This window comes from Pseudomonas sp. GM33 (genome assembly GCF_000282295.1).
Taxonomy (GTDB): Bacteria; Pseudomonadota; Gammaproteobacteria; order Pseudomonadales; family Pseudomonadaceae; genus Aquipseudomonas; species Aquipseudomonas laurylsulfatiphila.
On the sequence record NZ_AKJO01000073.1, the window covers coordinates 112,409 to 170,079 of the forward strand.

The following is a 57,671-nucleotide window of genomic DNA, read 5'->3' on the forward strand; positions in this document are numbered from 1 at the left end:
GGATCTGCCGGCGACTTACCTGACCAGTTTCTATCTGGCAGCGGGACATGACCAACAGATTGTCGACCTGTCCAGAGCCTTCCCGGCGGTGACGATCCTGCAGGTCGAAGCCTTGCTGGAACAATTGCGCAGCATCCTCGCCCAGGTCACCCTGGCGGTGGAGTACGTATTGTTGTTTGTGTTGGCCGCGGGGATGGCGGTGCTGTTTTCCGGCCTGCAGGCGACGCTGGACGAACGCATTCGCCAAGGTGCGCTGCTGCGCGCGCTGGGGGCCGAACGGCAATTGCTGGTCAAGGCACGGCGCATCGAGTTCGGTTTGCTCGGGGCGGTCAGCGGTTTGCTGGCAGCATTGGGCTCGGAACTGGTGAGCCTGGTGCTCTACCGCTATGCCTTTGACCTGCCGTGGCATCCGCATCCATGGCTGTTGCTGCTGCCCCTGCTGGGAGCGGTGCTGATCGGCGGTGCCGGGGTGTTCGGCACTCGTCGGGCATTGAACGCCAGCCCGCTGACAGTCTTGCGCGAGGGTTGATAGACTCCAGCCGTCTCCACCACAAGAAGTTGCCATGAGCCGTTACCGCCCTCCCCGCACCGCCGGCACCGCGCTGATCACCCCCGAGGGTGAAGCGCGGATGCGCGCCGAATTCCATGAGCTGTGGCATGTGCGTCGCCCCCAGGTGACCCAGGCGGTCAGCGAAGCCGCGGCACAGGGTGACCGCTCGGAGAACGCCGAGTACACCTACGGCAAAAAGATGCTGCGAGAGATCGACAGCCGCGTGCGTTTTCTCACCAAACGCCTGGAAGCGCTCAAGGTTGTCAGCGAAAAACCCAGCGATCCGAACAAGGTGTATTTCGGCGCCTGGGTCACGATCGAGGACGAGGATGGCAAGGAGTCGCGCTACCGCATTGTCGGGCCGGATGAGCTGGACCTCAAACAAGGCCTGATCAGCATTGACTCACCATTGGCCCGAGCCCTGATCGGCAAGGCACTGGACGCCGAAGTCCGGGTCCAGACGCCGACCGGTGAGCAGTGTGTTTATATCGTGGCGATCGACTACCCGTAAAACTCAAGGGCGGGTGATCAGCCCTTGCCGGGCAACGCGGGTCAGTTGCCTGATCACCTCGGGAGCGTCTTCGAGGCTGGGAGATTGAATCACTGCCAGATCAAAACTGTCGTCGGCGAAACGCGCGAGCGACTCACCGTCTTCGACAAACTGGATCAGAAAGGCAGCGGGACCGCCGGTACGACGTGGCCAGCCATCGAGATAACGCAAGAGCGTCGGCTGATGTTTGCCGCCAAGCAGGATTTTTGGATTGCGCTGGGTGAGATGTGCCGTGATCGGCGCGGGACGTACAACCGGGTTTAGTGCATTCATTGTGTCGTGTCTCTGCCTCAAAAGTCTGCATGGCAGGTGAGAGGCAACACCGAACCAGCGCTTTAGCGGTATTTCGAAGCCTGTTCCGGCTTCTATCGGCAACTGGATGAGTCACCTGGCGCCCCGCAAGTAGCTGTTTAAATCGGCGCATGAGCAACATCCTAGAGAAGCTGACTGGACAGTGTCAAGAATGACGCTCAACAAAAAAGGCCCGCACGATGCGGGCCTTTTCGTTGAGCCAGAGCGGTCAACCGGCGATGACACGGTCCGCCGAGAGTTTGCCCGCACCTTCGATCAATACCGCGATACTGCCACCGAGCAGGGCCAGGGCGAATTCATAACCATTGTTGGCCATGAACAGTCCGTTGCTGATGTGCACCGAGAAAATCGCGACCAGCGACAGGAAGATCAGGCCCAATGCAGCCGGGCGAACCAGCAAGCCGATGATCAATGCCAGGCCGGCGAAGAACTCGGTGCCGCCCGCCAGAGCCGCCATCAGGTAACCCGGCGTCAGCCCGAGGCTTTCCATGTACTGCGCGGTTCCGGCCAGACCATAACCACCGAATGCCCCGAAGAGTTTTTGCGAGCCGTGAGCGGCGAAAATTATGCCGACCACGATGCGCAGAACGGTCAGGCCGTAACCGGCGCGGGTAAACAATACCTTGTTGATCAGAGTGCTCATGCTGTTTCTATCCTTGTCAGTGTGTGTGGGTTGGGCGCCATATTAATCAATAAATCACATGTTAAAAGCGTAAAAAACCCACCATTACAATCAGATTAGTTGATCATTTTCGAGTGACAACCTTTTGTCCCTGAGGCTCCAACGACTCCCGCTCCCGGTCGAACGCCAAGTAATACTTGTTCACGCTATTAACATAGCTGACAGGCCCCATACCCACCTGCTCCATGGCGACGCGTTCGACCTGGAAGAACCACTGGTTGGGATTCAGTCCTCGCCGCCGGGCTTCGGTGCGCATGCCCTGAACCCGCTCCGGCCCGATGTTGTAGGCCGCCAGCACGAAGGCCATGCGTTCGCGCTCGTTGAGTTTCGGGCTGGCAAAGAACTTGCGCCGGATCATCGCCAGGTACTTGGCCCCAGCCTGCACATTGCCGTCTACGTCCTGAATATTGCTGACCCCCACCCGCTGCGCCGCAGAAGGGGTGATCTGCATCAGGCCGGTCGGGCTGCCGCCACTGCGGGCGGTGGGCTGCAACGCTGACTCCTTGAAGGCCAGCGCCGCCAGGTTCAGCCAGTCCATGCCCTGGGCATCGGCGTGTTTCTGCAGCACCGGACGCAGTTTTTCCAGGCGCTGGCGGTCCGCCTTGGCCAGTGGATAATGCACTTGATAGAGACGACGATAGATACGCAGGAATGCAGCGTCCTGATCCGACGGTTTTTTGTAGACGGTGAGGAAGCGATCAATGCTGGCCCGCAGCATCGACGCATCGCGGCGCACGAACCAGAACTCTTCGCCCGGCTCACTGATGACGACCTGCTTGTCGAAACGCAGCTTGGGCAGGATCTTGCCCCAGCGTTCGGCAATCGGTTGCTCGACGATGGTCAGGTGAAAGATACCGCCCTGGACCATCTCCAGTACGTCCTCGACGGCAAGGCTCGGATCGACCCACTCGATGTTGACCGGCGGCAGCTTGTGCAGGGCGAGCTTTTGATTGATCTGGCTGATGGCATCCCCGGCGGCGCTGCCGGCGGGTAGCGCCAGGGTCTTGCCGGAGAGCTGTTCAAGCCGGGTGTAGCGGCGTTCGCCCTTGATGCCCACCAGGACCAGCGGGATGTTGCTGGCAATCGGCTCACTGCTGCTGACGGCGAAGCCCGGTTGCAGGTCGAGCAACTCACCTGGCGCCACCAGATCGCCCTCCCCGCGCTGCAAGGCGCCGAGCAGTTGATCCTTGGCCTTGGGAATGATCTTGAGGGTGATTTCCTGACCGTCACGGGCGTGGCCGTTGAGGTATTGCTCGAATGCTCTCAGGCGATGGTATTCAACCCCGATCGCCTGCCCCTGGACTTCGCCGGAACTGTTGCGGCTCTGGTTGACCAGCACTCGCAGCACACGACTGCTGCGAATCTGCGCAAGGTCGCGCACCTCGCTGGCCGGTACGGCTTGCAACGGCCCGGGCAGACGCGCGACCGCCGTCATCGGCAGTAGCAGCGAACAGCACAGCAGTAGCAAAACCGAGGGACGAATCATCCACTCTCCGGAAAGAATATGAGGCCGCTTCAATGTAGCGCGGCGACAAAAACAGGGCGCCCAGGGCGCTGACAACGTGCGAAAGACTGGCACAATGATGGCAAAACTACCAACCCAGCCAGGTCCGAGGCTCAAGAGACAGCGTTAACCCGTTGTAGTTCTTGCCTTTTCTTATAAATCCACGGCTCTGATATGCTTTCCGGCCTTTGAGCCGAGGTAGCACCATGCAACTCATCGATATCGGCGTCAACCTGACCAACGCCAGTTTTGCCGACAAACACCAGGCCGTTCTCGATCGCGCCTACGCGGCCGGCGTGTGCCAACTGGTGCTGACGGGCACCAGTGTCGAGGGCAGTGAACAAGCCCTTGAGCTGTGCCGGCAACTGGACGCAAGCAATCAGCGCCTGTTTGCCACCGCCGGTATTCACCCTCACTGCGCCAGCGACTGGAACGCCGACAGCGCCCGCCGTCTGCGCAGCTTGCTCAACGAGCCGAATGTGGTGGCCGTGGGTGAATGCGGGCTGGATTTCAACCGTGATTTCTCGCCGCGCCCGCAGCAGGAAAAGGTCCTCGAAGAACATCTGGCCTTGGCCGTCGAATTGCAGCTGCCGGTTTTTCTGCACGAACGTGACGCCAGCCAGCGTTTGCTGGAGATCCTGCGCGACTTCCGCGACCAATTGCCGGCCGCGGTGGTGCACTGCTTCACCGGGGAGCAGAAGGCACTGTTCAGCTACCTCGATCTCGACCTGCACATTGGCATTACCGGCTGGATCTGCGACGAACGCCGGGGCACGCATTTGCATCCGCTGGTCAAGGAGATCAAGCGCGGACGCCTGATGCTCGAAAGCGATGCGCCGTACCTGCTGCCGCGCAGCCTGCGCCCCAAGCCGAAAAACGGGCGAAACGAGCCAGCGTACCTGACCGAAGTATTGCGCGAAGTGGCACTGCATCGGGGGGAAAGCCAGGAGGATCTGGCGGCGCACACGACAGCCTGTGCACGCGCGTTTTATGGCCTGCCATTGATCTCCTGTTCACCATAAATCCCTGTGGGAGCGAGCTTGCTCGCGATGGCGGCAACACATTCGGTACGGATGTGACTGACAAACCGCAATCGCGAGCAAGCTCGCTCCCACAGGTTTGAAATTGATCTGCATCAAGAACCAGCCACCTGAGTAGCGGCACAATAATGGCACCTTGCCAAAACTGTTTCCGCTATCAGAGAAGACCTCCATGGGTGCCTGGCTTAGCAATATCTCGCTGAAATACAAGTTCTGGGCGGTCAACGCCGTCGCGTTCGTCACCACCCTGTTGCTGGTGCTGTACGCGGTGCAGCTTGAACAGCAGGCTCGCAGTCACGCGGCCCAGGCTTCGGCCCAGGCCCAGGCGCGATTGCTCGAAGCCTGGCCCGCCGGGCAACCGCTGCCCCACGCCGACAACCTGCTGACGTTCAGCCGCGGGCAAGCCCCCGCGCTCAATGAGCGCCCCGTGCAAGAACTGGCCGACGCCAATGGCTGGGTCGAGATCAACCCGATGCCATTGTTCGGTGACAACCCGTTGATGGGTGCCGAAGTGTTCGCGCGCGCCGACGGGCAGCGGGTCGCCGTGATCGCCCAGGGTCCAAGCCTGAGCCAGGTGTTCAGCGAGCGCTTCGCCCACTACGCGGTGGCGGTGTTCATCCTGATGCTGGCCATGCTCGGCGCATCGCAGTTGTTGATCCGTTTCCTGCTCAGCCAACTCAACACCTTGAAAGACGTCATGTTGCACGTGGAGAAAACCGGCGACCTGGCGGCCCGCGTGCCATTGGCTTGCAGCGACGAAGTCGGGCAGATGGCCAACGCCTTCAACGCCATGCAGGCCGGTTATCAACGGGTGGTCAACACCGTCGCCAGCACCGCCCGGCAACTGGACGTCGGCGCTGCACGGCTGGCGGCGAGCATGAATGAAGTGCGCCACGGCATGCTCGGTCAGCAAAGCGAAACCGACCAGGCCGCCACGGCGATCAATGAAATGACCGCCACGGTCTATCACATCGCCCAGCACGCGGGCGCCACCCGCGACCTTTCGCAATCGGCCGATACCCTGGCCGGTAGTGGGCAGGAAGTGGTGACGCGGGTGCAGCGCTCGATTGCCGGGCTGTCCACCGGCGTGCAGCAGACCGCCGAGATGATTCAACGCCTGGCCGAGGACAGCCAGAAGATCAACGGCGTGGTCAACGTGATTCACAGCATCGCCGAACAGACCAACCTGCTGGCGCTCAACGCCGCCATCGAAGCGGCCCGGGCCGGCGAGATGGGGCGCGGCTTTGCGGTAGTCGCCGATGAAGTACGTAACCTGGCCAAACGCGTGCAAACCTCCACGGATGAAATCACAATCATGGTCTCGGCGTTGCAGGCCGGGACGCGGGACGCCGTGGATTTCATGCAAGAGAGCTCGTTCAAGGCCGATGACTGCGTAAGACAAGCGCAAGAGGCCGGCGCGGCCCTGGCCGAAATTACCGGCGCAGTGGCACAGATGCGTGAAAGCAACACGCAGATCGCCGTGGCGGCCGAGCAGCAGAGCCAGGTAGCGGAAGAGATGAACCGGGCGGTGGTGAGCATCCGTGACGTGACTGAGAACACGGTGCAGCAGACGGTGTCTTCGGCGACGACCAGCAATGAACTGGCGGCGCTGGCCGGAGAGTTGAGCAAGGCGATAGGTCAGCTCAAACTCTGAGGGCCTCTTCGCGAGCAAGTCGGACCGCCGCACCGCCACTCCCACAGTTGAAATGCATTCCCCTGTGGGAGCGAGCTTGCTCGCGAAGGCGTCAGAACTGGCACCCTCTTTTCCAGTCATGGCTCCTATCAAGCCAATAGCCAGCCTTGATTCGCCGCCGGCATTGACCGGGCCTATTCTTCATCACATGTGTTCAACATGGATCGAGGATCAGCATCATGGGCAAACGTCACCCCAACCTTCCCGCCTGGCAATGGCGAGCGTACCCGAACAATCATCAGCACCCGACCAATCTGGTGTTGCACCTGATCGCGGTGCCGCTGTTCATCGTGGCATTTCTGCTGATCGTATCCGGGGTCTTCAGCCTGAGCCTGGCCAATATCGCCATTGGCGTGATCGGCGTGATTGCAGCGCTGGCCCTGCAACGCCACGGCCACAGCATGGAGACGCAAGCCGCCGAGCCGTTCAGTGACCGCAAGGATGCAATATCGCGCCTGTTGGTCGAGCAGTTTCTGACCTTTCCGCGGTTCTTCCTCAGTGGTGGCTGGTGGCGCGCCTGGCGTGAGCGCCACCGTCGTCACTGAATCAGGCGAACACCGTCACCGTCTGCCGGCTCATGGCGATCAACCGGCCATCGGCGCTCCACATTTTCGCGGCGGCATGGCCATAACCATCCGCGGCGTGCTCGGTCTCGACGAGGTATTTGCACCAGTCCAGGGTGGTCAACTCCAGCAGCGGTTGCACGAACTCGATGGTCCAGGTCAGCGTGCTGCCCATCGCCGGTTTCTTCAAAAACGGCATCAGGGCCGGCGGCCAGGCGTCCACCAGTGCGAGGATATGCGCCTCGCTGATGGCCTCTTCCTTGACATCGCCGCGCAAGCGCACCCAACCACCCATTTGCCGCGATGTGCTACCACTGAACGGCAGCCCGCCAACACTCCAGCGCATCGCCAGGTGCCGCATGAACTCAGGGATGACGCCTTCGACAAAAGGCAATTCCTGGCACTCGTCCCAGTGCTTCATTTCAGGTGCCGGTTCAGCGGCCACGGCCACTACCGAAGGGCGTGAAGCGCCGAAACTCCCCTGGATCAACGTCACCACCTGGCCCTTCTGCATCACCCGACCCAACACCTGGCTGACCGCCTTGCCTTCACGCAATACGTCGACTTCAAAGCTGACTGGAACCTCAGGCTCAACCGGCCCGACAAAGGTGATCGCCAATGAGCGCACCGGGCGATCCGCCGGCACCCGGGCACGCATGGCTTCGTACTGCAAAGCGGCCACCACGCCACCGAAACTGGCGCGCCCCTGGCCCCAGGAGGCCGGAATGGACAGCTCCAGCGGCTGGCTACGGACAGCGTCAAGCAGTTCGGAAAAACGCATGAAAACCTCAGGGATCGGAAAAAGATGAGGGGGATCTTAACCATCTGGCGAGAGGGATACATCGCCTATTCCGGACAAATTGACTGACAGATAAGTCGCGCAGGTTTCACGTCGAACATAAAACCCCTGTGGGAGCGGGCTTGCTCGCGAAGACGGTTTGTCAGTCACCAACAATGTCCGGGCTGATGGCCTGTTCGCGAGCAAGCCCGCTCCCACATTTGTTCGGTGGTGATCTCAGGATTTGAAGCAATCTCGACTGAGCTTTTCCAGCACCCGGTCCGCACGGCTTTCTGCCTCGGCCATGGTGATTGTCCAGACCGCGACACAGGGCTGCAAATCCGCTTCCTGCTCAGCCATGGCCAGCCATTGCACGCAATCGTGCCAGTCACCCAGCGCGCCCTGGGCGGATTTCAATCGGGGCATGGCCGCTTTCGGCAAACGGTCCAGCTCGGGGTAAGCGTCGATGCCATAGCGTACGCGCTTGATCAGCAGACGTAGCCGATGACGGTCGTGGGCCGGGTCGTGCAGTGCTTCGTCGAGTTTTTTCCACTGTTTGCCCAGGCGTTTTTCGATGCGCTTGCGCAGGCCCTTGAGCAATCCCTGGCGCTGGGCAGCGCGCAGAAAACGCGGAAACGCATCGAGGACGATCAGCATTTGCGCGAGCTCGGGACTGGCCGCCACGGCCGGATAGGCTTCGGCCATTTGCGCCATGCGCCACTGTGCAGCTTGGGGTTGACCGTGCTGAAGCAGGTATGCCGCCAGCACTTCGCGATCACGCAATGGGGTGGTCAGATCGCCCACCCGCGAGGCGGCCGCTTCCAGTTGTTCGACACCGGGTAAACCTTGCAAGGGTCGCAACAGGCTGCGTAACCGACGCATGGTGGTGCGCAGATCGTGTAAAGCTTCAGGGTCGGTACGCTCTTTCAAGCGGGCCTGGCAGGCCAGCAGACGAACTTCCAGGCCCAGGACATGAGCCACCAGCCGATCGATCATGGGGGTTTACTCCGTAAACAGCGCCAGGCTGCAAGCTAAGAGCTGCAAGCCCGAAGAGTCTTGCAACTCGTAGCTTAGAGCCTGCAGCTGCTTTTTGCCTTCAACGCCCCGCGCGCGACTCACGAATATAGAAGCGGGCCTTCTCGGCTTTCCTGGTGCAGCCTTCGAACCCTTCGAATTGCTGCTGGGTCTTGGCCGCGGTTAACAGTGACAGGGCCTTGGAGTAGCTGACGGTCCCGGCGAAACCTTCGGCTTTAGCCAAGTCCAGTTCATGCCATGCCGCATCCAGGTTACTTCCGCAACTGTCGCGATAGGCGGTTTTGCCGGCACAACCGGCGAGCGCCAGGGCAATCAATGGCACGCAGATCCAGGCTTTCATCACTTACTCCTCAAAAATAGGTCAACAGTCATGCAGGTAAGACGGTGTGGCAGCTGAAAAGTGCCGTTTGTCCGCAGTGCGAACTATAGCGCTGACGCGAACAACCCTGTGCCGCCATGGAGTGTCGAAAATACGACGCTCTTGTCCCCTCGAACGACCATGACGATTGAAGCATGCCCCTCGATGGGTGCATTGTTGAAGCATTCAAACGAGGGCGATTCATGAAAAAGCGTGTCGCACTGGTATTGGGCTCGGGTGGAGCCCGGGGTTACGCACATATTGGGGTCATTGAAGAGATCGAACGGCGCGGCTATGACATTGCCTGTATCGCCGGTTGCTCCATGGGCGCGGTGGTGGGCGGGATCTACGCCGCCGGCAAACTCAATGAATACCGCGACTGGATCGAGAGCCTGGATTACCTCGACGTGTTGCGTCTGGTGGACGTCAGTTTTCGTCTGGGGGCGATTCGTGGCGAGAAGGTGTTCGGGCAGATTCGCAAGATCGTCGGCGAGATCAACATCGAAGACTTGCGCATCCCCTATACCGCCGTCGCCGCCGACCTGACCAACCAGCAGGAAATCTGGTTCCAGGAAGGTTGCCTGCACCAGGCGATGCGCGCCTCGGCAGCGATTCCCAGCCTGTTCACCCCGGTGATGCAGGGCAACCGCATGCTGGTCGATGGCGGCATTCTCAACCCGCTGCCGATCGTGCCGGTGGTGTCGAGCCATTGCGACCTGATCATCGCGGTCAACCTCAACTCCACCAACCAACGCCACTACCAATTGCCGGTGATCCAGCGCCCCGCCGCGTTCAAGACCCGCTTCGACAACCTGATGAGCTCTGTCGGCTCGAAATTGCCGTTCCGGCGTAAACAGGCGGAACAATTGTTGATCCTGGAGCAGGAAGCGTTGAAAGCCGAAGGGGCGGATTTCAACCCGTGGATCGAGTCCGCCGAGCCCGAAGCACAGCAACCCGCTGCTGCTCCGGAAGCCAGTGGCGCGCCCCGCTCCGCCACCGGTTCGTTCATCATCGACAACGTCGGGCCGGCGTCCTTGCTCGATTTGATCAACCAGAGTTTCGAGGTGATGCAGACGTCGCTGGCGCAGTACAAGATTGCCGGGTATCCGCCGGACATTCTGATCAACGTGCCCAAGCGCGTGTGCCGGTTTTTTGAGTTCTACAAGGCGCCGGAGCTGATCGCGCTGGGTCGGGAGATTGCGCGGGATACGCTGGATCGGTATGAGAATGAGCAGAATTGAAAGTCTGAAAGTTCTCGATTGAATGTAATGCCCTCTTCGCGAGCAAGCCCGCTCCCACATGGGATTTTGTGTACACCAAAGATTCACTGTGGGAGCGGGCTTGCTCGCGAAAGCGCCAGATCAGTCACCACAAAATTTCAAAACTACTCACTCAACAACCGATACCCCACCCCCGCCTCGGTCACGATAAACCTGGGTAGGGTCGGGTCATCCGCCAGTTTCTGGCGCAAGTGCCCGACCACGATGCGCAGGTAGTGAGTGTCTTCGGTGTGCGTCGGCCCCCAGATGTCCTTGAGCAATTGCTGCTGGGTGATCACCCGCCCGGGATGCCGCGCCAGTTGCGCCAGCACGGCGTATTCCTTGCGAGTCAAGGCGACTTCGCTACCGTCGAGCAGCACCCGGCGATACGCCAGGTCGACCGTCAAAGGACCGAAGTTCAGCGCCGCTGGCTGGGCTTCGCCCACGGGCGCCTGGCGCAGCAACGCACGAATCCGCGCCAGGAATTCCTGGATGCCGAATGGCTTGGTCACGTAGTCATTGGCGCCGCCATCCAGGGCCTCGACTTTCTGCCCTTCACCGGCGCGCACGGAGAGCACCAGCACCGGCACCGTCGACCACTCGCGAAAATCGCGCAATACCTGCTGGCCGTCCATGTCCGGCAAGCCGAGGTCGAGCACCAGCAAGTCCGGTTTGTTCAATGCTGCCTGGGCCAGGCCTTCACTGCCCGTGCCGGCCTCCAGCACTTTGTAGCCTTGGGAAACGAGGCTGATGCGCAGGAATTTGCGGATCTGCGGTTCGTCGTCGATGACCAGGATGGTCGCGGTCTGGCTCATGAGTTCACATCAACACAAAGAAGTGGCAAGAGAGTAGCGCAAGCAGGATCAGGCTTCACTCTCGTATCCCGGCTGAGCCTGTAGCGGCAGGTGCAACGTGATGCAGGTGCCGCGCCCCTCGATGCCGTCGGCGACGCTGATGCGCCCGCCATGGGCACCAACCATGCCCTGACAGATCGCCAGCCCCAGCCCGGTCCCCTGCCCGCCACGATCCCCCCGCGCCGCGGTGTAGAACATGTCGAAAATCTTCGCCCGATCCTCCTCCGGAATCCCCGGGCCCTCATCGTTGACCGAAAAGAACAGCTCACCGTCGTCGGCCCCGGCGCGCAATTGCAAACGCCCGTGGGGCGGCGAAAAGCGCGCGGCGTTTTCCAGCACGTTGACCAATGCCTGTTCGATCAGCGCGGCGTGCACATACAGCAGCGGCAACTCGGCCGGCACGTCGGTGCTGACTTGCAGCGGCGCAAGGACTGCGCGCAGGCGATTGAGCGCACTGCCGACGATATCGGCCGGTGACACCCAGTCCCGCGCCAGCTTCAAGGCGCCGTGGCCGAGGCGGGTCATGTCGAGCAGATTCTGGATATAACGATCAAGACGCTCGGCTTCATCGCGGGTGCCTTCGAGCAGTTCACGCCGGTCCTCCAGCGGGATCGCTTCTCCCAGGGCCAGCAGGCTATCGATACTGCCGCGCATGGACGTCAAGGGTGTGCGCAAATCGTGGGACACCGAAGCCAGCAAGGCACTGCGCAACTGCTCGGTTTCACCGTGCAGCCGCGCCGCTTCCAGATCATCGGCCAGTTGCGCCCGGGCCAGCGCCTGGGCCAGCGGCTGGCTCAGCGCGGTCAACAAACGACGGCGCTGGCCGCTCAGGGTCTGGCCTTCCTTGGCGCATACGCCAAGCAACGCGAGCGGGCCGTCCTCGACCGATAACGGCCACCACCACCAGCGGCCGAACGGCAAGGTGCCGGTGCCCGCACCTGCCGGTTGATCGTGCTGCCAGGCCCAATCGGCGGCGGCGCGCTCAGCTTCGGTGAACTCCAGCGGGCCACCGGTTTCGACTTTCCAGCCGCTCTGCCCGTCGCGATTGAGCAGACACAGTTGCACGTCGCTCCAACCGTTGAGGTGCTGGGCGGCCGCACTGACCACGGCCTGGCGGTCGGTGGCGGCCGTCAGTTTGCGTGACAGGTCGAGCAATTCAGTGGTCTCTTCCTGGGTATCGCGCAGTGCCTGCAATTGCCTGCGCTGGCGCGCCGCGAGGTTGCCGGTGAGGGCTGCCATCAGCAGGAAAAACAGCAAGGTCAGCACGTCTTCTTCGCGCTGGATGCTGAAAGAAAAAGTCGGTGGAATAAACAGGAAGTCATAAGTCAGGAACGACAGCGCCGCACAGGCCAGCGCCGGCCCGAGACTGCTGCGCACCGCCACCAGCAGCACCGCGGCGAGGAACACCAGTGAAATATTGGGCAGTGGCAGGACACTCGCCACCGCCCAGGCCAGGGCGCTGGCCAGAACCGTCGCGACCACGGCCAACGCGTAGTCGAACCAGACCAGTGCCCCCATCGACCGCTGATGGGGTTGATGCTGTTCGTGATCGCTATCGAGTACGTTGATTTCCAGTCCGCGCGCATTGCGCAGCAGCCGCGCCGCCAACCCGCCACCGAACAGGCGTCGGCGCAATCTCGGTCGGGACTGGCCGACCAGCACCAGGCTGGCACGACGCTCGGCAGCATGCTGGATCAGGGTTTTCGCCACTTCACCGGCGCGCAGCAACACCACTTCACCGCCCAGGCGTTCGGCCAGTTGCTGGGCGCTCTGCAGGCGCAGGCGGGACTGCTCGTCACGCACTCGACCGTTGTCCACGTGCACCAGGCTCCAGGGCAGGTGCCGCCGTTGGGCCACGCGACTGGCATGCCGTACCAGACGCTCGGCCTGGGCATCGCCGTCCACCCCTACCAGCAAACGCCCGCGCACCGCTGGTGCCGCTTGTCCGAGTTGGCGATAGCCCAGGGCCAAATCGTTATCGACCTGAGCCGCCGCGGTTTGCATCGCCAGTTCGCGCAGGGCGGTCAGGTTGGTCTGGGAAAAAAATGCGTCGATGGCCGCTCGCGCCTGCTCCGGCACATAGACCTTGCCATCGCGCAGGCGCTCGAGCAGTTCCCGTGGCGGCAAGTCGATCAGCAACAGTTCGTAGGCTTCTTGCAGCACCCAGTCCGGCAGGGTTTCACGGACCTGCACGCCGGTGATGCCACGCACCTGATCGTTGAGACTTTCCAGGTGCTGGACGTTGACTGTCGTGTAGACATCGATGCCGGCGGCGAGCAGTTCCTGAATGTCCTGCCAGCGTTTTTCGTGACGGCTGCCGGGTGCGTTGGTGTGCGCCAGTTCGTCGACCAGCACCAGCTTCGGTTTGGCTTTGATCAGACCATCCAGGTCCATTTCTTCGAGCAACACACCCCGGTATTCCGAGCGCACCAACGGCTGCTGCGGCAAGCCGCTGAGCAGTACTTCGGTTTCGGCGCGGCCGTGGGTTTCGACGACGCCGGCAATGACCTTTACCCCTTGGCGCAACTGAGTGTGGGCCGCCTGGAGCATGGCGTAGGTCTTACCGACGCCGGGCGCGGCGCCGAGAAATACCTTGAGCCGGCCACGGCCATCGCGGGGCAGGTCTGCTAACAGCGCGTCGGCGCGGCCGGAGTTGCTCATGCTTGGAGTTCTCGTCTTTCAGATGTTGATGTAGTGATTGTCAAACCGTCTTCGCGAGCAAGCCCGCTCCCACAGGAGTATGCATTCCAATTGTGGGAGCGGGCTTGCTCGCGAATGGCAGCACCACGGACCTAAAGCTTTTCCAGCGCCAGATTCAACTCAAGCACATTCACCACCGGCGGGCCTACCAAGGGCTGCTCGATGTGCGCGTCCAGCAGCTGTTGCAGTGACGCGACCGGCAGGTTGCGCGCCGCGGCGACACGCGCCAGTTGATAGGCAATCGCCGCCGGTGGCAAGTGCGGATCGAGACCGCTGCCCGAGGTCGTGACCAGCGCCAACGGCACCGGCCCCTGGCCGGGCACCAGCAACTTGCCGGCATCGTCGATCACCCGCGTGGCCAGGGCCGGGTTGCTCGGCGACAGGTTGCTGGCGCTGCTCGATACAGTGGCAAAGGCACCGGCCGAAGGACGCGGGTGGAACCAGGCGTCGCCGACGAAATCCTGGGCGATCAGCGAGGAACCGCGGACCTTGCCTTCGGCATCGCGCACCAGGCTGCCGTTGGCCTGATCCGGGAACGCGACCTGGGCGACGCCTGTGACCACCAGTGGATAGGCGACGCCGGTGATCAGCGTCATCAGGACCAGCAGGCTCAGGGCCGGGCGTATCAATGTGGACATTTCAAAATCCTCGAATTCACGGGAAAAACCTGTAGGAGCGAGCTTGCTCGCGATGTAATTGAGAGCGCCGCGTACAGTCAGCAAGCACGCGTTATCGTTAACCACCATCGCGAGCGAGCTCGCTCCTACAGGGGCGTGTTCAGTCAAACCAGATGCAACGCCGTCAACAGCATGTCGATCGCCTTGATGCCCACGAACGGCACCAGAATCCCGCCCAGGCCATAGATCAGCAGATTGCGTCGCAGCAACGCCGCCGCACTCGCCGCCTGCACGCGCACGCCGCGCAATGCCAGGGGAATCAGCACCACGATGATCAACGCGTTGAAAACGATCGCCGACAGAATCGCGCTCTGCGGACTGCTCAGGTGCATCACGTTGAGCACACCCAGTTGCGGGTAGATCGCGGCGAACAGCGCCGGCAGGATCGCGAAGTACTTGGCCACGTCGTTGGCGATGGAAAAGGTCGTCAGCGCACCGCGGGTGACCAGCAATTCCTTGCCGATCTGCACCACGTCCAGCAACTTGGTCGGGTCGCTGTCGAGGTCGACCATGTTGGCCGCTTCACGTGCCGCTTGCGTGCCGTCGTTCATCGCCATGCCGACGTCCGCCTGGGCCAGTGCCGGGGCATCGTTGGCGCCGTCGCCGCACATGGCGACCAGGCGACCGTCGTTTTGCTCGTGACGAATGCGCGCCAGTTTTTTCTCCGGCGTGGCTTCCGCCAGCACGTCGTCCACACCGGCCTCAGCGGCGATGGCGGCGGCAGTCAACGGGTTGTCGCCGGTGACCATCACCGTGCGAATGCCCAGCTTGCGCAACTCGGCGAAACGCTCGCGGATACCGGGCTTGACCACGTCCTTGAGGTGGATCGCGCCAAGTAACTTGCCGTCGGCGCAGACCAGCAAGGGGGTGCCGCCGCTTTGCGCAATCTTGTCGATTTCGCGGGACAAGGCCGGTGCCAGGTCAGCACGTTTCAGGCCGACGAAGGCCAGCAACGAATCCACCGCACCCTTGCGGTACACGCGCCCTTGATAGTCGACACCGGACAAACGGGTTTCGGCACTGAAGGGCACGGCTGTCAGCAGGTCGGCGGACGGTTCCGGTTGCGGATGAGTGCCACGCAGGTACTCGACGATCGACTTGCCTTCAGCGGTGTCGTCGGCCAGCGACGCCAGCAACGCGCCTTCGGCCAATTCCCTGGCTGTCACGCCTGGCGCGGCATACACCGCCGAGCAACGACGATTACCGAAGGTGATGGTGCCGGTCTTGTCCAGCAGCAGGACGTGCACGTCCCCCGCCGCTTCCACCGCACGCCCGGACTTGGCGATCACGTTCAGGCGCACCAGACGATCCATGCCGGCGATACCGATGGCCGACAACAGGCCGCCGATGGTGGTCGGAATCAAGGTGACCAACAGCGCCACCAGGAACACCAGCGGCAAGCTGCCGTTGGCGAAGTGGGCGAACGGTTGCAGGGTGACGACCACCAGCAGGAAGATCAGGGTCAGGCCGATCAGCAGAATGTCGAGCGCCACTTCGTTCGGGGTTTTCTGGCGTTTGGCGCCTTCGACCAGTGCGATCATGCGGTCCAGGGTCGATTCGCCAGGGTTGGCGGTGATCTTCACCAGCAGCCAGTCGGACACCAGCCTTGTATTGCCGGTGACGGCCGAGCGGTCGCCGCCGGACTCACGAATCACCGGGGCCGACTCACCGGTAATCGCGGCTTCGTTGACCGCTGCGATGCCTTCAAGCACTTCGCCGTCACCGGGGATCATCTCCCCGGCTTCGACACGCACCACATCGCCCTTGCGCAGACTGGTGGCCGGTACTACCTGAAAGGTGCCATTGCTGGTTTTGCGCCGGGCGCTAAGGCCTTCGCTACCGGCCTTGAGGCTGTCGGCGCGGGCCTTGCCACGACCTTCGGCCAAAGCTTCGGCGAAGTTGGCGAACAGCACGGTGAACCACAGCCACACGGCAATTTGCGCGGCGACGAAGGTCGGTACGGCCGTATCGGGAATGAAGCACAGCACGGTGGTCAGGATTGCGGTCAGTTCGACCACCAGCATCACCGGCGCACGTTGCAATTGCCGTGGGTCGAGCTTGACGAAGGCTTGCACCAGCGCCGGGCGCCACAGGGCCGAGATCGCGGTTTTCGGTTGTTCCGGCGCCTTGACGGCGACGGTTTTGGATACGGGCATATTCATCTTCAACTTCCTCAGAAGGCCATGCTCAGATGTTCAGCAATCGGGCCCAGCGCCAAGGTCGGCAGGAACGTCAGGCCGCCCACCAGCAAAATGGTCACGGTCAGCAGGGTCACGAACAGGGGGCCGTGGGTCGGGAAGCTGTTCTGGCCAATCGGTGCGGTTTTCTTCATCGCCAGGCTGCCGGCCAGGGCCAGAACCGGGAGGATGTAACCGAAGCGACCAATCAACATGCCCAGGCCCAGCATCAGGTTGTGAAACGGCGTGTTGGCACCGAAGCCACCGAACGCCGAACCGTTGTTGGCACTGGCCGAGGTGTAGGCGTAGAGCAACTGACTGAAACCGTGGGCGCCGGGGTTGCTCACCGAGGCCACCGGGCCTGGCAGGCTGGCGGCAATCGCGCCGAGCACCAATACGCCAATCGGCATGACCATCAGGGTCAGCACCAGCAATTGCACTTCCCTGGCTTGCAGTTTCTTGCCGAGGTACTCCGGCGTACGACCGATCATCAGGCCGGCGAGGAACACTGCGATCAGCACGTTGAGCAACATACCGTAGAGCCCGGCACCAACGCCGCCGAAGATCACCTCGCCGACCATCATGTTGACCAGCGCGACCATCCCGCTCAGCGGGTTGAGGCTGTCGTGCATGCCGTTGACCGAACCGTTGGACGCGGCCGTGGTGGTCACCGACCAGAGCACCGTGGCGGTAGTGCCGAAACGCGCTTCCTTGCCTTCCAGCGGCGCAGTCTGCTCGACGGCTACGTTGTTCAGGATCGGGTTCGGCTGGTATTCAGCCCATAGCGAGGTCGCGCCGCCGATCAGGAACAGCGCCAGCATGCAGGCGATGATCGCGCGACTCTGACGCAGGTCCTTTACGTAGTGGCCGAAGGTAAACACCAGTGCCACGGGGATCAGGATGATCGAGGCCACTTCGAACAGGTTGCTCCAGGCCGTCGGGTTCTCGAACGGATGCGCCGAGTTGACGCCGAAGAAGCCACCACCGTTGGTACCCAATTGCTTGATCGCAATCTGACTGGCAGCCGGGCCCAGTGGAATGACCTGGTCGACGCCTTGCACCGTCACCGCATTCACGTACTGCGCGAAGGTTTGCGGCACGCCCTGCCAAACCAGATACAGCGCCAGCAGCAGGCACAGCGGCAGCAGGCCGTAGAGGGTGGCGCGGGTCATGTCGACCCAGAAGTTGCCCAGCGATGCCGTGGATTTGCGGCCGATGCCGCGGCACAGCGCAACCAGTACGGCCAGGCCGGTGGCGGCGCTGACGAAGTTCTGCACGGTGAGGCCGGCCATCTGGCTCAAGTAGCTCAGGGACGCTTCGCCGCTGTAAGCCTGCCAGTTGGTGTTGGTCATGAAACTGACGGCGGTGTTGAACGCCAGCGTCCACTCCTGGCCCGGCAGGTTTTGCGGGTTCAGCGGCAAATGGTCCTGGAACAACAGGATCGCGAACAGCAGCAGGAAACCCGCAAGGTTGAAGGCGAGCAAGGCCAGCGCGTACTTCTGCCAGCTCTGTTCAGCGTGCGGATCGACGCCCGCCAGGCGATAGCAACCGCGTTCGACCGGGCCGAGGAGCGGCGACAGCCAGGTGCGCTGCCCCTCCATTACCTTGTAGTAGAAGCGCCCGAGAAACGGCGCTGGGACCAATACCAGGGCGAAAAACCCGAGGATCAGCCAATAGTCATAACTGTGCATAGCCGCTCCTAGTTCCGGTCCGCGCGCAACAGCGCAACCAACAGATAAATGAACAGCCCCACTGCCAACAGCAGTGACACCCCGTCCAGAACGCTCATGGAAGTTCTCCGTGTTACGGCGTATTGCCGCGTGTGCAGTCATTGTCGGAAAAGAGGCTGTAAAGGAACGAGACCGAGGGTGCGGACCGGGCATAAAGAATGCGTAAAGAGTGGGTTTACGCTGGGGTTACTGGGTGCGGGAAGGGGTTCCAGTACGGAGAAAACCTGAATTTCACGGGTAAAGCGCTAAATTTTGCGCAAGATGTAGTGAGTGAAGGCTGCAAGTCATGGATAATCCAGCCCAATTGGCACGACGTAACCCAACAGGGTCAGGATTTCTTGCGCCTCCTCGCTCGTGCCTGCAAGCTACCGTTATTCGCACTACTGAAAAGGCTGGCCCAACATGCGTATCCTTATTACCGGCGGAGCCGGTTTCATAGGCTCGGCACTTGTTCGTGAGCTGATCCAACACACTGAGCATGATGTGCTCAACCTGGACAAACTGACGTATGCCGGCAATCTCGAGTCGCTGACCAGCATTGCCAACAACACTCGTTACGAGTTCGTTCAGGCCGATATTGTTGATCAGACGACCGTCAGTGCAGTGCTGGCGCGTTTCCAGCCTGACGCGATCATGCACCTGGCAGCGGAGTCCCACGTCGATCGTTCCATCGATGGGCCATCAGAGTTCATCCAGACCAACATCGTCGGCACCTACAGCCTGCTCGAAGCCACTCGTGCCTATTGGCAAGCCCTCCCGGAGCCTGAGAAAAGCGCCTTCCGCTTTCATCACATTTCCACCGACGAGGTTTACGGTGACCTGCACGGCGTCGATGATCTGTTTACGGAAACGACGCCCTACGCACCCAGCTCGCCCTACTCTGCCAGCAAGGCTGCGTCCGACCATCTGGTCCGCGCCTGGCAGCGAACCTATGGTTTGCCGGTGCTGCTGACCAATTGTTCGAACAATTACGGGCCTTTCCACTTTCCCGAGAAACTGATTCCGCTGGTCATCCTCAACGCCCTGGGCGGTAAACCGTTGCCGGTGTATGGCAACGGCCTGCAAGTGCGCGACTGGCTGTTCGTCGAAGATCACGCCCGGGCACTGCTCACAGTGGTGACCACCGGCACCGTAGGCGAGACCTACAACATCGGCGGGCACAACGAACAAAAGAACATCGACGTGGTGCGCGGCATCTGCGCCCTGCTTGAAGAATTGGCACCGCAAAAACCTGAGGGCGTTGCGTATTACGCCGACCTGATCACGTTCGTCCAGGATCGTCCTGGTCATGACGTACGTTACGCAATCGACGCCGGCAAGATTGAACGCGAACTGGGCTGGGTGCCCGAAGAGACCTTCGAAACCGGCCTGCGTAAAACCGTTCAATGGTACTTGGACAACCTGGAGTGGTGCCGCCGTGTCCAGGATGGCAGCTATCAAGGTGAACGCCTTGGCGCCATCAATCCCAAGGAGCTGCTCGCATGATGAAAGGCATCGTTTTGGCGGGTGGCTCGGGCACACGCCTGCACCCGATTACGCTCGGTGTGTCGAAACAACTGTTGCCGGTCTACGACAAGCCCATGATCTACTATCCGATCTCGGTGCTGATGCTGGCCGGCATCAAGGACATCCTGCTGATTTCCACCCCGCAGGATCTGCCGCAGTATCGCAATCTGCTGGGTGACGGCAGCCAGTTCGGGGTGAATTTCAGCTTTGCCGAGCAGCCATCTCCGGACGGTCTGGCCCAGGCTTTCCTGATTGGCGAGGAATTCATTGGCGATGACCCTGTGTGCCTGATCCTGGGCGACAACATTTTCCACGGTCAGCACTTTGGCGAACAATTGCAGAACGCGGCACAACGCTCTTCCGGTGCCACCGTGTTCGGTTATTGGGTCAAGGACCCCGAACGCTTCGGCGTCATCGATTTCGACAGCGAGGGCCGTGCGCTTTCTATCGAAGAAAAACCGAAAAAGCCGAAATCCAGCTATGCCGTTACCGGCCTGTATTTCTACGACAACGACGTGATCGAGATCGCCAAGGCAGTGAAACCTTCGCCTCGCGGCGAGCTGGAAATCACTGACGTCAACAATGCCTATCTGCAACGTGGAGATCTGCAGGTCGAGCGTTTTGGTCGAGGTTTCGCCTGGCTCGACACCGGCACCCACGACAGCTTGCTCGAAGCTTCTCAGTACGTGCAAACCATCGAACACCGCCAAGGCCTGAAAGTGGCGTGCCTGGAAGAGATAGCCTATGAAAACGGCTGGATCAACCGCGAACAACTGCTGGAACGCGCCCAGTACTTCGGCAAGACGGGCTATGGCCAGTACCTGGCCAAATTGGCAGGGGGAGCGTAATGAGCCAGTGTGAGCCCGATTTACCTCATGACGAGACTGAATTGTTCTGATGAAAGTACTCATCAATGGCAGACATGGTCAGGTCTCACACGAGCTGCAACGCCGACTGGGTGTGCTCGGCGAACTGATCGTATTGGGTCGCGATCAGCTCGATCTCGCGCAACCCGCTCAGATTCGCCGTCAGGTGCAAAGCGTCAGACCCGATCTGATCATCAATGCGGCGGCCCATACAGCGGTTGACCTGGCAGAAAGTGAGCCGCAAACAGCCTTTGCCATCAACGCGATCGCTCCCGGCATTCTCGCCGAAGAGGCGCTGGCTCTCGACATCCCGTTGATACATTACTCCACGGACTATGTTTTCGACGGATTGAAAGCCGGACCTTACAACGAGGACGACACGCCCAATCCGCTCGGCGTATATGGTAAGAGCAAGTTGGCCGGTGAGCAGGCTATCAAGGACGTGCAAGGCAAACACTTGATCCTGCGTACCAGTTGGGTCTATTCAAACCATGGCCGTAACTTTCTGCTGACGATGCAGCGATTGCTGCAAGAGAAACCAGAGTTACGTGTAGTTGCCGATCAAATCGGAGCCCCTACCTGGGCCGGCACACTCGCCAACAGCACCCTTGCCCTGATTGAACACTGGCAGGCGCGCGAAGTGGCCAACTGGGGCACTTATCACTTGACCGCTCAAGGTGAGACTTCCTGGTTTGGTTTCGCCCAGGCAATCGGCGAAGCATTGCGACAACAGGGCAAACCTTGTGCCGCCCTGTTACCGATCCCGTCCAGCGACTACCCGACGCCTGCCGCCCGGCCGCTTAACTCGCGCCTGGATTGCAGTCGCTTGCAACGCGATTGGGGCGTCAGTCAACCTGACTGGCAGATGGCGTTGCGCGAGTGCCTTACCGAACAAACCTGAACATCAACGGTAGCCCGCACCTGCGTTGAAACACGACGTATCCGCATCGCAGCGGTGTCGTGTAGCAGACAGGCGGGCTTGCTCGCGAAAGCGGCATTAGTAGCAACGACGCCCACGACTGACGCACAAAGTTCGCACAACCAGTCGCGAACATCCCCGATACGACGCCTTTCAGCCCATTACGACGCACACTCGCGAAATGGCACGCCCACTGCACTGGCCTCCCCCCGAGCGTTCCAAACCACTCAGGGAGCAAGTGCATGAACACACAACTCAAACCCACGCTGGGCACATTGCATCTGTGGGGCATCGCGGTCGGGCTGGTGATTTCCGGGGAGTATTTCGGCTGGAGTTATGGCTGGGGCGTGGCCGGAACCTTGGGTTTTCTGGTGACCTCTTTCATGGTCGCCACGATGTACACCTGCTTCATCTTCAGTTTCACCGAGCTGACCACCGCCATTCCTCACGCAGGAGGCCCCTTTGCCTACAGCCGTCGCGCGTTCGGGGGAAAAAGGCGGATTGATCGCCGGCCTGGCGACATTGATCGAGTTCGTCTTCGCCCCGCCGGCGATTGCCCTGGCCATCGGCGCCTATCTCAATGTCCAGTTTCCAGCCCTGGACCCGAAACACGCGGCGGTCGGTGCCTATCTCCTGTTCATGGGTCTCAACATCCTCGGCGTGAAACTGGCGGCGACCTTCGAACTGGTGGTCTGCGTGTTGGCGGTCGCTGAACTGCTGGTGTTCATGGGCGTGGTCGCGCCGGCGTTCAGCTTCAGCAACTTCGCCCTCAATGGCTGGGCCGGCACCGACGTGTTCGGCGCTCCGGCGATTGCCGGGATGTTCGCGGCGATCCCCTTTGCCATCTGGTTCTTCCTGGCCATCGAAGGCGCCGCCATGGCCGCCGAAGAAGCCAAGGACCCGAAACGCACCATTCCCAAAGCCTACATCAGCGGTATCTTGACCCTGGTGCTGCTGGCGATGGGCGTGATGTTCTTCGCCGGTGGCGTCGGCGACTGGCGCACCCTGTCAAACATCAACGACCCGCTGCCCCAGGCGATGAAAACCGTGGTCGGCGAAAGCTCGGGCTGGCTGCACATGCTGGTGTGGATCGGCCTGTTCGGCCTGGTGGCGAGTTTTCACGGGATCATCCTTGGCTACTCGCGCCAGTTCTTCGCCCTCGCCCGCGCTGGCTACCTGCCGGCGTCCCTGGCCAGATTGTCGCGCTTCCAGACGCCGCACCGGGCGATCATCGCCGGCGGCGTGATTGGCATCGCGGCGATCTACAGCGACGGTCTGATCAACCTCGGCGGCATGACGCTGACGGCGGCGATGATCACCATGGCGGTGTTCGGCGCCATCGTCATGTACATCATGAGCATGCTCAGCCTGTTCAAGCTGCGCAAAACCGAGCCGAACCTGGAACGTACCTTCCGCGCCCCGTGCTACCCACTGGTGCCGTTCATTGCGCTGATGCTGGCAGTGGTGTGCCTGGTGGCGATGGCCTGGTTCAACACCTTGATCGGCCTGATCTTCCTGGGCTTCATGGCCGCAGGTTTCGTGTACTTCACGCTCACCGCGCAATTGCGCGCCGACGCACCGGCGGATGCGATGCTGACCGGACATTGAATGCGTTCGGGTGAAGCTTGAACAACAGGCATAGAATGGGGGTGATAGCGATGGAACTGCGACGAAACCCCGTCACTCAAAGTGCTATACGCGATCGGTTGGCGAACCCTCGTCGACCCGCCTGCTTTCAAGGAGAGTCCTATGCCCTGGTATGCCTGGTTGATTCTGGTCGTTGCCATTGGCTCGATCGTTGGTGGTCTGATGATGCTGCGCGACACCGCCCACAAAGTCGAACTGACCGAAGAGCAACGTAAGCGCGTCGCCGAACGCAATGCGGAAATGGACGCCAAGGAAGCGCAGGACCGCTGAATGAAAACCCCGCCTTGAACGGCGGGGTTTGATTTTGCGTGGCTTGCCCTGAAATCATGCCGATTTGTACCCATATCGAAGCATCTGCATGCTTTTTAGAAATAGAAGTACAGTCACCATGCAATTTTCATTGGTTAATATGGGCCGCATTGATGCGGAGATATCAGATGCGTTACTCGCAGGACCATAAAGCCCAGACCCACCAACGCATAATCAAGGAAGCTTCAGCGCGATTTCGACGCGACGGTATCGGCGCGACCGGGCTGCAACCCCTGATGAAAGCACTGGGCCTGACTCACGGTGGCTTTTACTCGCACTTCAAGTCCAAAGACGAACTGGTGGAAAAAGCCTTGCAAGAGGCTGGCGCACAAGTCGACGAGTTGTGCGCGCAAATCTTCGCCGAGGAGCATCCACTCGAAGCCTTCATCGACACTTACCTTTCCGAATGGCATCAAACCTCACCTCACGAGGGTTGCCCGCTGCTGACCATTTCTTCAGAACTGGGACTGCGTGGTCAACCGAGTCCGACCAGCGACGTCGTGCTCCAGGCGCGACTCGACCAGATCCGGCACACCCTTGACGGAGAGCGCACCGCCGAGCGCAGCATTGTCATCATGTCTACACTGGTCGGCGCCTTGCTGTTATCCCGCAGCGTGGCCGACGCCGGGTTTGCCCAACGGATTCTCGACGCCGCACGCGAACACCTCAAACACCCGCAGGATTAATCCTGCCAACGCTTGAACAATACACTGGCATTGACCCCGCCAAATCCGAAGCCGTTGGACAACGCATATTCGATGGCCATCGGCCGTGCGCAGCCATGAACAATGTCCACGCCTTCAGTGGCAGGGTCCGGGTTTTCGAAATTGAGGGTCGCCGGCACGACCTGGTCGCGAATCGCAAGCAGCGTAAAGATCGCTTCGAGTCCACCCGCAGCACCGAGCAAATGCCCGGTTGCCGACTTGGTTGATGTCACGGCAATGCCATTTTGCGCCCCGAACAATGCCTTGATCGCCGCCAGCTCACCCAGATCCCCCACAGGAGTCGAGGTCGCATGAGCATTCAGATGCTGGACCTGCGCCGGTGAAACACCGGCCTGTGCCAATGCCAAGGTCATCGCTCGCCGCGCACCGCTGCCGTCCTCGGGACCGGCGGTCAGGTGATAGGCATCCGCGCTGGTACCGTAGCCGACCAGCTCCGCCAGGGGCTGGGCGCCCCGTGCCAGCGCATGGTCCAGAGATTCGATGACCAGCAGCCCCGACCCTTCACCCATGACAAAGCCATCGCGACCACTGTCGAAAGGTCGTGAAGCGCGCTCAGGCGTGTCGTTGTAGGCACTGGACAAGGCGCGAGCAGCCGCGAACCCGGCAAGGCTGACCCGATCGATCGCCGCCTCCGCACCGCCGCACACCGCGATATCCGCCTCGCCCGTACGAATCATTCGCGCCGCGTCGCCAATCGCCTGAACCCCGGCAGCGCATGCGGTGACCGGCGCGCCCAATGGCCCCTTGAAGCCATGCTGGATCGACACATGACCGGCCGCGAGATTGACCAGAAATGAAGGAATAGTGAATGGCGACAAACGCCTCGGACCACGGCTATCGGTAGTACGCACGGCGTCGGCAATCGCACCGAAACCACCTACGCCTGAACCGATGATGGTGGCCGTGCGCTCCTGGGCATTGGCATCCAGCGCTTGCCAGCCGGCTTGCTCCAGTGCCTGACGCGCGGCTTCCATGGCGAACAGAATGAAGCGGTCCATCTTCTTCTGTTCCTTGGGTGGGGTCGCCCGGTCCGGATCGAAACCCGCCTGGGGATCATCTGCCAGCGTCGGCACCGCTCCGCCGACCGTGGCCGGCAGATCGGCAACCACTTCATCCGGCAGATTGCGCAGCCCGGAACGCCCGGCCAGCAGCCGCTCCCAGACCACTTCGACACCGCTCCCCAGCGGCGACACCAGGCCCATGCCTGTTACAACCACACGACGATCACTCATACCGCTCACACCTCAATCTGTTTGATGTCACTTACCGATAACGGGCAGCAGCCTTGCTTTTCGAAAGGTTAGGCGCCATCACAAGACGAGCCGCCACGAACGCATTCCAATCCGCCGCATCGGGCAATGAAGGAATAGTGATCAACTCACCCTGATCCAGACCCGACAATGCAGCATCGACCATCTCACCCACCTCCATCACCATGTCCGCAGGAATTTGTGACGCGTCGATGCCGGAGCGCTCCCAGATCTCGGTTCGGGTCACACCAGGCAGCACCGCCTGGATCTTCACCCCGGTGCCGTCCAGTTCGGCGCTCAACGACTGGGTCAGGCTCAATACATAGGCCTTGCTGGCGCTGTAGGTTGCGTTGAAACGCTCCGGAAACAAGGCCACCACCGACGCAATATTGATGATGGTGCCGCGCCCGGCCTTGGTAAAACCGGCTGCAGCCGCCGCGGCCAATCGCGTGACAGCTGTGATGTTCAACTGAATCATTCGCTCCAGCTGGTCGATATCAGCATTGGCCAAAAGCCCGTCCGCCGCCACGCCGGCGTTATTGAGCAACAAACTGATAGTCGAATCGCTGCGTAACCGCTGTTCGAGCTGCAGCACGTCTGCCTTTTGAGTCAGGTCCGCCTTCAGCACTTCAACCTTGATCCCATGCTCCGAACGAAGTTTGCTCGCGGCCGCCTCCAGTCGCTGCTCGTCGCGAGCCACCAGCAACAAATCAAAACCACGGGCCGCCAACCGCTCGGCGTAAATCGCCCCGATACCGGAGGAAGCACCGGTGACAAGGGCCGTACCTTGGGACTGAACTGAATTCATGACGGTGCTCCTGAAGGATGCTGAGGGATGTTTGACACCGGGGTACGCCGGCGCAAACGGTATTTATTATAGTCATAATTCAAACACAATATGATAGTCGTAATTTTTCTTGGAGAAAACGCGCGGTTCTCGTCGGCGGTTCGGCCAGAATGAGAGTAGACCCTGAATGAACGTGAGACCGCGCCAAACCTCTGTGATGGAATGAACGGTACTGCGAACCGCCCGATAAATGGTGGGGTGGATGAACAGGGCGCTTTGAACGGTAACTGAGCGACAGGGCTCTCATGCGTCGAACCAGTCCTTAATGCCATCAAAGCGATGCTTGATCCGCCCTGCGTTCGCATCTGCGACTGTCTCTCACCCTTGCTGTTTGGTTACAAATGCTGGAATATCCAAAGCTTGACAAAATATAATTTTCTTAACCTGGATGACGGTAATTCTCAGAGGTACTTGGGATTATCTATCCATTTTTTAGGGCGCATGATGAACTCTCCAGCAAGCATCATTGATACCCCCCGACAAGAAATTATTGATATAAAGGAGCTTATCAGTAGCCTTTGGGATCAAAGGGCGATTGTTTTATTGCTTACTGCACTGACTGTCACCCCCGCTATTGCTTACGCCCTATTGGCAACGCCGGAGTATAAAGTTGAAACTTTTGTCCAGCCAGTCGCACTGGCAGACCTGGATGAGCTGAATGAGTCAGGGCTTTACAAACTTCTGCCAAACGACGCATTGAATACCATTGGCTCGTCAATGCAGTCTTATGATATCCGCCTGAAGTTCTTCAAAGCCAACCCACAATACCTTGCACCACTGCAGGTACCAGGCGAATCCTTTGAAAGAACATTTGAGAAGTTCAACGAAAAAGCATTTTCGCTTCAAAAAATTGACCCTAAAAAAAGCTCCAGCCTTTCCGAAGCCGTGAGCCTTAGCCTCACATATCCACAAGGTGTAGATGGTGTAGGTATATTGAAAGACTTTACCGATTTCGTCGTTAAAGGCGAAAAGGAAAAAGTGGCTTCGGACCTCAAAAGACTGATTGCCAACCGCATCGAAAACGTGGAAAAGAAGCTGGAGTCGAAAAAATCCATCTATGAGGCGGAAACAGATTCAAAAATCGCCCACTTGCTGGAAAAAGACAAATTAAAAAAACAAACACTTCAAGACGAACTTAAAGCGCTGCGTCAACAACTGCAAAGCCGCAGACAAAACCGCATCAAAGAGCTTGATGAAGCCATCGCTATCGCCAAGAAACTCGGCATTGTAAAACCTACCACGCCCTCGGCTCTGGGAGACGGAGAGCAAGCACATCAGGGCAACATGATCCGCACTGAAGTAAACAATCAGAATATACCGCTGTACTTCCTGGGACAGGCGGCACTGGAAGCGGAACGTGCCACCCTGGCAGCTCGTCATTCCGACGACTTCACCGAGCCGCGTATCGATGAAATTCAAAAAGAACTCAGCCTGCTGGCTACCAACCGCGAAGCAGTAATCCTCAAAGAGCGGGAGAGTTCTGAGCCGTTTCTCAAGGAGTTCGCAGGCATCCGGGGTGAGTTGACGCACTTGAAGCAATTGAATATAAAATTCGATCAGTTAAATCTGGTTCAAGTTGATAAAGATGCGACGGAACCCCAAGCGCCGGTAAAACCGAAGAAAGCCATGATCGTTGGACTTGGTCTGCTCTTTGGATTCATGCTCGGTGTGAGTGTCGCCTTTGTTCGTCGCGCAGTGCTTTCACTGCGGACATCTCGTCGTTAATTGTCGAGGGCTGCGCTTGCTCTTCAAGCGCAGCCCGGCTTGACCAATTGCTTTAGCGCCTGCCCTTATCACCCAAAAACCAGTAACTTTTCTGGGGACGATCCATCCTATCTAACGTCAAAAAAATCTACGGCGGTAGTGTCATAGACAAAGTCCTCTACACCGGAACGCTGGGTGCAGAACTGACGTAAGCGCTCCATAAACCCCACATTCAAAGTCACCACCTGATCCCCGATGCTGTGCTCCCGATTCCTTTCCGGAGCCAGCATCTCATAATGCGTCCCGACGCAAAAATCGAAAAAGTCTATCTCTACCCCAAGCCCGTCGACTTCCGAAAATCCATCGACGGCCTCGCCGCTCTGGTCGTACTGGACATCAAAGTCGCGGTGTTTGACCCGGTGCTTTTTGGTGTTGCTCAACAAGCCTCACAATCGAGTGAAGATCTTTTATTGGACGGTTTAGATTTGTAGCGCAACCGTCCGCATCAAGTTTTGACGCCTGGATTCGTCGCCCGATTCGGTATAAACCAGGGCATGATTTCCATGCCCAAAGACCTTCCTGACGACCCTGTTTTGCTCAAGCCACTGCTTGACCAAATGCTGAGTGAGCGCGAGTCGGATAAGGGCAAGATCGTTCATCTCTAAGAAGAAAACGCGCTGTTGCGTGAGTATCTTTTCGGGCGCAAGTCAGAGCAGACTGCCGATACAGCGACCTCGCAAATGGCCTTGTTCAATGAAGCTGAAATCGTCGCCGAGACGGTCAACGAAGTGGCGGGGCAACCGCAAGCCTCTGCTCGCCGATCTTCCGCGTATCGAAGTCATTCACGAACCGTCCGAGCACGAGCTGACCTGCGCCTGCGGTTGCCGTAAACACGCCATTGGCGAGGAAATCAGCGAGCAGCTCGAGATCGTGCCGATGCAAATCCGCGTGATCAAACATGTGCGCAAGGTCTGCGGTTGCCGCGATTGCGAAACCGCACCGGTTACTGCCGACAAGCCGGCGCAACTGATCGAAAAGAGCATGGCCAGCCCCAGTGTGTTGGCGATGTTGCTGACGACCAAATGCGTCGATGGCCTACCACTGCCCCGTTTCGAAAAAGTCCTCGATCGCCACGGCATCGATATTCCACACCAGACCTTGGCGCGTTGGGTGATCCAGTGCAGCGAACACCTGCAGCCCTTGCTGAATTTGATGTGCGACCGGCTACTGGTTGAACGCCTGCCGACCGGTATCACATAGATAAACGCGCTATCCATCTTGATGGCTGGTGGAGTTTACGGTGAGTTTAAAGAATACGAGCGGAGCAACGATCATGGAATACGACGATAAACTGATTGAAGAAGCCGTGCTTGCCCTGTTGGCAACCTTCAGCTTTGATAACGGCAATGCTTGGAAAGGGTTCGACTTCGAGACCATGAGCCGATTGCATGAACATGGTTTCATCAGCAATCCGGGGAACAAGAACAAATCGATTTGGTTGACCGCTGAAGGGCTGGAGCGCGGTCGACTGATAGCCGACCGATTGTTTGGAGTGAGAACTCAAGTGGAGCATGTATCCGACTCGGATACCTGACTTCATACCACGGCCATACGGTAGGTGAGGTTTATGGATCGCATACCTCCCATTTGCCAGAATGCAAAAAGGCCGGTCAATGACCGGCCCCTTGGCGTTGATTTACAAGCTTAGTTCACCTCAAGCTTTTCGCGGTTTCTATCGAGAATGGCATTGCCGATACCCTTGACCTCAAGCAGTTCGTCAATTGAAGCAAATGGCCCATTATCCTCACGATACGCAACAATCGCTTTAGCCTTGGCTTCGCCCACACCGGACAGTTCGCGGTGCAATGTCGCTGCATCCGCCGCATTGAGGTTGATTTTTCCGGACAGCACTTTCTCTGAAGCTTCCATCACCACAGGAGGATTTCCAGCTTCCTGCTTGACTGCAGGTGCAGCTAAGACGGCAACTGAAGTGCTGGTCAGCAGGGCAAAAACGAGAGAGTAGAAATAGCCAGTACGCATAAATGACGCTCCATGACATCGATTGAGAAGGCAGCTTTTCCGAAGCTGCCTTCAAAACTTAGGTGATGTCTGGAGCCTGTCAAAAATGTGTCCGTTACAGCATATGAAACAATCAGGGCTCGAGGCGACGCTGCTGATAGATCCAGTCGACAATCTCGCCGTCGGGGGTATAGCCGCTGACGGTTTCGCGCAGGAGCTGGCGGACACAGGAGTAGTCATCCTGTTCAACCGCGGCCAGCAATTCAGCCAGCTTGACTTTGAGAGCCTCCCAGGAAAGGTAGTCTTCAGTGGCGGTCATGATCATTGGATGAGGAGTTGCGGCTACGTTGTCGCCGATCAACAACTCTTCATACAGCTTTTCACCAGGGCGAAGGCCGGTGAACTCAATGGAGATATCTCCATGCGGATTTCTCTCCGAGCGCACACTCAGACCGGACAGGTGGATCATTTTTTCCGCCAGTTCGACAATCCTTACCGGCTCGCCCATGTCCAGAACGAAAACATCGCCTCCTTGCCCCATTGAACCTGCTTGAATCACAAGCTGGGCCGCTTCGGGGATCGTCATGAAATAGCGAGTGATCTTCGGATGCGTAACCGTCAGTGGACCACCGAGTTGAATCTGCTTGTGAAATAGCGGGATGACGGACCCTGAAGAGCCCAAGACGTTGCCGAATCGAACCATCGTAAATCGGGTTTTATTGACCCGCGAAACATTCGAGGCGTCTCCAAACAAAACAGGTGCCAACTCCTGGCTCAATGCCTGGAGCGTCATCTCAGCCAAACGCTTGGTGCTTCCCATGACGTTGGTTGGCCGTACTGCCTTGTCCGTTGAAATGAGTACAAAATTGGCAACATTGGCCTGCAACGCAGCCTGCGCAGTATTCAGCGTACCAATGACGTTGTTGAGTACCCCTTCGGCGATGTTGTGCTCAACCATCGGGACATGCTTGTAAGCTGCAGCGTGGTAAACAGTATCGACACGCCACGTCTTCATCACGTCCAGCAGCTTTTCCTGATTACGAACAGACCCCAGGATCGGCAGCAACTTTACAGGCAAAGACTCGCGTGCAACCCGCTGCTCCAATTCGGACATAATGCTGTAAAGATTGAACTCACTATGCTCAAACAACAAAAGCGTAGTGGGTCGCTGCACCAGTATCTGGCGGCAAAGCTCAGAACCGATCGACCCACCTGCCCCCGTCACCAGCACGACCTGGCCCCTGATGCAGTGCTCGAGCAAATCGCCTTGCGCAGGCACGGCATCGCGCCCGAGCAGGTCAGCAATATCCACTTCCTGGATGTCGTCTACTTTTACACGCCCACTCGCCAGATCCATAAAGCCGGGAACGCTTCGGACATGCAGCGGAAAGCCCTCCAGATAGCCCAATATTTCACGACGACGCCCGCGATTCGCGGACGGGATGGCCAAAAGGATTTCCTGAGCCCCGGTAACATCGATCATCTTCTCGATATGCTTGGGCTCGTAAACATGCAATCCCGAAATGACCCGGTCAGAAATACTGGTGTCATCATCGATAAACGCGACAGGTCGCATCAATCGCCCCATGCGAAGCGCCGCTACCAGCTGATTTCCAGCGGCTCCTGCCCCGTAGATCGCAACCCTGGGCAACCCCTTGTCTCTATTGGTAAACGGGACATGCTGGGCAGCCGTATACCAATCGCCAAGAAAATACTGGCGCATTGCTAGTCGCAACCCGCCAATCATCAACAAGCTGAGCCACCAATAGTTAAAAATGATCGAGCGGGGAATCACAGCCTGATGATTGCTATACCAATAAACGACGAGCCCGAGAATCAGCGACGAGAGACTGACCGCCTTCACGATTTCAATCAGTGCGTCGTTTCCAAAGTAGCGTAAAACCGCACGATACAATCCGAAGCGAATGAACAGCGGAATCGCGACAATCGGTGCACACAGGAACAACCAGGTGTGCACCTGTAGCGGGTTTACGATCTCGTCAATACCCAAGCGAACGACGAATGCCAACCAAAGCGCAGCCCAGACCAGGAAAGTATCGGTCGCAACTTGCATCAGCCTTTTTTGCCGCCGCGGAAGCTGCAGTAGCCATTGGCGAAGCATTTCAATATCCTTTTCAAATAAAGCAAACGACAAGCTTAAAGCTCAAGCGTGTTTATCTCAAACAACTTCAAGCGACACATCACACTTCGCGCTGACCAGCTTTGAATCGCAATGCCAGCACAAGCAAGGGTGCATAAGCTACCAACAATCCAACGACACCATCGAGCAGGCCTATCGCCACCAGTATGGCAATTGGCAACAGCCAGACAACATTTATGCCGGTTACCGATAGCGTTACAGGTAAATGGCTGCCGTATTGTCGCGACGCGTACTGATAAGCGTGACTGCGATGCGCCTCGTAGACCTTGTCGCCTCTAATCAGTCGAACGAAAAGCGTGCATGTCGCGTCGACAATGAATGCTCCCAGGAGAATCAGCCATCCCCAGAACAAGGCGGGGTTTACCCACGCTGCTTGCAATGACAGAAAACCCAGCGTTATGCCCAGGAATCCGCTGCCGGCATCGCCCATGAAAATTCGCGCTGGAGGGAAATTCCAATACAAGAAACCGGCAACAGCCAGCGCGAGCGCCACCGGCCCCCACACAGAACCGGGATTTCCTGAAACGACGTACAGGAGAGCTCCACCCAGGCAAACAAAAATGGCTTCCATACTCGCCAACCCATCGATCCCGTCCATAAAGTTGTACAGGTTCAACAACCAGACCAGATAAAAGCTTCCAAACAAATACGCCGCCCACCCTAGATCAATGGCCATGCCGAACAGGTGAATCGCCGGCATTCCATTGAAAATCACCATCCCGATGATTGCCGAGGAAAAATGGCCGAGTAGTCTCCAACGTGCCGGGATGTGACCATGATCGTCGAGAAAACCAATGATCGCGACAAGCCCCCCGGGCACCAGGACAGCCAAGGCAACGGACCATTGAATCAGTTCAGTCACAGCAAGAAAAATTGCACTCAAAAGGAAGGAAACCACGATCGCGACCCCTCCTCCCCTGGGAGTGGGTAACACGTGGGAGCTCCGCGCGTTTGGGACATCAATAAGGCTATTGGACAATGCATATCGACGTAGAACAGCAGTGCCTACCAGAGCGCCAAAAAACGCTAAAGGTAAAATCCAATATAAATTCGTCATCAGTGATGTTCCAAAAATTCTTTGGCTGTTTTGTCAAGAGCGTCTTCGACTGATACTGCTGGGTACCATCCAAGTAGATGCCGGGTCTTTTGTATGTCTACTTGTAGTGATCCACACAGGCGCTGGGAAAGTGCTCGACGTCCCAAGGCAACAGCAAAAAATTCCAACATCTTTGCAGGAACCGGAACCAGCCGACTCTTGACCCCTAACGCCTTGGCAGTACATTGTAATAATTCAGTTGTAGATAAATCTATGCCATCACTGACCAAAAATGTTTGTCCAGCGGCATTGGGGTGTTCAATGCAAACCATAATCAAGCTGACGAGATTGTCGAGTGAAACCAGACTTCGTTTGTTATGAATAGAACCAAATGGCAGCGGAATACCCTTTTTAAGCCAAGCCATCATATTTCTAAAATTAGCTTTTACACCTGGGCCATAAACCAGGGTAGGCCGAATGATGACAACCTCCATACCAGTTTCTTTCGAAAGAACACGCAACGCGTCTTCGGCTTCTTTTTTGGAAACACCATAGGCATCGGATGGGGCTGGCTTATCGTCAGCGGTAAACGGCTTATCGAAATCTGTCTGCTCCCCATTTACCTTTATGGAGCTGATGAAAATAAAACGCTTAACTCCCGCTGCGGCAGCCTGCCGAGCAAGATTGACTGTGCCTTCAACATTAACTTTCCTGAACTCGGTTAACGCATCCTGTTCGACTTCCCTCATCACATGAACCCGTGCCGCAGCATGAACAACCACTGCGGCGTCCATTACTCCAGCACTCCAGTCAGTTGCAGAGGATATATCCGGAACCGGGAACACTGACGAAGAAAGTTCTTGGCCATCGTTTTTTGAACGCACGACAGCCACTGGAGAATATCGCTCAACTTTATCCAGTGCGCTCACCACCGCGGATCCGACAAAGCCACTTGCCCCGGTAACTACGATACGCAGGGGAACCTGAACTGAATCAATAGTCAATTAAAAAACCTCTTATATTCGTTAATCAACAGTTCAGAGCAGGTATTCGCACTGAATTCGGTGATGGCCCGTACTCTCGCAGCCTCCCCCATCGCCTCCAACAATCGAGCATCACTCAATATTGAAACAATAGCTTGCTTGAGTGAAGCAGGATCCCTGACAGGAACCAAAATCCCCGTCTCACCATTTACTATAGCGTCAGACAAACCGTAAATATCAGTACCTACCGTTGGGGTTCCCATGGCCGCAGCCTCAATGACAACCGTGCCGAAGCCTTCGCGATAGCTGGGTAGACATAGCAAGTCCGCCAGGGCCATATACTTTTCAGGCTCATTTGAATAACCAACAACTTTTAGGTTACGACTCAAGTCATCCTCAGAGGCGCTAGCGACAATATTTTCAGCATCGGCTTCAAATGGCCCTACCAGAATGAGAAACACACTTTTATCGGTACGTAGAATTTCACCAAATGCTGACAAAAGTTCTCTGACCCCTTTGTCTGGAGTTACTCTCCCGACAAACAAAAGTATTTTACTATCCTCTGGAATACCAAGCCCACTCCGCAAATCGGTCAACTCCTCCACGCTATAACGAGAAGAGTCAAACCGATCAAGATTTATGCCTGCCAACGACCCACTTCCAAGAACGGAAATTTTTTCAGCTTTTATTACACCACTGGAAACAAGAAAATTCTTTTGACTGATACTATCGGCATAACAGTGCGTGTTCAGTAAACCTATAATTTTGTCGCAAAATTTCAGTATTAACTTTTTGGCCCCGCCCATCGTTACCCAAGGCTGCCCGGTAAATGTATGCAAACGAACTTCAGTCCCCGAAAGAAAACCTGCAATTGCACAAAGCAATCCAGCCTTCGGCGTTGTAGAATGAACCACATTAAACTTTTTGCTTCTGAAAACCTTAACCAGTGATATCAAACTCAAAAAATCCTTTACAGGATTTATCTTACGCTCAATATTGACTGGTATATAATTCGTACTTTCCGCAAGCTGACTACTCATTTCATCATAACTAGCAATAACAGTAACCGCTGCACCAGAAGCAGCCAATGCATCAATCTGCGCCTTCAATTGAGTTAGAACAAAAAAAGGAACTGTTGAAACTCGAGCAATTTTTAAACTTTTATCCTGCACTATAAATCCCCCCTTAACACCTTGGCCACGTCCATCCCCGCGTCGAAACAATCAAACCGATAGCTGCACCCATAGGCTGCAAAAAACAAGAACAATACTCTGGAGTACTTGGTCGCGAAACATAAAACTTACTCCATTTATCAGACTATCGGCCGCTTTGTAAAAAGTTCACTGATTGCCTCTGGCACATTTTTTTCAGGAACAAAACCGAGGGTGTCACGAATCTTGGTGGTTGGATAAGTTGTTTTAGACACTAGTGCATCAATACGTGCCGGAGTGACGGGTAGACGCAAAAAACGATTGGCTACGGTAACCATCACGCGTAGCAGAGTTTCAGAAACGCTCCATTTCGGACGGGATACATGTTGTGCATCAGCCATTCCGTTTATCAGATCAGACAATGGACAGTCATTAGAAAGATTAAAAACCTCGCCTCTAGCCAAGGGCTCAAATCCACAAAGCATCAGGGCAGAGGCAACATCCTCAACGTGGATATATGTGGCGACAGCATCGTTCTTAGCAGTTCCGATATAAAAAAACAAACCCTTCTGTACAATTCTTCCAAGCTGACGAAGCGAATTGTTCGTCATGCCTGCACCAAATACGTTAGACGGCCTCAATATCGAGTAACTAAAGAACTCATTACTTCCACTTTTCATTACCAGCGAGTCGGCTATCGTCTTGGTTTCTTCGTAGGTTCCTTGAGGGTTTTCCTTTGTTGTTTCACTTACTATTCGGAGCGCGCCCTGGGCAGGGCCGTATGCTCCGACACTACTTAACTGAACAAAGTGGATGGGGTGTTCAGGAGATGCCTGACGATTAACAGCTGCTAGCAAACGATCGGTGGCGTCGACATGAAGTGATCGCATTGCCTTTTCATCGCGGATTTCACCCGCGCAATTGAAAACGACCTGACAACCGGATACCAAAGAGTCGTAATTCGTTTCCGGGCTCGTCAAATCAGCCAGCACAACTTCCACGCCGCTAAAACTGGTTTCAAAGGAGGTACGAGTAACAACCCTAACTTTATGGCCAGATGCACACAGGCGCGCGAGCAATTGGCTTCCAATAAAACCCTTGGCACCTGTCAGTAATACGAACATCTCACCACTCCCTCTTATAAAAATACATTTTCGTTTCCAGTTTCTTTTGACCGTTTTCCGGTCGCTAAACTGGCACATGCGAGGCGAATGACGTACCCGATCTCCAAGGGGTAAAAAATCCAGGCATATATTCCAAATCTATCATTATAAGCCACATCAAACATCGCGATATGCAAACAAGAAAGAAACGCACAGATATAGAATATATACGTTTCATTTGTACGACCGCCCCCTAGTAGTCTAAGCGCCATCAACAACACTATGGAAAATGACGAAAACGCCCAAAAATCCCATCTGAACCCTGTTATATACTCAATATTATCGACATCAGTGTAGTTTATTGACAAACCGTAACCCGACAACAACTCGAACAGCATGGACACCAATAAGGAAAAAACCTTAAAGTAGGATGCCATAGACACCAGCACCCAAAAACCCACCACACCAACAAGACCAATACCTATAATTTGCTTTCGAAAAAGCACAAAAGGAAAATAAACCAATGAAGACTTATGAAACAGTGTTGCCAACAATGAAAACACTACACCTCGACGCCAATACTCCTTGGCACAACAAACCAAGGCAAAATTCACAAAACAAAGAGCAAAACCTTGACGAATAATATTTGCTGTCAATGAAAAAAAGAACGGATAAAACAACAAAACCCCAAAAACAGGGAGAGCCCAACTAGAGCCTCTGCCAAATACAACTTTCAGCAAAAAATAATAGGACCATAAAAATACAAATGCAATAAAGAAGAAAAAACACTGATAGCTCAAACCAAGGAAACCAAAAAAATTGACCACCCCAATAAAGCCAGGCTCAAAAGTTTGAAATGGATTCTCGAGACCAGAATTAACATCGTTATAAAAATTTATGTAGACCTCGGTATCACCTTCCATATCAAATGGTCGATTAGAGATATAATAGGATGCCGCAACAATCGCAAAAAAAACGACAAAAAATTCTATCGTGCGAAACAGATTGTCCGCCCTATTATCAGACACCAACGCTTTCACTGCAGTCAATAAAAGTAGAAAAACACTTATCACATACAGTGGTGTGCCATATAATTCTAAACCTGCCATTCTCTCGCCTCAATCAGCCTCACATTGCACTGCTCTCTAGTCAACGAACCTTGCTCTCAGGGCCTACATGTTTCCTGACACTCACCGTATCCATAAATTTGTGTAGCCGGAAGTAGTAAAAATTACGCAATAGAAACAGTAACCCCTTGAATGTGCACTTGCGAGTAGATTTAGCCATCGCCAGGAACGTGACAACAAAATTAGAATATAGATCTTTTCTCAGTTCTGGTAACTGATAAAAATATCGATACAAATCATCAAAATAAATCGTATACGACTTTATTTTTCCTTTTGTCGTCGACAAATAAGAACCTGCTGATGGATTGCACCGATATTTTACTAGCGGAGAATTTATGTAAGCTGCCTTGCCGCTAGGAAGTAAGGAATCGATAACGAAAAACCATTCCATAAATTCTCGAGTAATGACTGCCTTCCTGGAAGCTCGACGATAGGCGTATGAACTGTGAACCGCGATCGCTCCCCAGCGAGCCATTTCCTGAAGTGAGATAAAAGAAACCAGGCTTGCCTCAGGACTTGGGTACTGGGTTTCGGAAGCGTAAGAACCGTCATCAGAAAAATAAATAGCCTTGTGGAACACAACATTTACATCTGCGTTCTCTTTGAAAATATTATACTGCTGCTGAAGTTTCCCCGGCAGCATGACATCATCACCATCAAAATGGTAAATAACATCTCCTGACGCCATCTTGTGGACACCATGGTAATTTAAAGCGGCGCCAACATTTTTCTCTCTCAACAGCAGTTTTATTCTACCTTCGTGCTTGCTGGAGTACTCACGAAGTATTTCTTGTGTTCGATCGGTTGAACAATCATCCGAGACAATAATTTCACAATCAAAATCTATATCCTGAGAAAGGATACTATCCAGACACTCTTCTATGTAATCTTGCTGATTATAACAAGATACAACCACACTCCCGGATAACATCAGGCATTTCTCCTTTTATAAATTGCAAAGCCGAAAACCGAAACGATAAAATAAAGTACATTCATTATTAAGTTAGCGATGAATGCACCTTCGACACCCTGCCCACTATTCAAAAAAAACAGACTCAGGCTGCAAAACACCACGCCCTGGGTCAGCTCACTTATCAAATATATTATGAGTGCCGCCCGGGCAACGACGACGAAGCTTATCACATACGTAATAACACGGAAAAAATCCGCTAGCAGTTGATACTTAATAAGATCTTCAAGCTCGGAAAACTCGGATGAAAGCAGTAATGGAATTACGTATTGACGAAGAGCGAAAAACACCGTTCCGCCCAGTACAAAAATAACCATAACGAGTTTCATAAATCGAAAAACTAGTGGTGTAATTTCCGATACCTTAGTCTTTTCTGAAACCATTGGCATAAAATAAACAGCGAGAAAAATCGTAAAAAAACCCATGTATGCACTGGATATTTTTATCGATGCCTGCCAAATACCTGCTGCTACAAATCCAACATGCTCAATAATTTGTTCACGAATAATGATTTCTACCAATGGAACGCTGATTGCTCCAACTGTCGCCATCAATGTAAAGGACAACAATCGTTTAAAACCTTGCGTCTCAAATTTAAAACCGATGGGCATTTTCAAGAAAATGGATTTACAGTAGAAATACAATGCTGGTATCGAATAAAACGAAAAAAAGAGCACCATCGATATCGCTGCACCGACAAAATCAAACCTTTGAATCAAGATCCAGCTTACCGGGAGAACCAGTATATTTCCGACTATTTGAATGACCGCAAAAGTCCTGGTATCACGAAGGCCATTTGCGACTCCCGTCACTAGATTGGTAAAAGCAAACCCAAACTGACAAACAGAAAGAAACACTACAATCCAATAGTAATCAGGCGTCTTAAAGATATAACTGGAGATAATCCTGGAAAAAGAACACCCCAATAAACACACAACAACACAAAACGTCAAAGAGTACGCTTTGGAAACTGCAATCGTCTTCAGCAGTTCCTTAGGTTGTTTTTTGTACTGTGCGACATATTTAATAAGGCCATTTACAATTCCTCCCCCTGCAAGCAGAGAAAGCATGGTGACAGCACTCATAAAATGCCCTAATTGCCCCATACCTTCTGCACCGAGGTACACAGCAACAAGCTTAATGAAGGCGAAACCAACTCCGATTTTCGAAATTTGGGCGAGAGTAGTCAAAGCGGCGCTGAATAGCGCACGCTTACTATCAGAGAGATTTTTTGCAACTTTACTGGTTGGATGCATGAACCGCACCGATGACAACAGAAGCGACTCGATCTATGTCCTTCTCTTGCATTCCGTACCAAATTGGCAGACGAATCAGGCGCTCACTCTCAACAGTGGTGCAGACATCCTTGCCATGAAAACGACCAAGTCGCAGTCCCGCAGGCGCTGAGTGGAGTGGAATGTAATGGAAAACTGCACCGATCTCTTGATCCTTGAGCAAGCCTAATACTTTTGTTCGAACGTCGATATCCCGGACTTTTATATAAAACATATGGGCGTTGCCGACACATCCATCAGGTGTCGTCGGAAGTTCGATATGGCCAGCGTCGGAGAGTTCTTTTAATGCCAGATAATAACTTTCCCAGATATGACGTCTTGCACTATTTATTTCGTCCACCTTTTCAAGTTGACCGAATAGATAAGCAGCTTGCAGTTCTCCTGGAAGATAACTACTACCAACATCGACCCAGGTATATTTATCAATCATGCCGCGGAAAAACAGACTGCGATTAGTTCCTTTCTCTCGAATGATCTCCGCTCGCACTATAAATTGTTCATCATTTATGAGCAGCAGCCCACCCTCACCACCACTTGTATAGTTCTTTGTTTCATGAAAACTATAGGCTGCCATGTGGCCAATGGTACCTAACGCCTTACCTTTATAGGTCGACATCATACCTTGAGCGGCATCTTCGATGACAAACAGGTTATGCTGCTTTGCGATGGACATAATTGTGTCCATTTCGCATGCAATCCCCGCGTAATGGACGGGTACAATAGCTTTTGTTTTGTCAGTAATTGCGGCTTCGATAAGCGTTTCATCAATATTCATAGTATCAGGGCGAATATCGACAAACACGATTTTTGCACCGCGCAATACAAAAGCATTAGCTGTACTAACAAACGTATAACTAGGCATGATCACTTCATCGCCCGGTTGAATATCAACCAGCAGAGCAGCCATTTCAAGCGCTTGAGTACACGAAGGTGTTAACAATGCTTTTTTGCAGTGTAGTTTTTTTTCAAACCAATGCTGACAACGAAGGGTAAATTCCCCGTCACCAGACATCTTTCCGCTGCGCATTGCGGAGATGACGTATTGGTCTTCATTTCCGGTATAAGGTGGTTTATTAAATGGAATAGTCATTTTTGTTCATCCAGAAATATTTGTTCGAGTGCTAGGAGGTCTCGCTTCCGCTCCTTCACTCGCTCAGCAGGAACACCAACGTAAATCCCCCATGGATCAGTGCTTTTCGTAACCAATGCCATAGCACCTATGGAGCAGCCCTCTTTAATAGTGACTCCAGGCATCACTATTGCCCCTGCTCCAACTATTACATGACGCTCCAGCTTAACCTTCTCGAATATTTCTTTTTTATATTTCTTTGGAACCAATGAGTTGGTAAGTGTAGCACCGCTGTAATCGTCTGATTGCGAGAATATTTTCACACCATAAGCCAGCGTACAGAAGTCGGAAAACTCGATACCTGGTTCTCCACCAGCAACGAGGCACATTGGTGTAATATGATTATACTTACCAAACACCACGCGCCCCGACACCACGCAAAAATCATCTATACGCGTGTAATCCCCAAGGTCAATCAGCTCTGGATTATAGATAGCCGCCTTATCACTTATTTTTACTTCTTTCCCGACGGTTCTGAAACCTAGTTCACTCAACTGTATTGCGCTCAAGTACGCCATAAGCCACCCATATAGGACTTAACTCAAACTCTAAACGAATTACTTCTCATCAATCTCGTCAACCAGACTCAACAGGTACTGTCCATAACTGTTTTTCTTCAGTTCATTCCCTGTCCTTTTGAGCTCTGCAACGGTCAACCATCCATTATTAAAGGCAATTTCCTCTAAACAGGCGACCTTGTAACCTTGGCGCTTTTCTATTGTTTCAACAAAATGCGAAGCCTCGAGCAAGCTTTCGTGAGTACCGGTATCCAGCCACGCAAATCCTCGGCCCAGAAGTTCGACGTGCAAATTTCCTCGCTCCAGATATGCCTGGTTTACACTAGTAATTTCCAGCTCGCCGCGCGGAGAAGGCTTGACTTGTTTTGCAATTTCAATCACGTCATTGTCGTAGAAATACAATCCGGTTACTGCAAAATTCGACTTTGGCTTGAGTGGCTTTTCTTCAATAGAGATCGCTTTACGACTGTCATCAAACTGAACAACACCAAATCGCTCTGGATCCTTCACTTGATAACCGAAAACTGTGGCGCCGCCTTTACGCTTCGTCGCCTGTTGGAGCATGGGCGTAAACCCCTGGCCATAAAAAATATTATCGCCAAGCACCAAACATACCGAATCCTTACCAATAAATTTCTCACCGATAAGAAATGCTTGTGCAAGTCCATCGGGACTTGCTTGAATTGCATAGGTGAGGTTGATACCGAACTGACTGCCATCAGCAAGCAACCGTTGAAATCCAGCTTGATCTTCAGGCGTCGTGATAATCAGGATGTCACGTATCCCGGCGAGCATGAGCACGGAAAGCGGATAAAAAATCATCGGCTTGTCGTAAATCGGAAGCAACTGCTTGGATACCCCTTTCGTCAGTGGGTACAAACGAGTTCCCGAACCACCTGCCAGAATGATGCCTTTCATACTCTTCCCTCGTACCTGCCCCTAGGCTTCTGAACAACATTGATACAAACAATCTACCGGCCAAACATAATCCTACACCTGTTTAGTGCTATTTTTCCGATAGACGAATATAAAGCCGTCCGTAAGACAACCAACGCCGCTCAATAGACCTGGCAAATCAAACAACCGTTGCGATAAATAAAATCTATCAAATTGAGCGAGATCGCTGCGTGTCATAAGCTCTTTTATACAGCCACTTTATTGGTCATAAAAAAGTCACGAACTGCTGCAACAACCACCCCAAAAACAAGACCTAAAAACATACCAGCCAAAATCACAAACAAAAATTTTGGCTTGACTGGTGAGCCCGATTTCTCTACGAGTCCATCCATCCTGAAAGCTTTGGCTTCTCGATAGCTTTTTGAAAGTTGATTATAAAAATTGTACTTCGTTTCCAACTCTCGCAACCGGCTGATAAATGGATCGTCAGACTTCCTTGCTTTCAAATTTTCTATTTCAGCCGTCAGTGCTTTCGTGCCACGCATGTAGGTAAGATCACCGTCCATGTTACCTACAATACCAAGCGAGGTTTTCGAATCGCCGCCAACGGCAGGTGGCTTTTCAAGACCAATAGCTTGGGCAACCACCAGGGCCTCACGAAGTTTGATTAAGCTATCTTCTCTTGTCTTGTCTCCAATTTCTCGCAACGAGACTATTTCCTGATGAAGATTTTGAGACTCAATATCATACTCACTGGAGATATTTTTGTTGATCTCTTGCATAGCCAATTGCTGTGCACGCGCCAATAGTTGCTCAATCCACTTGGCCCCCATTTCCGGATCATTATGCAGCATAACAACGGAGTATCGATCCAGCGCTTCTTTACCAACTATGGAGATAACGAGATTCTTCGAAAGCTTCTCATATAGCTGCCTTGTAGGATCTTCACTCTTCCCTTGCGCAGTTAAATATGTATTTTTGAAAAACTCACGACGAAGTGACTCACTTTGCAAATTTTTCAAAAAAACCGAATAAACTTCTTTTTCCGTAAACTGAGGTAACTTTGACTGATCGATGCGACCGTAGTTTAAGTTCTCAATGTCATTTTGGGTAGGCGGGATCACAAACGCCTTCGCTTCGTACAAAGGCTCTGCGAGGAATGCATAGGTAGCGGCTACGAATGTCCCCAGAAGCGCAGCGCACAAAATCACAATTTTTTGTCGCCAAAGTGTATAGGCAAGCGCGTGCAAATCGATACCATCATTGACTACTGAATTACTTGAACCAACCTGCATATCCTAAAGCCCTTGAAATAAAAAAAACTATAGCCCCAATCATATAAAACACTTTCAATCCCTCTCCGCACACGCCCCACTTACTCAAGTCAGCGCCCTTCAAGGAGCTTAGTCATACATCGAGGTGAAATATTTAATTTAAGCATGGCAAAAATCTTTAAAATCATGATAGCCAGAGTAAAAATGCTACTCATTGAAAACTAAAGGTAAGTTTATCGACGTTAACAACAGAATCTGCGGTATTCGCAATTAAATGACGAATGACCGCCAAGCCGATAAATCCGGCTCCGCCGGTTACGAGAATTTTCACGCGAAACCATACCCTTGAGTTACTGACGGGGCTGCACATCAGCGCTGCCACATCCATGAATACAAAGCCATCAAAAAAAGCGGCGTCTGTCAGAGCCAGTCTGAGCCGACGTGGAGATGGACCACTCTCGAACAAGCGCAACATTCTACAGCTTAATGACCGATTTGCTAAAGGATGTAGACAAGCTGTGGCGCAAGCTCTCTAAGCCCCGTACTGGATGTTACTAGACAAGCCGCTTGCGTAAAATCCTGGACGATCGCCCTAGTATCCAACCGAGTAGCGGTCCGAGGACCATCCCCGCCAGCAGAGCCAGTACTATCACCAAAGATACTGGCAGTTGTGGGCCAGCCCAACCGAGAAAAAACAAAGTAACCGATTGCTGATTCTCCAGCACGAACGCCAGGATCATCAGCACCAGAAAAAGAATCAACAAACCAAGCAGCACTCGCACAAGATTACGCATGAAGGGCTCCTTGATCGGTGGCGACTGTCAAAGTCCTTCCTCCTCTTCCTCATTCACCCGGTCACGCAGCTCTTTACCTGGCTTGAAGTGAGGAACGAATTTGCCATCGAGACTGACAGACTGCCCGGTTTTCGGATTACGACCAACCCGTGGAGCGCGGTAGTGCAGAGAGAAGCTGCCAAACCCCCGAATCTCGATACGATCTCCGGTAGCCAGACATTGGGACATTTGCTCAAGCATGGTCTTGATGGCCAGCTCCACATCCTTGGATGAGAGCAGCCCTTGATGGGTGACAATTCGTTCGATCAACTCCGACTTCGTCATATTTTTCCCTTCTTTTTCAAGCAGCTAGATCAGCGCTCCAAAGGTTTTAGCACGCCGGCATGATTTTGAACAGCCCGAGTTTTGCCATACATCCCACCATCCCGGAATGCCTGATTCCTAGACGGGAGTGGCTTCTGAGCCATCACTGCCTCATCGGCAAATCACCAGCATCGTGCGCGTCAGGAAACCTGCGGGATTGAAGCCGAAGGGGAAGCCATCTTCCTCTTCCTTGACATCGTCAGACCTCACCACAACTTTATAGCCAGCCCCCCCGCACTCCTTGGCCGCGCGTTTGTAACATTTGTCCCATTTCGAACCGAGCCCCGAACAATCAACCTCAATGCCGCTCACCCCGCGTACTACGTGGGTTTTGGCATTGGTGGTACAACCCGCTAGCGCCAGCACAGCTACTGCGACAATTAGCTTGTTCATTCACGTCCTTTTGCCAGATAGCCCAATGGGCGATCATTAGTCTCAGGCTAAAGACTAGCCGCAAATAAGCACTTGATCCGACTAAACAATCAGACATTTTTTCAGCGTCTTTGGTTCACGACTCAAGCAGCCAAAGGTCGGCCCCCCCACCAAATTCCAGACAAAAAAAAGGGCGACCGAAGTCGCCCTTTTTTACAGAAAGTCAGAACTTAGTTCTGCTTTTCCATTTGCGCACGCAGCAGGTCACCCAGAGTGGTGGCCACAGGAGCATCAGTAGCTACTGGCTTGTCGCGCAGGCTCTGGATTGCTTCTTTCTCGTCTTCAACGTCTTTCGACTTGATCGAGAGCTGGATTACACGGCTCTTGCGGTCAACGCTGATGATCTTGGCTTCTACTTCTTCGCCTTCTTTCAGAACGTTGCGCGCGTCTTCAACGCGGTCACGGCTGATTTCGGAGGCTTTCAGAGTCGCTTCGATATCGTCGGCCAGAGTGATGATGGCGCCTTTAGCGTCAACTTCCTTCACGATGCCTTTAACGATGGCGCCTTTATCGTTCTCTTGAACGTACTCGGAGAACGGATCGCTTTCCAGTTGCTTGATACCCAGGGAGATGCGCTCGCGCTCTGGGTCAACCGACAGGATAACGGTGTCCAGCTCGTCGCCCTTCTTGAAGCGGCGTACGGCTTCTTCGCCCACTTCGTTCCAGGAGATGTCGGACAGGTGAACCAGACCGTCGATGCCGCCGTCCAGACCAATGAAGATACCGAAATCGGTGATCGACTTGATGGTGCCGGAGATTTTATCGCCCTTGTTGAACTGGCCAGAGAAATCTTCCCATGGGTTAGATTTGCACTGCTTGATGCCCAGGGAGATACGACGACGCTCTTCGTCGATGTCCAGAACCATGACTTCCACTTCGTCGCCGACTTGTACGACTTTCGAAGGGTGGATGTTCTTGTTGGTCCAGTCCATTTCGGAAACGTGTACCAGACCTTCAACGCCTTCTTCCAGCTCAGCGAAGCAGCCGTAGTCGGTCAGGTTGGTTACACGCGCGGTAACGCGAGTGCTTTCCGGGTAACGGGCTTTGATAGCAACCCATGGATCTTCGCCCAGCTGCTTCAGGCCCAGGGAAACACGATTGCGCTCGCGATCGTACTTCAGAACCTTGACATCGATCTCGTCGCCAACGTTGACGATTTCGGAAGGATGCTTGATACGCTTCCAGGCCATGTCGGTAATGTGCAGCAGGCCATCGACGCCACCCAGATCGACGAATGCGCCGTAATCGGTGAGGTTCTTGACGATACCTTTGACTTGTTGGCCTTCCTGCAGGGATTCCAGCAGAGCTTCGCGCTCGGCGGAGTTCTCGGCTTCCAGGACGCTGCGACGGGAAACGACAACGTTGTTGCGCTTCTGGTCCAGCTTGATGACCTTGAATTCCAGCTCTTTGCCTTCCAGGTGCGTGGTGTCGCGCACTGGACGGACGTCAACCAGAGAACCTGGCAGGAACGCACGGATGCCGTTAACGTCGACAGTGAAGCCGCCTTTAACCTTACCGTTGATAACGCCCTTGACCACTTCTTCGGCTGCGAAGGCTGCTTCCAGAACAATCCAGCATTCAGCGCGCTTGGCTTTTTCACGGGACAGCTTGGTTTCGCCAAAGCCGTCTTCAACCGAGTCCAGAGCAACGTGAACTTCGTCACCGACGTTGATGTTCAGTTCGCCAGCGTCGTTGTAGAACTGCTCAAGCGGGATGAGTGCTTCAGACTTCAGGCCAGCGTGAACGGTTACCCAGCGAGCTTGGTAATCGATATCAACGATAACACCGGTGATGATGGAGCCTGCCTGAAGGTTCAGGGTTTTTAGGCTTTCTTCAAAGAGTTCCGCAAAGCTTTCGCTCATTTTAATTCCTGTTGATGAGGGCGAAGAAAACGCCCATCTCCACACCCCAGACGGTGTGGGTTAGTTTCATTTAAAAGAAGCCACCGCAGGACTATGACTGGTCCCCTGCGGCCCTCTTGGTCACCCGGCGATATCGCGTATGGCGATCTCGCTCATGATGCGTTCCAGCACCTGGTCGATGGACAATTCCGTGGAATCCAGCTGTATGGCGTCAGCCGCCGGTTTGAGCGGGGCTACCGCTCGCTGGGTGTCACGCTCATCGCGCGCACGTATCTCATCTAGCAGACTCGACAGACTAACACCCTCGACTTTGCCCTTCAACTGCAAATATCGGCGGCGCGCCCTCTCCTCGGCACTGGCGGTCAGAAAAATCTTCAGCGGCGCATCAGGAAAAACCACCGTTCCCATGTCGCGCCCATCCGCCACCAGGCCCGGCGCTTCCTGAAAAGCACGCTGGCGCTGCAGCAGCGCCTCGCGTACAGCGGGCAACGCAGCGACCTGGGAAGCGCCGGAACCGACGCTTTCGGTGCGAATGACATCGCTGACTTCATCACCTTCCAGAATGATGCGTTGCAACTGACCGTCCGTCGCCGCGATGAACTGCACGTCCAGATGAGCGGCAAGTTTCTTCAGCAGCTCTTCGTTGGTCAGGTCGACACCATGGTTGTGCGCGGCGAAAGCCAGCAGGCGGTACAGCGCACCGGAGTCCAGCAGGTTCCAGCCCAGGCGCTTGGCCAGAATCCCGGCTACCGTGCCCTTGCCCGAACCGCTTGGCCCGTCGATGGTGATGACCGGTGCAATGTTGTTCACGACTGCGCCTCTTGTGCCACACGAATGCCGACCTGCGCGCACAGCGCCAGGAAGTTCGGGAACGACGTCGCGACGTTGGCGCAATCATGAATGCGGATCGGTGCACTGGCGCGCAGCGAAGCAACGCTGAACGCCATGGCGATACGGTGATCACCATGACCGTGCACTTCACCGCCGCCGATCTGGCCGCCGTCGATGATGATGCCGTCCGGGGTCGGTTCGCATTTGACGCCCAGTGCCAGCAGACCATCCGCCATGACCTGGATGCGATCCGACTCCTTGACCCGCAGCTCTTCGGCGCCGGTCAGCACAGTTCGCCCTTCGGCACAGGCAGCGGCCACGAACAACACCGGGAATTCGTCGATGGCCAATGGAACCAGCGCTTCCGGAATCTCGATACCTTTGAGTTTAGCTGCCCGCACTCGCAGGTCAGCCACGGGCTCGCCGCCGACTTCACGCTGGTTTTCCAGAGTGATGTCCGCGCCCATCAGGCGCAGGATGTCGATCACACCGGTACGGGTCGGATTGATGCCGACATGCTCGAGCACCAGGTCCGAACCTTCGGCGATCGATGCAGCCACCAGGAAAAACGCCGACGACGAAATGTCGCCCGGCACTTCGATATGGGTCGCGGCCAGCTTGCCGCCGGACTCAACCGATGCCGTGGCGCCGTCAACGCTCACCGGGTAGCCGAACCCGCGCAGCATGCGCTCGGTATGGTCGCGGGTCGGAGCCGGCTCGGTCACGGTGGTCTTGCCTTCGGCATACAGACCAGCCAGCAGCAGGCAGGACTTAACCTGGGCGCTGGCCATCGGCATGGTGTAGGTCAGGCCCTTGAGCTTGTTGCCACCACGGATGGTCATCGGTGGACGACCTTCGGCGGCGGTCTCGATCACCGCGCCCATTTCACGCAGCGGATTGGCCACGCGATTCATCGGGCGCTTGGACAGCGAGGCGTCGCCGGTCAGGGTGCTGTCGAAGTCCTGCGCGGCCAGCAGGCCGGACAGCAGGCGCATCGACGTACCGGAGTTGCCCAGGTAGATCGGGCCCGGCGCCGGCTTCAGGCCGTGCAGGCCAACGCCGTGAATGGTCACGCGCCCGTGGTGCGGACCTTCGATGACCACGCCCATGTCACGGAACGCCTGCAAGGTCGCCAGGGCGTCTTCACCCTCGAGGAAGCCTTCGACTTCGGTGACGCCCTCAGCGAGGGAACCGAGCATGATCGAACGGTGGGAAATCGATTTGTCACCCGGTACGCGAATCCGACCGGACAGGCGGCCACCAGGTTGAGCCAGGAAAATCAGATCGTTGGAATTCATAGCGTCCACATAGGCCCTGCGGGCCAGGATTTTACTGAAATGCTCGCGGGCAACCCGGGCGCGAGTGAAAACGCCCAACAATTGGTGCCCATCCCCTGCATCGACCGCGTCGCGCAAGGCGTCGAGATCGCTGCGAAATGTATCGAGTGTGCGCAGGACAGCTTCGCGGTTGGCGAGAAAGATGTCGTGCCACATGACCGGGTCGCTTCCGGCGATTCTTGTGAAATCGCGGAAACCGCCCGCAGCGTAACGGAAGATCTCAAGATTTTCATTGCGCTTGGCCAACGAATCGACCAGGCCGAACGCCAGCAAGTGCGGCAGATGACTGGTCGCGGCCAGTACTTCGTCGTGACGCTCGACCTGCATGTGCTCGACATCGGCACCCAGCGCGCGCCACAAACGGTCGACCACTGCCAAGGCAGCCGGATCGGTCTGATCCAGCGGCGTCAGGATCACCTTGTGCCGACGGAACAGTTCGGCGTTGGAGGCCTCGACCCCACTCTGCTCGGAACCGGCAATCGGATGCCCCGGTACGAAGCATGGCGGCATCTTGCCAAATGCTTCAGTGGCAGCGCGCACCACGTTGCCCTTGGCACTACCGACATCGGTCAGGATCGCCTGCCCCAGGTCCATGCCAGCCAGACGCGCAAGCACTTTCTCCATGGCCAGGATCGGCACCGCCAGCTGAATGACGTCGGCGCCCTGACAAGCAACGCCCAGGTCTTCTTCGCAGCGATCCACCACCCCCAGCTCGACCGCGAGCTTGCGCGATTGTGGATCGAGATCGACCCCGACCACTTCGCGACACATCCCGCTTTCGCGCAAACCCTTGGCAAACGAACCGCCGATCAATCCCAGACCGACCACCACCAGGCGACCGATCATAGGTTCAGCAGATTGCAGTGCAGTGACATCAACCACGAGCCAGAACCTTGGTCAGCGCATCCAGGAAGCGGCTGTTCTCTGCCGGTAGACCAATGGTGACGCGCAGGTGATTCGGCATGCCGTAGTTGGCCACCGGACGCACGATCACACCTTCACGCAGCAAGCCCTGGAACACCGGGGCCGCGACTTGACCGAGATCGACGCAGATGAAATTGCCTTTGGATGGAATCCAGCTCAGACCCAGCTCACGGAAACCGGCTTCCAGCTGCTGCATGCCGGACTCGTTCAACTGACGGCTTTGCGCCAGATACTCGTCATCCTTCAACGCCGCACAGGCCGCGGCCAGGGCCAGGCTGTTGACGTTGAACGGCTGGCGCACACGGTTCAGCACGTCTGCGACTACCGCCGTGGACAAGCCATAACCCACGCGCAGCGCTGCCAGGCCATAGGCCTTGGAGAAGGTTCGGGAAACCAGCAGGTTCGGATAGGCCGCCAGGAAGTCCAGGCCATCCGGCAGATCGCTGCCTTCGGCGTACTCGATATAGGCCTCGTCCAGCACGACCAGCACATGCTCCGGAACATCCTGCAGGAATTCGTCCAGCGCCTCGGCGTCGAACCAGGTCCCGGTCGGGTTGTTCGGGTTGGCGATGAAGACCACGCGGGTATTGGCGTCGATGGCTGCCAGCATTGCAGGCAGGTCATGCCCCCAATCCCTGGCCGGAACCACCTTGGCCTGCGCACCGACCGCCTGAGTGGCAATCGGATAGACAGCGAACGCATGCTCGCTGAACACGGCATTCAGGCCCGGCGCCAGATAGGCACGCGCGACCAGTTCCAGGATGTCGTTGGAACCATTGCCCAGCGTAACCTGATCAAGTTCGACGCGGCACTGCTCGGCCAACAGGCTCTTGAGGGCAAAGCCGTTGCCGTCCGGATAACGGGTCAGCTCGGCCAGCGCATCGCGGATGGCCGCCAACGCCTTGGGGCCGGGGCCCAGCGGGTTTTCGTTGCTCGCCAGTTTGATGATGCTGGCCGGATCGAGGTCCAGCTCGCGAGCCAGTTCGTCCACGGGTTTGCCCGGAACGTAAGGCGAAAGTTGTTGCACGCCCGGCTGTGCCAGAGCGAGGAAATTGCCACTCATTTGCTACCGCCCTTAGAGAACTGCTTTCGGGTAGGAACCCAGCACTTTGAGTGCCACTGCTTCCTGACTGATTTTTTCCAGCACACCTTTTACCAGCGGATCGCGGTGGTGGCCGACAAAATCGATGAAGAACACGTAGGTCCATTTGCCGCTGCGCGACGGACGGGTCTCGATACGCGTCAGGTCGATGCCGTTGTCGTGGAACGGCACCAGCAACTCATGAAGTGCACCCGGCTTGTTGCTCATCGAGACGATGATCGAGGTCTTGTCGTCGCCGGTCGGCGGCACTTCCTGGTTACCGATCATGAGGAAGCGCGTGGAGTTATCCGGGCGGTCCTCGATTTTTTCGGCCAGACGGGTCAAGCCGTAGAGGCCGGCCGCCATGTCACCGGCAATCGCCGCCGAGTTCCACTCGCCCTTGACCCGCTTGGCCGCTTCGGCGTTGCTGGACACCGCCACGCGCTCGACATTCGGGTAATGGGCGTCCAGCCACTTGCGGCACTGGGCCAGGGACTGGGCGTGGGAGTAGATGCGGCTGATGCTGTCGGTCTTGGTGTTTTCCCCGACCAACAGGTGATGGTGGATACGCAGCTCGACTTCGCCACAGATCACCATGTCATGTTCGAGGAAGCTGTCGAGGGTGTGGTTGACCGCGCCTTCGGTGGAGTTTTCCACCGGCACCACGCCAAAGTTCACCGCCCCGGCCGCCACTTCACGGAACACTTCATCGATCGCCGCCATCGGCTTGCTGATCACCGCGTGACCAAAGTGCTTCATGGCCGCCGCTTGGGTGAAGGTACCCTCAGGGCCGAGATAAGCCACTTTCAGCGGCTGCTCGAGTGCCAGGCAGGAAGACATGATTTCGCGGAACAGCCGCGCCATCTCTTCGTTGCCCAGCGGCCCCTGGTTACGCTCCATGACACGCTTGAGCACCTGAGCCTCACGCTCAGGACGATAGAACACCGGCACTTCGCCTTCGGCCAGCGAGGCCATCTTTACTCGCGCGACTTCCTGGGCGCAGCGCGCACGCTCACTGATCAGCTCCAGGACCTTTTCGTCCAGGGCATCAATGCGCAGGCGCAGTGCCTTGAGTTCTTGCTCAGACATTAGCCGTGTTCCTTCTCGAACTCTGCCATGTACGAAACCAGCGCGTTGACGGCGTTGATGTCGACGGCGTTATAGATGGAGGCGCGCATGCCGCCCACGGAGCGGTGCCCCTTGAGATTCAACAGGCCGCGCTCGTCGGCACCGGCCAGGAACGGCTTGTCCAGACGATCGTCGGCCAGGCGGAACGGCACGTTCATCCACGAGCGGTCCGACTTGTTGATCGGGTTGCTGTACAGGCCGCTGGCATCGATGAAACTGTACAGCGTGCGCTGCTTGACTTCGTTGAGCTTGCCGATGGCCTCGACGCCGCCCTGCTCTTTCAGCCACTCGAACACCAGGCCGGACAAGTACCAGGCCAGGGTCGGCGGGGTGTTGTACATCGAGCCATTGTCGGCCGCGACCTTGTAGTTGAGCATGGTCGGGCACAGGGAGCGGGCCTTGCCGAGCAGGTCTTCGCGAACGATGTTGACGACGATACCGCTCGGGCCGATGTTTTTCTGGGCGCCGGCGTAGATCATGCCGAAACGCGAAACATCCACCGGACGCGACAGGATGTCCGAGGACATGTCGGCCACCAGCGGAACGTCACCGGTTTCCGGAATCCACTGGAACTCCAGACCACCGATGGTTTCGTTCGGCGCGTAGTGAACGTAGGCCGCGTCTTTCGACAGCTTCCACTCGTTCTGACCGGGAATGGCGAAATAGTCGTAGGGCTTGGCGGTGCCGGCAACGTTGACGTGGCCGTAGCGCGAAGCTTCTTCGATGGCTTTCTGCGACCAGATACCGGTGTCGATATAGTCGGCCGAGCCGTTTTCCGGCAGCAGGTTCAGAGGAATCTGCGCGAATTGCTGGCTGGCGCCACCTTGCAGGAACAGCACTTTATAGTTCGAGGGGATATTCAGCAGATCACGCAGATCCTGCTCGGCCTTGGTGGCGATGGACACGAACTCATCACTGCGATGGCTCATTTCCATGACCGACAGACCCTTGCCGTGCCAGTCGAGGAGTTCACCCTGGGCGCGCTGCAGGACAGCTTCGGGAAGCGCCGCAGGACCGGCACAGAAGTTATAGGCTCTCTTGCTCACATCCAATCTCGCTCTGATTTGGTGGTATCACGCAATAAATCGCAACATCAATCGACACTCTGTAGGAGCGAGCTTGCTCGCGAAAAACCTGAGAACGCCGCGGGATACCAGGCTTCCCGCGTTATCGTTAACGTCCATCGCGAGCGAGCTCGCTCCTACAGAAGGGACATATTTATTCAAAGGGACAAACAACAAGGGGGCGAATTTTCATCCGCCCCCTGCTTACCCGCTTATTCCTGTGGTTCTTCGTCAGCAGCGGCGTCGAGTTGCTGGTCTTCAACGGCATCGTCGATCACGACTTCACCATCGAACACCGCACCCTCTTCACCTTCCAGTTCTTCACCTTCGATTTCCGAAGGTTCCTGAACCCGCTCCAGCCCGACCAGGGTTTCATCCTTGGCCAGCTTGATCAGGGTCACGCCCTGGGTGTTTCGACCCAGGCTGGACACTTCGTCGACACGGGTACGCACCAGGGTGCCCTGGTCGGAAATCAGCATGATTTCCTCGCCGTCGAGCACCTGGACAGCGCCGACCAAGCGGCCGTTACGCTCGTTGCTGACCATGGCGATAACGCCCTGACCGCCACGCTTGTACTCAGGGAACTCGGTGATCGCCGTGCGCTTGCCAAAACCACGCTCGGAAGCGGTGAGGATCTGGCTGCCTTCTTCCGGGATCAGCATGGAAATCAGCTTCTGGCCTTCCGGCAGACGCATGCCGCGCACACCGCGGGCGGTACGGCCCATGGCGCGAACGTCGGATTCCTTGAAGCGGGTAACCTTGCCGCCGTCGGAGAACAGCATCACTTCACGCTCGCCATCGGTGATGGCAGCAGAGATCAGCACGTCGCCTTCATCCAGCTCCAGCGCGATCAGGCCGACGCTGCGCTGACGGCTGAAGGATTCCAGCGGGGTCTTCTTCACGGTGCCGTTGGCGGTGGCCATGAAGATGTAGTGACCTTCGGTGTATTCCTCGACCGGCAGCATGGTGGTGATGTATTCACCGTCATCCAGCGGCAGCAGGTTGACCAGCGGACGACCACGGGCCGCGCGGGATGCTTCAGGGATTTCGTAAGTCTTCAGCCAGTACACCTTGCCCTTGCTGGAGAACAGCAGCAGCGTGGTGTGGCTGTTGGCAACCAGCAGGTGAGCGATGTAGTCCTCATCCTTGACGCCGGTCGCCGACTTGCCTTTACCGCCACGACGCTGGGCCTGGTACGCAGCCAATGGCTGGGTCTTGGCATAGCCACCGTGGGAGATGGTCACGACGCGCTCTTCTTCCGGGATCATGTCGCCCAGGGTCAGGTCGAGACGGGCATCGAGGATCTCGGTGCGACGCACGTCGCCGTATTCGGCGCGAATCACTTCCAGCTCTTCGCGGATCACTTCCATCAGGCGCGTGGCGCTGTTGAGGATGCGGATCAGCTCGCCGATCTGGTTGAGGATCTCTTGATACTCGGCCAGCAGTTTTTCGTGTTCCAGACCGGTCAGGCGGTGCAGACGCAGCTCCAGGATGGCTTGCGCCTGTTCCGGCGACAGGAAGTACTTGCCGTCGCGCAGGCCGTATTGCGGATCGAGGTTTTCCGGACGGCACGAATCGGCGCCGGCACGCTCGACCATCGCCACCACGGCCGAGGACTCCCAAGGGGTGCTGACCAGCGCTTCCTTGGCTTCCGACGGCGTTGGCGAGGCCTTGATCAGGGCGATGACCGGGTCGATGTTCGACAGGGCAACCGCTTGACCTTCAAGGATGTGACCACGCTCGCGGGCCTTGCGCAGTTCGAACACGGTACGACGGGTCACCACTTCGCGACGGTGACGAACGAAGGCTTCCAGCAGGTCCTTGAGGTTCAGGATCCGCGGACGGCCGTCGATCAGCGCGACGATGTTGATGCCGAACACCGCTTGCAGCTGGGTCTGGGCGTAGAGGTTGTTGAGGATCACCTCAGGCACTTCGCCACGACGCAACTCGATCACGACGCGCATACCGTCCTTGTCGGACTCGTCGCGCAGTTCGGTGATGCCTTCGAGCTTCTTCTCTTTAACCAGCTCGGCGATCTTCTCGATCAGACGCGCCTTGTTCAACTGGTAAGGGAGTTCGGTGATGACGATCTGCTGGCGGCCACCGACCTTGTCGATGTCTTCGATCATCGAGCGGGCGCGCATGTAAATGCGGCCACGGCCAGTGCGGTAGGCTTCGATGATGCCGGCGCGACCGTTGATGATCGCAGCGGTCGGGAAGTCCGGACCGGGGATGTATTGCATCAGCTCGTCGACAGTCAGCTCGGGATTGTCGATGAGCGCCAGGCAACCGTCGATGACTTCACCGAGGTTGTGCGGCGGAATGTTGGTCGCCATGCCCACGGCGATACCGCTGGAACCGTTGACCAGCAGGTTGGGAATACGGGTCGGCATGACCGCCGGGATCATTTCGGTGCCGTCGTAGTTCGGCACCCAGTCCACGGTTTCCTTATGCAGGTCGGCCAGCAGCTCGTGCGCCAGCTTGGTCATGCGCACTTCGGTGTATCGCATGGCTGCAGCGTTGTCGCCGTCCACCGAACCGAAGTTGCCCTGGCCGTCTACCAGCAGGTAGCGCAGGGAGAATGGCTGAGCCATCCGAACGATGGTGTCGTACACCGCGGTATCACCGTGCGGGTGATACTTACCGATCACGTCACCGACAACACGGGCAGATTTCTTGTACGGCTTGTTGAAGTCGTTGCCCAGCTCGCTCATCGCGAACAGCACGCGCCGGTGCACGGGCTTCAAGCCATCGCGCGCATCCGGCAGTGCCCGCCCGACAATTACGCTCATCGCGTAGTCGAGGTAGGACTGCTTCAGCTCGTCTTCGATATTGACCGGGAGGATTTCTTTGGCCAGTTCGCCCATGAGAAGCCTGATTCCTTTTTCTGGTGAAACTTCGTCAGGACCAACGAAGCTCGCCGCTGCAGGCTCGGTGCCATGCAGTGGCTTACGACAAATCAACGAGTTATGCCATGGATCTGCGCAGTAAAGGTCACCCCGCAGGGTAACCATGGAAACCGCCGGATGTTATCACAAGAGCCGCCACGCACCTATCCCCCAGATGCGCATGGAGAGTAGTTAGTTGACCGGTGACAGGCTTGAAGGGGACGAGAGGGGCTTAGAGCTGTGTTGAATGGAGAATTTATGGCCGATTCGGGTTGATTTGTTTGCTTTCAGGGCCTCTTCGCGGGCAAGCCCGCTCCCACAGGTTTTGTGAACACCCTAAGACACTGTGGGAGCGGGCTTGCCCGCGAAAGCGATTGTGCAGACGCCAACGATAATTAATGCAGACGCTTGCGGCACATCAACTGCGCCATCTTCGCCGTGTCCGGGCGTTCGACGATGCCTTTTTCGGTGACGATCGCATCGATCAGATCCGCCGGCGTCACGTCGAACACCGGGTTGAAGGCATGGACATCGGCCCCGACGCGCTTGCCACCGACCTCGAGCAACTCGCGGCCATCACGCTCTTCAATCGGAATGTCGTCGCCACTGGCCAGGTTCATGTCAATGGTCGAACTCGGCGCCACCACCATGAAGCGCACGCCGTGGTGCATGGCGTTGACGGCCAGTTGATAGGTACCGATTTTGTTGGCCACATCGCCATTGGCGGTGATCCGGTCAGCGCCGACGATGACCCAGGTGGGGCCTTTGGTCTTCATGATATGCGCGGCGGCGGAGTCGACATTGAGGGTCACGGGAATGCCTTCATTGGCCAGTTCCCATGCAGTCAGCCGCGAGCCCTGCAGCCATGGGCGGGTTTCGTCGACATAGACCTGCTCGACCATCCCCTCGATGAATGCAGCGCGAATCACCCCCAGCGCCGTGCCAAAGCCGCCCGTGGCCAGTGCCCCGGTGTTGCAGTGGGTCAGGATCGCCTGGGCATTGCCCTGATGTTTGCGGATCAGGTCGACACCCAGTTGCGCCATGGTCAGGTTGGCTTCGCGATCACTTT

General features: G+C 56.2%; 54 protein-coding genes and 2 pseudogenes (2 of these 56 running past the window's edge). 17 read left to right on the forward strand and 39 right to left on the reverse strand.

The annotated features are described in order from the left end of the window. Together PMI26_RS18265 and greB are read left to right on the forward strand one after the other, a co-directional pair. On the forward strand, positions 1–529 hold the end of the coding sequence (locus tag PMI26_RS18265; RefSeq protein ID WP_007973568.1) for an ABC transporter permease. Its footprint begins 1,976 nt before the window's first position; only the last 529 of its 2,505 coding nucleotides appear in the window; its start codon lies beyond the left edge, outside the window; its stop codon occupies positions 527–529. A 34-nt stretch (positions 530–563) separates the two neighbouring features. Continuing rightward, positions 564–1,061, forward strand: coding sequence for a transcription elongation factor GreB (gene greB / locus PMI26_RS18260; protein WP_007973570.1), 498 nt, complete (start codon positions 564–566; stop codon positions 1,059–1,061). A 3-nt stretch (positions 1,062–1,064) separates the two neighbouring features. On the opposite strand, the gene PMI26_RS18255 is transcribed toward greB, so the two are convergent. From PMI26_RS18255 to PMI26_RS18245, 3 genes are all read right to left on the reverse strand, one after another. Next, on the reverse strand, positions 1,065–1,373 hold the full coding sequence (locus PMI26_RS18255) for a hypothetical protein (RefSeq protein ID WP_007973571.1): 309 nt from the start codon (positions 1,371–1,373) through the stop codon (positions 1,065–1,067). Between the two features lie 247 nt (positions 1,374–1,620). Then, on the reverse strand, positions 1,621–2,055 hold the full coding sequence (locus PMI26_RS18250; protein ID WP_007973574.1) for a DoxX family protein: 435 nt from the start codon (positions 2,053–2,055) through the stop codon (positions 1,621–1,623). Between the two features lie 103 nt (positions 2,056–2,158). Further along, the gene (locus PMI26_RS18245) at positions 2,159–3,580 is read right to left on the reverse strand and encodes a transglycosylase SLT domain-containing protein (RefSeq protein WP_007973576.1); all 1,422 of its coding nucleotides are present in this window, start codon (positions 3,578–3,580) and stop codon (positions 2,159–2,161) included. A gap of 224 nt (positions 3,581–3,804) precedes the next feature. Between PMI26_RS18245 and PMI26_RS18240 the strand changes: the two genes are divergently transcribed. The 3 genes from PMI26_RS18240 (at position 3,805) to PMI26_RS18230 (ending at position 6,876) form a co-directional block, all read left to right on the forward strand. Then, a complete protein-coding gene (locus PMI26_RS18240; protein ID WP_007973578.1) occupies positions 3,805–4,620 on the forward strand; it encodes a TatD family hydrolase in 816 nt (271 codons plus the stop codon). A gap of 190 nt (positions 4,621–4,810) precedes the next feature. Then, the gene (locus PMI26_RS18235; RefSeq protein ID WP_007973580.1) at positions 4,811–6,292 is read left to right on the forward strand and encodes a methyl-accepting chemotaxis protein; all 1,482 of its coding nucleotides are present in this window, start codon (positions 4,811–4,813) and stop codon (positions 6,290–6,292) included. Positions 6,293–6,510: 218 nt separating this feature from the next. Then, the gene (locus PMI26_RS18230; RefSeq protein ID WP_007973582.1) at positions 6,511–6,876 is read left to right on the forward strand and encodes an Mpo1-like protein; all 366 of its coding nucleotides are present in this window, start codon (positions 6,511–6,513) and stop codon (positions 6,874–6,876) included. Position 6,877: 1 nt separating this feature from the next. Here the strand turns inward: PMI26_RS18230 and PMI26_RS18225 are convergent, their stop codons facing one another. From PMI26_RS18225 to PMI26_RS18215, 3 genes are all read right to left on the reverse strand, one after another. Further along, positions 6,878–7,675 carry an acyl-CoA thioesterase gene (locus tag PMI26_RS18225; protein ID WP_007973583.1) on the reverse strand — a complete coding sequence of 266 codons (798 nt, stop codon included), beginning with the start codon at positions 7,673–7,675 and terminating at the stop codon, positions 6,878–6,880. A gap of 234 nt (positions 7,676–7,909) precedes the next feature. Next, positions 7,910–8,668, reverse strand: coding sequence for a CHAD domain-containing protein (locus PMI26_RS18220; RefSeq protein ID WP_007973585.1), 759 nt, complete (start codon positions 8,666–8,668; stop codon positions 7,910–7,912). Positions 8,669–8,768: 100 nt separating this feature from the next. Continuing rightward, complete coding sequence (locus PMI26_RS18215; protein WP_007973587.1) at positions 8,769–9,047, reverse strand: hypothetical protein; 279 nt, start codon at positions 9,045–9,047, stop codon at positions 8,769–8,771. A gap of 221 nt (positions 9,048–9,268) precedes the next feature. On the opposite strand from PMI26_RS18215, the gene PMI26_RS18210 reads away from it, so the two are divergent. Then, positions 9,269–10,306 (forward strand): patatin-like phospholipase family protein, encoded by a 1,038-nt coding sequence (locus PMI26_RS18210; protein WP_007973589.1) that lies wholly within the window; start codon positions 9,269–9,271, stop codon positions 10,304–10,306. A gap of 143 nt (positions 10,307–10,449) precedes the next feature. On the opposite strand, the gene PMI26_RS18205 is transcribed toward PMI26_RS18210, so the two are convergent. The 6 genes from PMI26_RS18205 to kdpF form a co-directional block, all read right to left on the reverse strand. Next, positions 10,450–11,139 (reverse strand): response regulator, encoded by a 690-nt coding sequence (locus tag PMI26_RS18205; RefSeq protein WP_007973590.1) that lies wholly within the window; start codon positions 11,137–11,139, stop codon positions 10,450–10,452. 48 nt (positions 11,140–11,187) lie between these two features. Beyond that, a complete protein-coding gene (locus tag PMI26_RS18200) occupies positions 11,188–13,839 on the reverse strand; it encodes a sensor histidine kinase (protein WP_007973591.1) in 2,652 nt (883 codons plus the stop codon). Positions 13,840–13,970: 131 nt separating this feature from the next. Next, positions 13,971–14,516, reverse strand: coding sequence for a potassium-transporting ATPase subunit KdpC (gene kdpC, locus PMI26_RS18195; protein WP_033047747.1), 546 nt, complete (start codon positions 14,514–14,516; stop codon positions 13,971–13,973). A 143-nt stretch (positions 14,517–14,659) separates the two neighbouring features. Then, the gene (kdpB, locus tag PMI26_RS18190) at positions 14,660–16,717 is read right to left on the reverse strand and encodes a potassium-transporting ATPase subunit KdpB (protein ID WP_007973593.1); all 2,058 of its coding nucleotides are present in this window, start codon (positions 16,715–16,717) and stop codon (positions 14,660–14,662) included. An 11-nt stretch (positions 16,718–16,728) separates the two neighbouring features. Further along, the gene (kdpA, locus tag PMI26_RS18185) at positions 16,729–18,423 is read right to left on the reverse strand and encodes a potassium-transporting ATPase subunit KdpA (RefSeq protein ID WP_007973594.1); all 1,695 of its coding nucleotides are present in this window, start codon (positions 18,421–18,423) and stop codon (positions 16,729–16,731) included. A gap of 8 nt (positions 18,424–18,431) precedes the next feature. Beyond that, the gene (kdpF, locus tag PMI26_RS30550) at positions 18,432–18,521 is read right to left on the reverse strand and encodes a K(+)-transporting ATPase subunit F (RefSeq protein WP_007899818.1); all 90 of its coding nucleotides are present in this window, start codon (positions 18,519–18,521) and stop codon (positions 18,432–18,434) included. Positions 18,522–18,864: 343 nt separating this feature from the next. Here kdpF and rfbB point away from each other — a divergent pair, with 343 nt between their 5' ends. From rfbB to PMI26_RS18160, 6 genes and pseudogenes are all read left to right on the forward strand, one after another. After that, positions 18,865–19,947: a dTDP-glucose 4,6-dehydratase gene (gene rfbB, locus PMI26_RS18180; protein ID WP_007973595.1), complete on the forward strand. Its 1,083-nt coding sequence runs from the start codon at positions 18,865–18,867 to the stop codon at positions 19,945–19,947. Next, positions 19,944–20,816: a glucose-1-phosphate thymidylyltransferase RfbA gene (gene rfbA, locus PMI26_RS18175; protein WP_007973596.1), complete on the forward strand. Its 873-nt coding sequence runs from the start codon at positions 19,944–19,946 to the stop codon at positions 20,814–20,816. Before rfbB ends, rfbA (PMI26_RS18175) begins: the two co-directional genes overlap by 4 nt. Before the next feature lie 49 nt (positions 20,817–20,865). After that, positions 20,866–21,735: a dTDP-4-dehydrorhamnose reductase gene (gene rfbD / locus PMI26_RS18170; RefSeq protein ID WP_007973597.1), complete on the forward strand. Its 870-nt coding sequence runs from the start codon at positions 20,866–20,868 to the stop codon at positions 21,733–21,735. A gap of 260 nt (positions 21,736–21,995) precedes the next feature. Then, positions 21,996–23,361 (forward strand): annotated as a pseudogene (gene eat, locus PMI26_RS18165) (ethanolamine permease). A 141-nt stretch (positions 23,362–23,502) separates the two neighbouring features. Beyond that, positions 23,503–23,670, forward strand: coding sequence for a DUF2897 family protein (locus tag PMI26_RS30555; RefSeq protein ID WP_007973599.1), 168 nt, complete (start codon positions 23,503–23,505; stop codon positions 23,668–23,670). Between the two features lie 167 nt (positions 23,671–23,837). Continuing rightward, a complete protein-coding gene (locus PMI26_RS18160) occupies positions 23,838–24,395 on the forward strand; it encodes a TetR/AcrR family transcriptional regulator (protein ID WP_007973600.1) in 558 nt (185 codons plus the stop codon). On the opposite strand, the gene fabF is transcribed toward PMI26_RS18160, so the two are convergent. Next, entirely contained in the window at positions 24,392–25,666 is a 1,275-nt protein-coding gene (gene fabF / locus PMI26_RS18155) for a beta-ketoacyl-ACP synthase II (protein ID WP_007973601.1), read from the reverse strand. The genes PMI26_RS18160 and fabF overlap by 4 nt on opposite strands. Positions 25,667–25,697: 31 nt before the next feature. Then, entirely contained in the window at positions 25,698–26,492 is a 795-nt protein-coding gene (locus PMI26_RS18150) for an SDR family NAD(P)-dependent oxidoreductase (RefSeq protein ID WP_007973603.1), read from the reverse strand. A gap of 399 nt (positions 26,493–26,891) precedes the next feature. Between PMI26_RS18150 and PMI26_RS18145 the strand changes: the two genes are divergently transcribed. From PMI26_RS18145 to PMI26_RS18135, 5 genes are all read left to right on the forward strand, one after another. Next, positions 26,892–28,256 carry a Wzz/FepE/Etk N-terminal domain-containing protein gene (locus PMI26_RS18145; protein ID WP_238540808.1) on the forward strand — a complete coding sequence of 455 codons (1,365 nt, stop codon included), beginning with the start codon at positions 26,892–26,894 and terminating at the stop codon, positions 28,254–28,256. 275 nt (positions 28,257–28,531) lie between these two features. Then, a complete protein-coding gene (gene tnpB, locus PMI26_RS30560) occupies positions 28,532–28,726 on the forward strand; it encodes an IS66 family insertion sequence element accessory protein TnpB (protein WP_238540809.1) in 195 nt (64 codons plus the stop codon). 189 nt (positions 28,727–28,915) lie between these two features. After that, complete coding sequence (locus PMI26_RS32310; protein ID WP_443200840.1) at positions 28,916–29,125, forward strand: hypothetical protein; 210 nt, start codon at positions 28,916–28,918, stop codon at positions 29,123–29,125. Between the two features lie 37 nt (positions 29,126–29,162). Further along, positions 29,163–29,495 (forward strand): transposase, encoded by a 333-nt coding sequence (locus PMI26_RS32315; RefSeq protein WP_443200841.1) that lies wholly within the window; start codon positions 29,163–29,165, stop codon positions 29,493–29,495. 73 nt (positions 29,496–29,568) lie between these two features. Then, positions 29,569–29,829, forward strand: a complete 261-nt coding sequence (locus tag PMI26_RS18135; RefSeq protein WP_007973610.1) for a DUF6429 family protein — start codon at positions 29,569–29,571, stop codon at positions 29,827–29,829. Positions 29,830–29,939: 110 nt separating this feature from the next. Here the strand turns inward: PMI26_RS18135 and PMI26_RS18130 are convergent, their stop codons facing one another. The 25 genes and pseudogenes from PMI26_RS18130 to mtnA form a co-directional block, all read right to left on the reverse strand. Then, on the reverse strand, positions 29,940–30,275 hold the full coding sequence (locus PMI26_RS18130) for a ComEA family DNA-binding protein (RefSeq protein WP_007973612.1): 336 nt from the start codon (positions 30,273–30,275) through the stop codon (positions 29,940–29,942). 112 nt (positions 30,276–30,387) lie between these two features. Beyond that, positions 30,388–32,376, reverse strand: coding sequence for a polysaccharide biosynthesis protein (locus tag PMI26_RS18125; protein ID WP_007973615.1), 1,989 nt, complete (start codon positions 32,374–32,376; stop codon positions 30,388–30,390). A gap of 79 nt (positions 32,377–32,455) precedes the next feature. Next, positions 32,456–33,472, reverse strand: a complete 1,017-nt coding sequence (locus PMI26_RS18120) for an MraY family glycosyltransferase (RefSeq protein WP_033047740.1) — start codon at positions 33,470–33,472, stop codon at positions 32,456–32,458. Continuing rightward, positions 33,472–34,455, reverse strand: coding sequence for a UDP-glucose 4-epimerase family protein (locus PMI26_RS18115; RefSeq protein WP_081500959.1), 984 nt, complete (start codon positions 34,453–34,455; stop codon positions 33,472–33,474). Before PMI26_RS18115 ends, PMI26_RS18120 begins: the two co-directional genes overlap by 1 nt. Further along, complete coding sequence (locus tag PMI26_RS18110; protein WP_007973621.1) at positions 34,452–35,606, reverse strand: glycosyltransferase family 4 protein; 1,155 nt, start codon at positions 35,604–35,606, stop codon at positions 34,452–34,454. Before PMI26_RS18110 ends, PMI26_RS18115 begins: the two co-directional genes overlap by 4 nt. 140 nt (positions 35,607–35,746) lie before the next feature. Further along, positions 35,747–36,709, reverse strand: coding sequence for an NAD-dependent epimerase/dehydratase family protein (locus tag PMI26_RS30565; RefSeq protein ID WP_007973622.1), 963 nt, complete (start codon positions 36,707–36,709; stop codon positions 35,747–35,749). A gap of 14 nt (positions 36,710–36,723) precedes the next feature. Further along, complete coding sequence (locus tag PMI26_RS18105; RefSeq protein ID WP_007973624.1) at positions 36,724–37,797, reverse strand: EpsG family protein; 1,074 nt, start codon at positions 37,795–37,797, stop codon at positions 36,724–36,726. Between the two features lie 40 nt (positions 37,798–37,837). Further along, entirely contained in the window at positions 37,838–38,746 is a 909-nt protein-coding gene (locus PMI26_RS18100; RefSeq protein WP_007973625.1) for a glycosyltransferase family 2 protein, read from the reverse strand. Beyond that, entirely contained in the window at positions 38,746–40,041 is a 1,296-nt protein-coding gene (locus PMI26_RS18095) for an O-antigen translocase (protein WP_086776971.1), read from the reverse strand. Before PMI26_RS18095 ends, PMI26_RS18100 begins: the two co-directional genes overlap by 1 nt. Beyond that, a complete protein-coding gene (rffA, locus tag PMI26_RS18090) occupies positions 40,025–41,170 on the reverse strand; it encodes a dTDP-4-amino-4,6-dideoxygalactose transaminase (protein ID WP_007973628.1) in 1,146 nt (381 codons plus the stop codon). The genes PMI26_RS18095 and rffA overlap by 17 nt, the downstream gene beginning before the upstream one ends. Beyond that, positions 41,167–41,727 carry an acyltransferase gene (locus PMI26_RS18085; protein ID WP_007973630.1) on the reverse strand — a complete coding sequence of 187 codons (561 nt, stop codon included), beginning with the start codon at positions 41,725–41,727 and terminating at the stop codon, positions 41,167–41,169. The genes rffA and PMI26_RS18085 overlap by 4 nt, the downstream gene beginning before the upstream one ends. Positions 41,728–41,766: 39 nt before the next feature. Further along, positions 41,767–42,645 (reverse strand): glucose-1-phosphate thymidylyltransferase RfbA, encoded by an 879-nt coding sequence (rfbA, locus tag PMI26_RS18080; RefSeq protein WP_007973631.1) that lies wholly within the window; start codon positions 42,643–42,645, stop codon positions 41,767–41,769. Between the two features lie 224 nt (positions 42,646–42,869). Next, entirely contained in the window at positions 42,870–43,919 is a 1,050-nt protein-coding gene (locus PMI26_RS18075) for an LPS O-antigen chain length determinant protein WzzB (RefSeq protein WP_007973633.1), read from the reverse strand. 199 nt (positions 43,920–44,118) lie between these two features. Then, positions 44,119–44,229 (reverse strand): annotated as a pseudogene (locus PMI26_RS31370) (NAD-dependent epimerase/dehydratase family protein); the annotation flags it as partial. A 223-nt stretch (positions 44,230–44,452) separates the two neighbouring features. Next, complete coding sequence (locus PMI26_RS18070) at positions 44,453–44,692, reverse strand: lipopolysaccharide assembly protein LapA domain-containing protein (RefSeq protein WP_007973635.1); 240 nt, start codon at positions 44,690–44,692, stop codon at positions 44,453–44,455. Between the two features lie 27 nt (positions 44,693–44,719). Next, on the reverse strand, positions 44,720–45,016 hold the full coding sequence (ihfB, locus tag PMI26_RS18065; protein ID WP_007899751.1) for an integration host factor subunit beta: 297 nt from the start codon (positions 45,014–45,016) through the stop codon (positions 44,720–44,722). A 150-nt stretch (positions 45,017–45,166) separates the two neighbouring features. Then, positions 45,167–45,448, reverse strand: a complete 282-nt coding sequence (locus tag PMI26_RS18060) for a hypothetical protein (protein WP_007973637.1) — start codon at positions 45,446–45,448, stop codon at positions 45,167–45,169. A gap of 209 nt (positions 45,449–45,657) precedes the next feature. Next, positions 45,658–47,349, reverse strand: coding sequence for a 30S ribosomal protein S1 (rpsA, locus tag PMI26_RS18055; RefSeq protein WP_007973639.1), 1,692 nt, complete (start codon positions 47,347–47,349; stop codon positions 45,658–45,660). 120 nt (positions 47,350–47,469) lie between these two features. Beyond that, positions 47,470–48,159, reverse strand: coding sequence for a (d)CMP kinase (gene cmk, locus PMI26_RS18050; protein WP_007973641.1), 690 nt, complete (start codon positions 48,157–48,159; stop codon positions 47,470–47,472). Continuing rightward, a complete protein-coding gene (locus PMI26_RS18045; RefSeq protein ID WP_007973643.1) occupies positions 48,156–50,363 on the reverse strand; it encodes a bifunctional prephenate dehydrogenase/3-phosphoshikimate 1-carboxyvinyltransferase in 2,208 nt (735 codons plus the stop codon). The genes cmk and PMI26_RS18045 overlap by 4 nt, the downstream gene beginning before the upstream one ends. A 28-nt stretch (positions 50,364–50,391) precedes the next feature. Further along, positions 50,392–51,504, reverse strand: coding sequence for a histidinol-phosphate transaminase (gene hisC / locus PMI26_RS18040; protein WP_007973644.1), 1,113 nt, complete (start codon positions 51,502–51,504; stop codon positions 50,392–50,394). 12 nt (positions 51,505–51,516) lie between these two features. Continuing rightward, positions 51,517–52,611 carry a prephenate dehydratase gene (gene pheA, locus PMI26_RS18035; RefSeq protein ID WP_007939916.1) on the reverse strand — a complete coding sequence of 365 codons (1,095 nt, stop codon included), beginning with the start codon at positions 52,609–52,611 and terminating at the stop codon, positions 51,517–51,519. After that, positions 52,611–53,696 carry a 3-phosphoserine/phosphohydroxythreonine transaminase gene (gene serC / locus PMI26_RS18030; protein WP_007973646.1) on the reverse strand — a complete coding sequence of 362 codons (1,086 nt, stop codon included), beginning with the start codon at positions 53,694–53,696 and terminating at the stop codon, positions 52,611–52,613. Before serC ends, pheA begins: the two co-directional genes overlap by 1 nt. A gap of 230 nt (positions 53,697–53,926) precedes the next feature. Continuing rightward, complete coding sequence (gyrA, locus tag PMI26_RS18025) at positions 53,927–56,581, reverse strand: DNA gyrase subunit A (RefSeq protein ID WP_007973648.1); 2,655 nt, start codon at positions 56,579–56,581, stop codon at positions 53,927–53,929. Positions 56,582–56,997: 416 nt separating this feature from the next. Next, positions 56,998–57,671, reverse strand: the 3' portion of a protein-coding gene (gene mtnA, locus PMI26_RS18020) for an S-methyl-5-thioribose-1-phosphate isomerase (protein WP_007973650.1). The gene runs 403 nt beyond the window's last position; 674 of the gene's 1,077 nt are visible here — the last part of the coding sequence; its start codon lies beyond the right edge, outside the window; it ends in the stop codon at positions 56,998–57,000.

Bases quoted from the DNA above. Each gene is read 5' to 3' on its own strand.
- greB (WP_007973570.1), top strand. From the start codon at position 564: ATGAGCCGTTACCGCCCTCCCCGCACCGCCGGCACCGCGCTGATCACC.
- PMI26_RS18255 (WP_007973571.1), bottom strand. From the start codon at position 1,373: ATGAATGCACTAAACCCGGTTGTACGTCCCGCGCCGATCACGGCACAT.
- PMI26_RS18250 (WP_007973574.1), bottom strand. From the start codon at position 2,055: ATGAGCACTCTGATCAACAAGGTATTGTTTACCCGCGCCGGTTACGGC.
- PMI26_RS18245 (WP_007973576.1), bottom strand. From the start codon at position 3,580: ATGATTCGTCCCTCGGTTTTGCTACTGCTGTGCTGTTCGCTGCTACTG.
- PMI26_RS18240 (WP_007973578.1), top strand. From the start codon at position 3,805: ATGCAACTCATCGATATCGGCGTCAACCTGACCAACGCCAGTTTTGCC.
- PMI26_RS18235 (WP_007973580.1), top strand. From the start codon at position 4,811: ATGGGTGCCTGGCTTAGCAATATCTCGCTGAAATACAAGTTCTGGGCG.
- PMI26_RS18230 (WP_007973582.1), top strand. From the start codon at position 6,511: ATGGGCAAACGTCACCCCAACCTTCCCGCCTGGCAATGGCGAGCGTAC.
- PMI26_RS18225 (WP_007973583.1), bottom strand. From the start codon at position 7,675: ATGCGTTTTTCCGAACTGCTTGACGCTGTCCGTAGCCAGCCGCTGGAG.
- PMI26_RS18220 (WP_007973585.1), bottom strand. From the start codon at position 8,668: ATGATCGATCGGCTGGTGGCTCATGTCCTGGGCCTGGAAGTTCGTCTG.
- PMI26_RS18215 (WP_007973587.1), bottom strand. From the start codon at position 9,047: ATGAAAGCCTGGATCTGCGTGCCATTGATTGCCCTGGCGCTCGCCGGT.
- PMI26_RS18210 (WP_007973589.1), top strand. From the start codon at position 9,269: ATGAAAAAGCGTGTCGCACTGGTATTGGGCTCGGGTGGAGCCCGGGGT.
- PMI26_RS18205 (WP_007973590.1), bottom strand. From the start codon at position 11,139: ATGAGCCAGACCGCGACCATCCTGGTCATCGACGACGAACCGCAGATC.
- PMI26_RS18200 (WP_007973591.1), bottom strand. From the start codon at position 13,839: ATGAGCAACTCCGGCCGCGCCGACGCGCTGTTAGCAGACCTGCCCCGC.
- kdpC (WP_033047747.1), bottom strand. From the start codon at position 14,516: ATGTCCACATTGATACGCCCGGCCCTGAGCCTGCTGGTCCTGATGACG.
- kdpB (WP_007973593.1), bottom strand. From the start codon at position 16,717: ATGAATATGCCCGTATCCAAAACCGTCGCCGTCAAGGCGCCGGAACAA.
- kdpA (WP_007973594.1), bottom strand. From the start codon at position 18,423: ATGCACAGTTATGACTATTGGCTGATCCTCGGGTTTTTCGCCCTGGTA.
- kdpF (WP_007899818.1), bottom strand. From the start codon at position 18,521: ATGAGCGTTCTGGACGGGGTGTCACTGCTGTTGGCAGTGGGGCTGTTC.
- rfbB (WP_007973595.1), top strand. From the start codon at position 18,865: ATGCGTATCCTTATTACCGGCGGAGCCGGTTTCATAGGCTCGGCACTT.
- rfbA (WP_007973596.1), top strand. From the start codon at position 19,944: ATGATGAAAGGCATCGTTTTGGCGGGTGGCTCGGGCACACGCCTGCAC.
- rfbD (WP_007973597.1), top strand. From the start codon at position 20,866: ATGAAAGTACTCATCAATGGCAGACATGGTCAGGTCTCACACGAGCTG.
- PMI26_RS30555 (WP_007973599.1), top strand. From the start codon at position 23,503: ATGCCCTGGTATGCCTGGTTGATTCTGGTCGTTGCCATTGGCTCGATC.
- PMI26_RS18160 (WP_007973600.1), top strand. From the start codon at position 23,838: ATGCGTTACTCGCAGGACCATAAAGCCCAGACCCACCAACGCATAATC.
- fabF (WP_007973601.1), bottom strand. From the start codon at position 25,666: ATGAGTGATCGTCGTGTGGTTGTAACAGGCATGGGCCTGGTGTCGCCG.
- PMI26_RS18150 (WP_007973603.1), bottom strand. From the start codon at position 26,492: ATGAATTCAGTTCAGTCCCAAGGTACGGCCCTTGTCACCGGTGCTTCC.
- tnpB (WP_238540809.1), top strand. From the start codon at position 28,532: ATGCGTCCCGACGCAAAAATCGAAAAAGTCTATCTCTACCCCAAGCCC.
- PMI26_RS18135 (WP_007973610.1), top strand. From the start codon at position 29,569: ATGGAATACGACGATAAACTGATTGAAGAAGCCGTGCTTGCCCTGTTG.
- PMI26_RS18130 (WP_007973612.1), bottom strand. From the start codon at position 30,275: ATGCGTACTGGCTATTTCTACTCTCTCGTTTTTGCCCTGCTGACCAGC.
- PMI26_RS18125 (WP_007973615.1), bottom strand. From the start codon at position 32,376: ATGCTTCGCCAATGGCTACTGCAGCTTCCGCGGCGGCAAAAAAGGCTG.
- PMI26_RS18120 (WP_033047740.1), bottom strand. From the start codon at position 33,472: ATGACGAATTTATATTGGATTTTACCTTTAGCGTTTTTTGGCGCTCTG.
- PMI26_RS30565 (WP_007973622.1), bottom strand. From the start codon at position 36,709: ATGTTCGTATTACTGACAGGTGCCAAGGGTTTTATTGGAAGCCAATTG.
- PMI26_RS18105 (WP_007973624.1), bottom strand. From the start codon at position 37,797: ATGGCAGGTTTAGAATTATATGGCACACCACTGTATGTGATAAGTGTT.
- PMI26_RS18100 (WP_007973625.1), bottom strand. From the start codon at position 38,746: ATGTTATCCGGGAGTGTGGTTGTATCTTGTTATAATCAGCAAGATTAC.
- PMI26_RS18095 (WP_086776971.1), bottom strand. From the start codon at position 40,041: ATGCATCCAACCAGTAAAGTTGCAAAAAATCTCTCTGATAGTAAGCGT.
- rffA (WP_007973628.1), bottom strand. From the start codon at position 41,170: ATGACTATTCCATTTAATAAACCACCTTATACCGGAAATGAAGACCAA.
- PMI26_RS18085 (WP_007973630.1), bottom strand. From the start codon at position 41,727: ATGGCGTACTTGAGCGCAATACAGTTGAGTGAACTAGGTTTCAGAACC.
- rfbA (WP_007973631.1), bottom strand. From the start codon at position 42,645: ATGAAAGGCATCATTCTGGCAGGTGGTTCGGGAACTCGTTTGTACCCA.
- PMI26_RS18075 (WP_007973633.1), bottom strand. From the start codon at position 43,919: ATGCAGGTTGGTTCAAGTAATTCAGTAGTCAATGATGGTATCGATTTG.
- PMI26_RS18070 (WP_007973635.1), bottom strand. From the start codon at position 44,692: ATGCGTAATCTTGTGCGAGTGCTGCTTGGTTTGTTGATTCTTTTTCTG.
- ihfB (WP_007899751.1), bottom strand. From the start codon at position 45,016: ATGACGAAGTCGGAGTTGATCGAACGAATTGTCACCCATCAAGGGCTG.
- PMI26_RS18060 (WP_007973637.1), bottom strand. From the start codon at position 45,448: ATGAACAAGCTAATTGTCGCAGTAGCTGTGCTGGCGCTAGCGGGTTGT.
- rpsA (WP_007973639.1), bottom strand. From the start codon at position 47,349: ATGAGCGAAAGCTTTGCGGAACTCTTTGAAGAAAGCCTAAAAACCCTG.
- PMI26_RS18045 (WP_007973643.1), bottom strand. From the start codon at position 50,363: ATGATCGGTCGCCTGGTGGTGGTCGGTCTGGGATTGATCGGCGGTTCG.
- hisC (WP_007973644.1), bottom strand. From the start codon at position 51,504: ATGAGTGGCAATTTCCTCGCTCTGGCACAGCCGGGCGTGCAACAACTT.
- pheA (WP_007939916.1), bottom strand. From the start codon at position 52,611: ATGTCTGAGCAAGAACTCAAGGCACTGCGCCTGCGCATTGATGCCCTG.
- gyrA (WP_007973648.1), bottom strand. From the start codon at position 56,581: ATGGGCGAACTGGCCAAAGAAATCCTCCCGGTCAATATCGAAGACGAG.